The following is a 57,671-nucleotide window of genomic DNA, read 5'->3' as shown; positions in this document are numbered from 1 at the left end:
TTTTTTAGACAGGTTTGATAGTTTGTTATTTGCAGCACCGGTAGTATGGGTGTATGTACATTTTTTTGTTACGGGTTAAAAGAGTTACGGGTTTGAAGAGTTACGAGTTATATCGTTCGTTCGCCAACAATCAAATAACCCGCAATCCTTCAAACCCGTGATCCATTTTTTTATCATTCGCAAACAATCAATTAACCCGCAACTCTTTTAACCCGTAACTCTTTATCTTTGCAGCTCAATTCAACACAATGACCATTCACAGAGAGGGATATAAATCCATTGCAATCGGTACTTTAATTTTCGGAGCTATCAATTTTGCAGCACTGTATTTTTTCAGCGCTTCTTTACCGGTTTTATGCTGGATCATATTCTTTGCTACATTTTTTTTATTGCTGTTTTTAATTTCTTTCTTTCGTATACCGGCAAGAAAACTTACTGTTGGCGAAAACCTGGTAGTATCTCCTGCAGATGGAAAAGTAGTAGTGATTGAAGAAATTATTGATGTGGAATATTTTAACACCAAACGTCTGCAGGTATCGGTGTTTATGAGCCCTGCAAACGTACACGTTAACCGCAATCCCATCAGCGGCGAAGTGGTGTATAATCAATACCATAAAGGCAAATATTTAGTAGCCTGGAACCCCAAATCATCTACAGAAAATGAAAGGCATAGTGTGGTAATTAAAAAAGGGGGCACTGAAATACTGGTAAAGCAAATTGCAGGCGCTTTAGCCAAGCGTATTGTAAACTATCTGCAGGTGGGCCAAAAAGTAGAACAAACCGAAGAAATGGGCTTTATTAAATTTGGCAGCAGGGTAGACCTTCTGTTACCTGTGGGCACCAAAATAAATGTGGAACTGAACCAGGTGGTACAAGGTGGCGTAACGGTAATTGCCACATTATAATTTTTAACAGTTTCACCTTGGCTGTTTGCCCGATCTGCCCTACATTTACAATGATTAATCAAATACATAATTATGAAAAAAGTATTCTTATTAGCTACTGCTGCTTTATTAGTAACAGGTGTTGCTTTTGCAGATAACGGTAAAAAGAAATCAAAGAAATGTGCTAAAGGAAAAACCTGCTGCACAAAATCTACAGCTACTGCTGGTAAATCTTGCTGCAAAGACAAGAAAACAGCATCTATGTAATTGCTGCTAAAATTATTTATAAACCTCTCCAAACCGGGGAGGTTTTTTTATACTTTAAACTCATCCTGAGCGAAGCCGAAGGACTAAACTCCTGAACCTTTAAACTAAAATATCAACTCCAGCTCTTTCAAATGATATATAGTGTAAGTAGGTTGCACATGGGCTGTAGCATTGATATGGTTTACAAAAACAGAATCCATACCGGCATTAATAGCACCCTGTATATCGGCGTCTAAGTTATCACCGATCATAATGCTTTCTTGTAAACTGGCACCGGCTTTATTCATTGCGTAATCAAAAATTTCTTTCTTTGGCTTCAGGCTGTTGCTGGCTTCTGAAGTGATCATGTGTGTGAAATATTTTGCCAGCCCGCTGTTATTAATTTTACTCCATTGGGTTTTTTCAAAACCATTGGTAATTAAATGCAGCACATATTTTTTCTCCAGCAGATAGTCTAATAACTCTGTTGTGTGAGGGAACAGTATTTTTTTTGTAGGTAATAATTCTAAAAATTTTCCACTTAGTTCTTTGGATAATTCTTCATTGCCAATTTTAAAGTCTAATAAAGTACGGTACATCCTTTTCCACTTTAAATCTTCTGCCGTAATTAAACCATTGTGATATTTATCCCACAAAATTTCATTGTGGTATAAATACTTTACATAAAAATCATCAAATGGTACAGCTATCCTTTTATCCAATTCAAAAAAAGCATACAAATCGGTAAGCGTAGCTTTTGCATTAGCATTAAAATCCCAAAGGGTATGGTCCAGGTCAAAAAAAAGGTGTTTATACTTCATTGCTGATTGTAGCTTTACGATTGTAGATTTGCAAAGAAAAGCGAAATATTTAATACTTAAACATGAATGTAATAATCACCGGTGCATCAAAAGGAATAGGCAAAGCTATTGCCACTATTTTTGCCGCTAATGGCTATGATCTTTTTTTATGCAGCCGCAACGAAGTGGCTTTGTACAAAGCAATGGAAGAATTGCAAACCCGTTTTCCATCAATAACTATTAAAGCCAAAGCTTTTGATTTAAGCAAGCAGGCAAAAGAATTTGGACAATGGATATTGGCACAGGATATTGAAATAGATGTACTGGTTAATAATGCCGGTTTGTTTGAGCCGGGCAGTGTTTACAACGAACCGGAAGGAACACTGGAAAGCCAGGTGCAAACAAATGTATACAGTGCTTATCACCTTACCCGTACATTATTGCAAGCAATGATGAAAAGGAAAGCTGGTCATATTTTCAACATTTGTTCCATAGCCTCTTTTCAGGCCTATAAAAATGGCGGCGCTTACAGCATCAGCAAATTTGCTATGGACGGCTTTAATAAAAATTTAAGGGAAGAGATGAAAGAGTACGGAATTAAAGTTACTGCAGTGTACCCCGGTGCTGTTTTAACCGACAGCTGGGGTGATTATGATAATAGCAAACACCGCATTATGGAAGCAGCTGATGTAGCTAAAATTATCTTTGCTGCATCGCAGCTGAGTGCCGGCGCCTGCGTGGAAGAAATTGTGATGCGGCCGCAATTAGGAGATTTATAAATTCAACCAGGTTAATTACAAAGGCTAAAATCAATTGTGTTTAATCCGTGAAAATCTGTGCAATCCGTGGCAAAATATAGCAGCGAAGCTGCTATATTAACAGTTTTTTAAAACCATTCATCTTATTCTGTAAAGAACAACCATTTAATATCAGCTAAATTTGTATCCTTTATTTATGCGATCATTTTTACACAAAATAACTTTACTGCTTTTATTTTCTGCCGCCAGGGTTGCTGTGGCGCAGGTAAAATTTTCTGCCGGCGTTTCTGCACCGCAAATCAGTAAAAATGAATTGGTACAGATAAAATTTACTGTTGAAAACGCAAGAGAAGTGGAACATATCACACCACCTGCTTTTAAAAATTTTACGGTAGTGAGTGGTCCCAACCAGGAGAGTGGTATGACCATGGTTAATGGTGATGTAAAACAATTTATTGCGTTAAGCTATGTGCTGCAACCAAAATCCCCCGGCAATTTTACTATTGGCGCAGCAACTGCAAAAGCTGATGGCAAAGAACTGAGGAGCAATGCTGTTTCAATACAGGTAAGTAATACATTGGCGGCTAATAATTCGGGTGGCAGTAGTTTCAGCTCGCCATTTGGTGGCATGGATCCTTTTGCGGATGCAGCACCAGAAGCGCCATTCCGGGATAATATTTTAAAGAAAGGGGAGAACGCAGCAGATAAGGTAAATAAAAACATGTTTATTAAACTGGAGCTGGATAAAACCTCTTGTTATATCGGCGAACCGGTAATTGCTACTTATAAATTATACACCCGGTTAAAGAGTGAAAGTAACCTGGTGAAGAATCCATCCTTCAATGGCTTTTCTGTTATTGATTTGCAGCGGCCTGATAACATGACTTATAAAAGAGAAAAAGTAAACGGGCGGGAATATAACGTGTACGTGATCCGTAAAGCGCAATTGTACCCGTTGCAGTCGGGTAAGCTTGACCTGGAGCCTGCTGAAATTGAAAACAATGTGTCCTTTATAAAAGAAGAATATGCCAACCGGCAGAACAATTTAATGAGTGATGTGTTCAGGGAATTTGAAGAGGCTACCATACCTGCAGAAGGAATGGAAAACCATAAAGTAACATTGCAAAGCCAGCCTGCTTCTGTTATGGTAAAGCCATTGCCTGAGGCAAATGTACCGGCTGCATTTAAAGGGGCAGTAGGTAACTTTTCTATTGAAGCCGTGCTGGAGAAAAATAATTTTACTACTGATGATGCAGGAAAGTTAAGGATCATTATCAGCGGGCAGGGTAACCTGCAATTGGTGAACAATCCTGAAATACAGTGGCCAAAAGGTTTTGAGGCTTTTGAACCTTCTGCAACCGATGATTTTTTAAAAACCAGCGTACCAGTAAGTGGCAGAAAGATCATTGATTATTCTTTTACTGTTGAAGCACCGGGCAGCTATACTTTGCCTGCAGTTAAGTTCAGTTATTTTGATGCGAAGGAAGGAAAATACAAAACTGATTCTACCAAACCCATTTCGTTTACAGTTGCCAAAGGCACAGGAAAAAAAGCAACTGCTATAGTAACAGATACAAAACCCGGCAGCGATAATTTTCTAAATAAATTCATCAGCAACAGAAGATGGGTGATAAGTACAGTGGCAGTATTGATCATCTGCGGATTATTATTCTGGGTAAAACGGGATACTAAAAAAGAAGCTGTAATGGCGGAAGAAAAAGCTAAAGCGGATGCTGTGAAAGCAGAAGAACAAAAGATAGCCGCAAGCTTAATTGTAGAAGAAAAAAATTGGCTGGAAAAAGCGAATGAATTATTAACGGCAGACAGCACTGCTTTTTATATTGAATTAAATTTTGCATTAAAGAGTTATCTCTCTAAAAAACTACAATTGCCCGTAGAAACCATTAATAAAAAAAATATTAATGAGGAGCTGGATAAAAAAAATATTGCAGTTGCCACTACTGTACAATTGCAACAATTAATGAACGATATTGAACTGCAATTGTATACTCCCTTTCCTGAAAAAGAAAAGATGCAGGAACTGTATGATAGCACTGCGGCTATTATACAACTGCTGGACACCTATAAAAATTAATCTTCGGTAAATTTATAGCCAATCCCTCTTACCGAATGGAAATAGCGTGGGTTGCGGCTATCAGCTTCAAAATACTTGCGGAAGTTGAGGATGAAATTATCAATGGTTCTGGTAGTGGGGTAAACATTGTATCCCCAAACTGCCTGCAGAATTTTTTCTCTTGTTACTACTTCGTTTTTATTTTCGATAAGCAGTTTTAACAACATCGCTTCTTTTTTGGTAAGCGGAATTTTTTGTTGTGTTTTTGAAAAACCTTCCAGCGCTTTAAAGTCAATTTTATTTTCGCCAAACTGGTATACTTCCGGTAATGGTTCTTTTGAATTTAAGCGTTCGCTTTTTTTAATGAGTTTACTTACTCTTATTAAAAGTTCTTCCAGGTTAAAGGGTTTGGTTAAATAATCATCAGCACCTTTTTTAAGGCCCAGAATTCTATCGGCACTGCTGCTTTTAGCACTTAATATTAAAATGGGAATATCAGGGTTTTGTAAACGTACAGTTTCGCAAACAGTAAAGCCATCTATCTCAGGCAACATTACATCAAGAATGATGAGGTTAAAATATTCCTGTTGCACCACTTTCAACGCTTCTGCACCATCGTAAGCACCGGTTACTTCATAACCGTCTAATTCCAGGTTTAGCTTTAATGCTTCATGAAGGTTCTCTTCATCTTCCACCAACAGTATAGAAAATTTTTTATCCAAGGTTTAATTTTTTTGAACAGATGACTGTAAGTTAACTGTAAAAATACTTCCAGTCGGAAAATTATCTGTCACAGAAATGTTACCATTATGCTGATGTAAAATCCGCCGGGTAAGGTAAAGCCCCAACCCGGTACCCTTGGCGCCTTTAGTAGCTGCATTGCCTATACGGTAGAATTTATTAAATACTTTTTTCTTCTCCTCATCCGCAATGCCTTTACCTTCATCTTTTACCTGCAAAGTAATATTGTTTTTTTCTTCTGTTACACTCACTGCGATAGTAGTTTCTTTAGGGGCATATTTAATAGCATTTTCCACCAGGTTATTTACTGCCATTTGCAGTAGTAACTGATCTCCATCTGCAAATATTTCTTTTGCAATGGCAGTGGTTATATTGCGTTGGGGATAACGGGTAATAAAATCCTGTACGCAAGTAGCCACTAAGTCGCTAAAATTAATTTCTTCGTTGCTGATGCGGAAACCACTGGCTTCTATTTGCGAAGACAGCAGCATATTATTGCACAAGGAATTCATGCGGTTGGCTTCCTGCAACGTGGTTTGAATTAATCTTTGCTGTTGCGATTCTTCCAGTTTTCTTTTTTGTAATGTCTCCAGGTTAAGTTTGGTTACAGCAATAGGTGTTTTTAATTCATGCGTCAATGCCATCATAAAATTCTGTTGCTCCATACTGAATTGTAATTGCCTTTGCACTGCACGGAAGACAAAAGCGGCACCAGCTGCAATCAGTAAAAAAAATGTAACCCCTTCTCCAATGTATTGTGCAGTTTTTCTTTTTTGTATTTGTTGAATATTATTAACCTGTTGTGTGTATTGTGGTTGACTGGTATTTAACTGCTGTATTTCAAAGTTGGTCATCTGTTCGTTCTGGCGGTTTAAAGAAATAAACCACCATATTAATGCCGCAATAATATAAGCCAGTAAAAACCAGTAGATAAAAAAGATGTAGCGAATTTTTTTTGTTTTGTTGGGCATAGTAGATTGTAAAGTTAATGCCTAAAGAGACGAAGAGAAGTCTCTGAAAAAAATAAAATCAGCATCTCCACGAGTACTTCTTAAGCATTTATTTAAAACCTTGAAATTAGTAATTGTCTATCTAAAAGTAAAGTAGATTTTTTGTATATGGTTGATATTATTTATATTATGTAGTAATTGTTTTATTGTTATTTGCAACCATTTGAAGTGCATATAAGTCTTTGAGACGACACCAAATTTGGAAACATTTTCAATCAATTTCATTTAATATGAAGCCCTTACCAAAACAATTGCTTAAATCTACTATTGTAATCGCATTTTTTCTTTTTGCGTTTATTATGCTAACAATGCAAATCTCTTGTAAAAAAACAGACAGTATTTTACCTAAAGCTGAAGAACAAGTTACCTTAAACGGGCAACCTGTAAATGTAACGGAACATTTTTTTGCTTTGCCTGCCAATGCAAGTAGTGCAGTAAAAAGAGTAGCTGTACAAATGCGTAAACAAAACAGCAACAAAGAATTTATTACATCATTTGTAAAGAATAATGGCTTTGTTATTTGGGACAAAGCTATTATTAGTGTGGGCAAACCTAAAGTAAGCACCGGCCATTTGGGAGAAAACAATGTGGAGAATAATGCCGATACTATTGTTATCCTGCCCTTGGTACAAGCAGACTCTGTATATGTTGGCGGATTTTTAAAGGCTGTAATTGCAGATACAGTAAGTATTGACTTATATAAGAACAGGGATTACCAGGCGTTACCTTATGCCGGTAGTTCATCTGTTGCACAAAGCAATGTTACTACTGCAGAAAATTTTGCCTTGCGAATGATGCTGATGGACAATCTGGTATTTGGGTACACTAAATTTGAAATGAGAGATAAAAAGTTGTTCGCAGGTAATAGTAATGCAGATACAAATAATATCATAAGGGTTGTAGAATTTGGAAATAGTAGTAATAATTTTAATGGCGGGGGTACAACAAGTAGTAACTACATATATTCTGTATGTGTTACCGTTACCACTACAACTTATACTACATCACGGTATTGTGGAACTGAAACATATTGTGCAGCTACTGTCGGGTATGGATTATGTGACAATTGCGGAACCTATTGCTACCTTATAAATACACCACACACCAGTTCCACCACTGATTGTGAGTACTGGGAAGATGGAGGAAGCGGAGTGGGTTCCTGGCCTGATTTTCCATCAGGTGGCGGGGGCGGCACAGGTGGTGGCGGTACTACTCCTTGTGGCTTTGTTGAAGCTATTACTGAAAGTGTGGTGCCGGTTAATTGTCCGCTTATACCTAACCCTTGGCCGGTAAGTATAAGGGATGCTAATGGCTATTTATATGCAAAAATTGCAGAATTAAAAGCTCACTTGAGTCTTGAACCCTTTGCATTAGATCCTTGTGATAGCCTTAATATAATGCCACTTGATCCTGTAAATGGTTTCGGTAGTATGTGGCAAAGAGTGGCACAGTTTACTCCAAGTAGCACTGTTACTAATAGACTTGATTCTTTAAGAATTTTTTTGCCCAACGGTGTTATGGATAATTATAATTTAACTAACTTAAATAGTGCATATGGATCGGTGGTAAACTGCGATTTTTTTCCTATACGCATAACACAATTACCGCCAGGTTACACTCCTGAATTTTTAGTAGAATATTTTAGACAGAATATTAACTCTTTTATTGATAGCAGTCTTAAGGTGAAATTTTCTGCATATGAATATGATAATTCCGGGACAATGGCTCCGCCCTATTATTTTTATGATACAGCAAAGTTTTATGCATATGCTGAAAACTCATTAGGTGCGTTAATACATATTTCAATGTGGCCAAATGATGGTTCTGTAGTTGAATCCGATTATTTCCATAATATTACAAACGGAAAACAATCTCATGGCTTCAAATTTTCAACACTAAAAACCCCTATTGATTATAATCATCCAGTGGCGGGTAATCGGGAATTTGGAATCTATAAATCAACTGATGTGCTCCATCCAAATGATTATGTTTTTTATACAATGGGAGTTGATAGAATAAGTGATGAAATATTTGCATTAGGAGATTGGTTAAATCACAAGTTGGCGGGAAATCCTACAGGTTTTGAAATTGCAGATAAACTGTGGCGGAATATGCAAACGAAATTCATTCAATTTGTAATTAGTCAAGGTGGACAAGCTTCATTTTATTCTGTGCCAGAAATAAAAGCCAGGCCTAAATGGAATGAAGTTGATCAATTTTTAAAAGGATTTCAAACCTGGGAACAATTAAAAATAAAATTAGGATGTTAAGCATAAACAAAAAATATTCCTTTATTTTCAGTGTGTTTTTAATTGTTCTTATAGTTTTAATACATGGGCTTACTGCATATGTTTTCAGTTACCTTGAGTACTCCAATGCCACAATTGAAGAACTTCGAAATAGCTATGTACGAAAACCAGATTTTAAGGAGGATATTTATTTTTCTATAATAGTTGTTATCATTACCCTTTTCTTATATCTAATTTTTTTTTATAAAATTTCAAAAAATAAAAATATCAGAACTGTTTTTTTAGGCCTCTTTTGTCTATGCATCTACTTATTTGTTGTGATATTTTTTAGCAGTTTTGCTACAGGAATAATTGGTTTAATAAAAATCAAATTCATATTTCGCATACTGCTTTTAGGTTGGGATACTTTTTTTATTCCATATATAATTAGGTTTATAACTAATAACTCCGATTCAAGTCAATTAAAAGAAGATTAGGTTGCTAAAACCTAATCTTCTTTTAATAACAAAATGATAGCTTTGAGTTTTCAAAATCTATGAAATAGTTTATGCTTAGTCTAAAAAAATAAGTGCACACATGCTGACTTTGTTTATTGCTACTATTTCCTTCACCTTTCTATACTATATCGGAAACCAGATATTAGCTAACTCTTTAGATATTAAAGCAGAGGATAGATGGAAATGCAGCTTTACATTATTAGAGATTTTTAGCTCTTTTGCTATTGGATATTGCGTATTAGGATACGTTACATTTATAATTTTTCAAAGCCTATTAAAAAAAAATCAAGTAAGGTTATCAGATATTATAGCATTAGTTGTAGCTTTCTTTATTGTAGCAATTGCAATTACTTTTTTCGGATCCGGAATTAATATTGCAGACCCTTTTGATACCAGGTTTATTATTGTTATTATTATAGTTGGCTATATCACTGCTATTGTTCAAAAAAAAGTGTTTAAAAAATTTATAAATCACTACACATGAAAAAATATTTTTTAGCTTCATTAATATTTTTTTGCTTAGGCGGAAGTTTAAAATTATACTCTCAATGTTTTAAAGAGTCTATATTTAACACAGATAGTATGGGTGGCAAAAGCGACAAGCTTCCTTTTTTATTAACTTTTAAAATAGGCTCTGATAGCGTATATATTTATAGCACACGAAATCAGCAATACGATTTCCTAAGCTTTGCAATTATAGAAAAACAAGATTGTAAGTGGAATGAAGATTTTACAGAAGGGTATAGTAATTTTCGGCTAAGAGTTGAAAAACCAAACAGTATTGTTTCCAACCCTGTATTAAGAATCATTTATGAAAAACCAAACAACAGAAGAATAGAACTTCTATATCCTAACAGCGAGGAAAGAGTTTTTACAATTAGTAATAGATAAAATCAATTCCTCACATCCAAACCCCAGCTCAGTTTATTCCGTAGTGTTTGCAAAAAATTATTTTCATTCAGGCGGATAAGGTTGATACCGAATTCTTCTTTTCTTACAGCCAGTTGAATTTCTTTGGTTACAAATTCCCTGCGGCTGTCCAGCGTACATAAGAAGCCATCTGTACGGCCTTCCACTTCAAAAGAAATGATATTGTTATCCGGCACTACAATAGGCCTGATATTAAGGTTATGCGGCGCTACAGGTGTAATTACAAAACTGCCACTATCAGGAAAAACCACCGGGCCATTACAACTTAATGAATAACCGGTGGAGCCGGTTGGTGTAGCCACTATCAATCCATCTGCCCAATAGGTATTTAAAAATTCTCCGTTCAGGTAAGTATGAATTTTAATCATTGAGGAAGAATCTTTTTTCAATAAAGTAAATTCATTGAGTGCATAAGGCACATCGCCAAATAAAGGCACGTTGGCATCTAAATGCAACATGGTTCTTTTATCAATCACATAAGTATGGTTCACCAACGCATCTACTGCTACCTGCAATTCGCCTTTACCAAGGTTGGCTAAAAAACCCAGCCTGCCGTAATTGACACCTAAAACCGGTGTGCCTTTATCACGAACTAATGTTACCGTATCCAATAAAGTACCATCGCCACCAAGGCTGATAATTGAATCAATAGTGTCGTCTAAATCATCAGAAGAATTGAAAGTGGAATATTTAGTTTTAAGATTAACTGCCGAATAAAAGCTATTAAAAAAATCCTGGAAAAATACCGGCTCCACATTATGCTTTTCCAGCTCATGCAATAAAAGATTGATTTCTTTATGCTGGTTTTCCTCCAGGCCCCTGCTGTAGATTGCTATTTTCATAAAATGTTGTTGAGCTAAAAAATATTTTAGCTGTACTAAAATCCGCTTTGCGTATGTAAAAATAGCCCCTTTTGGTTTAATTGGTTAAAACTGTATTCAAAGCGCAGGTTTACATCGTAAAAAGTAAGGATATCAATGCCAAAACCACCGGTATAAAGCAAGGTATTATTCAAATTAGAGGCAAATTCTTTTTTATTGTATGCATAACCAAGGTCGGCATAGGTTTTTGTAAAAATGGTAAAGGGTATGCTTGAAAGAGATTTTAATTTAAAGGGTAGTTTTATTTTAAACTCGGCCACCTTCTTTTTCAGGGTGGATTTTATCAGTGCTGTTGCAGTGCCGTCAATTACAAGGTATTCTAATCCACGCAAATAACTATCGCCATAACCTAAGCCTCTCTGGTTAATGTATGGCTGGTATAAGGGTAATATCACCTTGCCGTTTAACTGAATACTACTGTACCATTTTTTACCTAAATCATAATATTTATTTAAACCAGCTTCCACTGTTAAAGCATTAATACCACCCGTAAATCCTACACCCCGTTTTGATATACCTGCAAATGCAGTTTTCCCTTTTGTGGCATACAACACATTGTTTACATGTACATGCTGAAACGTATAAGCAATCTCAAAAACATTGGCGGCTGCTTTGCCGGTATTAAAATAATGAGGATTGTTTTTTGCTAACAGCACGCTATCGCTTACAGTAAGGCGGGAGAAACCGGCATTAAAAATATGTTTGTTGAAAAAACCTCTTCGTATAGCATAGCCTGCTGATACATAAAAAGTACTGCCTACAAATTTACTTCGTAACGAATCGGAAGTGTAAAATAAAAGGCTGTCGGTGTAAGTTGTTTTATAAGGAATTTCTTTTTTTTGAGAATAGCCGGCGCTCACTACAAAACCTTCGGTTAGTTTGGAATTACTGTAAGGTGCATTATAACTGAAAGAAAAATCCCTGCTGAAGCCCGTGAGGAAATAGAGCCGTAACTGATCTCTTCTGCCGCTTAAATTATAATGCACAAATTTTAAACCGTAGTTCACTCTTTTTAAACTGGCATTGTAAGTCTTGATCCATTCATTAAAATTTCTGTCTACCGGTTTAAACTGCGGTACCGGGTAAATATACCAGCGTTCCCTTACGGTTACGGTTACATCAACATCGTAAGCAGAAAGTACTGCTAATTCAAATTTTACTTCTGTAAATAAGGTGGTATTGTATACCTGTTGCCTGGCCTGTTCCAGTTCCTTATTCAATGATGCTATAACAATGGAATCACCTTTTTGAAATTGTATCTCACGAAGTATGATGTATTCCTTAGTTCTTTTATTGCCCTTTACAATAATGTCTTTTATACAAAGTTTGGCAGAAGAATCCTGTATAGGTTTTGCAGCACTATTAAAAATTACTGTGTTTTGATTTTGGGATTTTGCTATAAGAGAAGAGAAAAGCAGTAACGCACAATACAATATTTTTTTACGGCTTAGCATTGCTTCGTTACTTCATAATAAAAATGTGGCAAGTAAAAATAAATGATATCGGAAAAATTGAACCTGGCTGCATCAACAACTAAATATCAAGATAGTTCATCAGGTGGCGGTAATTGGTATGAATTTCGTTTTCAAAATTTTCGTTGCCAAAATAATAGATCACATCATAATCATACCTTTCAAAAGTAGCTACAATGGAAGCAATTTCTTTTTTATTGGTATGAATTGAAACTGTTAACATACCGGTTTCAGGGTGAACGGTAGTATTTAAATGCAATATGGTAGCATCATTACTTTCCACAATACGGCTGATCTCTGAAATAGCAAACTGGCTGCGTTCCATTTCTAAAACAATAATGCCGCCAATTTCGTTAGTGCCTGCAAAATTGCCCAGCGCTTTTAAAAGATCGGTATTGGTAATAACACCGGCTAATTCTCTTTCTTCATTTATAACCGGTACTACCGATGAATCATGCTGGTTACAAAAATTAACGGCGGTCAAAAAATGTTCATTGTCTTTTACTGCGGCATCAATAAATGTTTCCTGCATTAGTTCGATAGGCATTTTTTCTTCTTCAGCATCCAGCAGGTCTTCTTCACTTATTAAACCCAGGTATTTATCATCAGCAACAACAGGCAAATGAGTAACACGAAAATCATTAATCAACTGTAAGGCTTTACTTACGGTATCCTGCAGTTTAAGGCGGGGTATATTGTTATTAATGAGTTCTACGGTTAGCATTGCTGTATTTGTGGTTTGTCGCAGGTTTACTAATAAAAGATAACGAACGGCGGTTATGAATAGTATACAGACACTAAAATTTGTTAAACTGTTGCAGCGGGAGTTTTTAATTTATTCAGAAAACCATCCAGTATGGTATTGAACTCTCCGGGTACTTCCATCATTGGGGCATGGCCGCATTTATCTACAAAGTGTAATTCGCTGTTTGGAATTAAGCGGTTAAATTCTTTGCCTACAAATGGCGGCGTGATGGTATCGTTATTGCCCCAGATAAGGCAGGTAGGTTGTTTTATTTCCCTTAATTCTTCGCCTAAATTATTACGGATAGCACTTTTGGCCAATGCAATAATTTTAATCACTTTTAAGCGGTTATTAGTGATCTCAAACACTTCATCCACCAGTTCTTCTGTTGCTAAGTCGGGATTATAAAAAGTAAGTTGTGTTTTTTTACGAATATATTCTTTATCGCCACGTTTGGGGTAGCTATCGCCCATTCCGTTTTCAAATAAGCCCGAACTGCCGGTTAGTATCAATGATTTTACTCTTTCGGGATGTTTTAAAACATATACTAAGCCCACATGGCCACCAAGCGAATTGCCCAATAAATGAATATTATTATAGTTGCGATGTTCTATAAAACGGGCTACAAATTTTTGTAAACCACCAACAGAAGTATGCAACAGATCAAGTTCCAGCAATGGTAATAATGGCACCACTACTTTATTGGTTTTTCTAAAATGTTCTATCAGGTCGGCAAAGTTACTTAGTGCACCAAATAAACCGTGTAACAGCATCAGCGGCTCGCCTTCCCCTTCCTCAATAAATTTAAACTTGCCGTCTTGTTTTATTTCGTAACTCATCGATTAGTTAAATGGTTTTCTGATTGTTAGGTTATATCAGGAACTGCAAAATACGTTAAATAAGATAAGCTTTAAAATTAATGCTGCATTTTGTTACTGATGGTGCCGAAAAATGTTTCCAGGTCAGCAAACATGTCTTTAAAAACAGGAATCACTTTTGCAAAATTATTGATTACTACCGGTCCCCAGGGTTGTACAAAACTATAGGTTTGCGAAGCCTGGATAGCTTCCGGCTTTATCAAATGAATATTTTCGGCATAAAATAAAAAAACACTGAAAATAATAATATATAAAACGGCATAAAAAATTATTCCACCCAGGCGGTTTACCCAACCCAGCAAAGCCATCTGAAAAGTTTTTTCAATGATCTTTCCGCCCCAGTTTACCAGTAATACCACCGCAAGAAATACAATGGCAAAAGATAAAAAGGGTAACCATTGAGCAGAAACTTTTGCATTTTCTCCCAGCCAACCTGCCACCACACTTGAAAATTTTAATGCTGCTGCAAGGCCGATAATAAAAGCCACGATTGAAAACAAGGCAATGATCAAGCCCTTTTGATAGCCTTTTATGCAGGCCAGTATCATCAGTATAGCAAAAACAACATCAACCATATAGAGATTTTGGATTGCAGATTTTAGATGTATGATTTTTCTCTGATTACACTGTCTTTAGTAAATCCAATATCATAAATCACAAATCATTACTTCGCCAGCAATTCTTTTACAATACTACTGATTGTTTTTCCATCGGCAAGGCCGGCCAATTGCTTGCTGGCAACCCCCATTACTTTGCCCATATCTGCAGGTGAAGCGGCACCTGTTTCTGCAATTATTTTTTCAATGGCCGTTTTTATTTCGGCTTCACTTAATTGTTTAGGTAAAAATTTCTCAATGATCGCCATTTCTTCTTTTTCCTTTACAGCTAAATCGGCACGGCCTTGTTTTTCAAAAATTTCCAGGCTATCCCTGCGCTGCTTCATCATCTTTTGTAAAAATTTTTGTTCCGTGGCTTCATCAATTTCACCACCTGCACCGGGTTCTGTTTTGGCTTTTATAATTTCAGCTTTTATAGCCCTTAAGCCACGTAATGTTGCTTCATCTTTTGCTTTCATGGCTTCTTTCATCTCAGCCATTATTTGTTGTTCTAATGCCATTGTTGGTATCTTTTAAAATTGTTAGTGAATGAATAAACTTCAAGTTGCAAGCTTCAAGGGATAAGCATACCGGTTAAATTCTCTTTTTTTCCCTTGTAGCTTTTCCCCTTGCGGCTTTTTATAAATTGCCAGTGAATGAATAAGGTTTAAGTTGCAAGCTTCAAGGGATAAGCATGCCGGTTAAATTCTCTTTTTCTCCCTTGTAGCTTTTCCCCCTGCGGCTTTTTATAAATTGCCAGTGAATGAATAAGCTTCAAGTTGCAAGCTTCAAGGGATAAGCATGCCGGTTAAATTCTCTTTTTCTCCCTTATAGCTTTTCCCCTTGCGGCCTTTTATAAATTGCCAGTGAATGAATAAGCTTCAAGTTGTAAGCTTCAAGGGATAAGCATGCCGGTTAAACTTTCTTTCTTGTCCCTTGCGGCTTTTCCCCTTGCAGCTATTTACTTATTCTCCTTTATCTGCGATGCCCTGAATTTTTCAAAGAATGATTTGGCAAATTTTTTCATGTCGTCACTCATTTCCTGTTGCTGTGTGGCTCTTTTAAAACTATCTGCCATACCCATCAGCATCTGGTAATAAAAGTCGGCCATTTCATCCACCATCATGTCTTTGGTCCACAGATCAATACGAAGGGCTGTTTTATCGGCGCCATCCCAAAAAGCTACCGACATTGCTTTTGCTTTTTGAGCCATATCTGCTGCACTATCACTGGCCACCCAACTGATTTGTTCCGGTACTTTATTCGGGTCCAGTAAGATGTCAATTTTTATACTTGATTGATTCATAAATTGTAATAACTGATTTGATGATTAACTGAGCTTTTGATCGGGTGCAAAGTTAACTGGTTTATGAAAAAGAACAGGAGAGAGTTTTGTAGAAATGGTAAATCAGTTATTCTGTGCATTTTAATACCGATTGCCATATTGTAGCAGCAGTGGCGGCCCAGTTATAAAGTTCAACCTGCTTACTGCTCTTTGCTATTAATTCGTTACGCTTATTTTCATCTTTAAAAAGCAGCATCATTTTATCGGCAACGTCATTAAAGTCTTTCGGGTTGATGTATACCGCAGCATCACCACAAATTTCTTTTATGGCAGCTGAGTTACCTGTAATTACAGGCACATCAGTCTGCATAGCTTCTGTTACCGCACCCGCAAAACTTTCATACACTGATGGATAAACCAATGCGTAAGCTGCTGCTGTGATCTTTGCTATTGTTGCTGCAGGCAACTGATCTATAACCTTCGCTTCATTACGGTATTTAAAGCTACCAAGGCTTTTAATTAACTCTTTGTCTGTAACTGCAGCCGTTGATGCAATGATCAACTGCATATTGCTTTTCTGCCTTTTCTTAAAAAAAGAAAAGGCTTTTAAAAGTGTGATCAGGTTTTGCTGCGGATGAATAGGGCCCGAGTATAAAAAATATTCCAGGCCTTCGGCATAGGTTGCTTTGATAACTTCTTTTTCCTGCCAGCTTACCGGTTTAAAATTTTCATTAACGCCATAGTATGCTACACCAACTTTGTCGCCAGCTATTGTATAAGTGTCGGTAATTTGTTGTTTTGAAAATTGTGATGTAGTGACGATAGCTTTTGCCTTAGTGAGAAATTGTAGCGTATTGTTTTTATAAAAACGACACCAGCTTTTTGTATATAATTCGGGGTGATGCAAAAAAGACAGCTCATTTACAATTATACATTGTGGTACTTTGGTGCGTAAAGAACAATAGCCACCGGCACTCACAAATACATCCGCTTTATGCCTGCGTAAAACAGCAGGTATTTTATAATTCAGCTGGTATTGAAGTAGTAATAGATTTTTTGCAGTAGCGCCAATAATAACTGTACTGATATTTTTTGATGTGAGATGCTTTTCATCAAAGCCCTTATCAGCAATATATATAAACCGGTGCTGTGGAAATTGCTGTGCTAATCTTGAAAAACATTCAAAAATGAAATTGCTATCCGAAAAATGCGATGTTGTAAAACTGGTATTAACTGCAATAACCATGGAGAATAGATAAGCTTCAACAAATAATGTAATTAACCAGGCGGTTGGCTAAAAATAAAAAGCATCAACTACGTTGTAGTTTTTTGCCACTAATGACACGAATTTTCACTAATGAAGCATTATTATTCGTGGAAATTCGTGTCATTAGTGGCAAGATTAATTCACAAAGTGAATTTTAATGAACTGACGAAAAACTATTTTAATATTTTCACTTTTACTGTTTCAATCCTGGTGTCACTTACATTTAAAATATCAAATTCGTAGTGGCCAAAAATGATGCGGTCTTTTTGTTTGGGTATCGATTCGTTGTTCTGAATAATATAACCCGATAATGTTTCCGCACCTTCTTCTTCAGGAAATTCAAGGTGGTATTTTTCGGTGATATAATCCAGTTCTAACCTGCCACTGAAAATAAATTCATTAGCCGATAATTGTTTTTCTACAAACTCTTCCGTGTCGTATTCATCTTTAATATCACCAAAAATCTCTTCTAAAATATCTTCCATTGTTACAATGCCTGCAGTGCCGCCAAATTCATCAATTACCCAGGCAATACTTTTTCTTTCTTTACTGAATTTGTTCATCAGGTCGGTGGCGCTCATACTTTCAGGCACAGTAGGTATGGGCAGTAATACTTCTTTTACTGTAGCCGGATTTTTAAAAAGGTCTAATTGATGAATGTAACCAATAATACTATCAATATTGTTTTCGTATACTACCAGTTTACTCAGCTGTGTATTAATGAATTTATCTTTTACGGCTTCAATAGAAGTAGTGCTTTCAACGCCTTCAATTTCCCTGCGTGGAATAAGGCATTCTCTTAATTTTACTTCACTGAGTGATAAGGCATTTTCAAAAAGTTCTTTATTGATCTCGTTATTATCTTCTTCTTCGTGGCCTTTACTTTGCTGTAAAAAATGTTCCAGGTCAATTTTACTGAACACTTCTTTTTTCTCATTCAGTTTTACATCAAACAAATGCTTCAAGGTCCATTCGGCAATGTTTACAAAAAAAGCTGCAGTGGAAGAAAGCAACCAGTAAAAAAAGCTGGCTATATAGCTGATGATTCCATTACTTAAGATCTCATTATTTCTTGCCCTGAAAAAAGCCTTGAACATAAACTCTACAAAAAGCAATATCAATGTAGAGAGTACTGTTTCTACAAATAGCTTAATATACTTTACATATTCAGATAAAGAAGGCGACAGTTTTGAGGCGATCCAGTCCCATACCGGTGCCAGCATGCCGCCAATTAATAAACCATAAATAACTAAAACTACATTAACGCCAACCAATGTGGTGCCAATAAAACGGGTGGGTTTATCGGAGTAGGCGCCCCAGATCTTGCCACTGGCAGTGCCCTGCTTCCTGTTTAATTCAATAGATAACTTATTAGCAGATACAAATGCTATTTCAATACCCGAGAAAAAGCCGATGAGTATTAAAGCGCCTATAATTGCTATGAGTGCCGTCCAGTCCATAGTATAAAAATAAGGAAGAAAAAACAAATGCCCGTCGGGGGCGTTTTAACGCTTATTGATAAAACCGAATATGATCATTTCAGCTTCAATGCAAGCTTTTTGCAGATCATCATTTACAACGATCTTATTAAAATGATCTTTAAAAGACAATTCGTAAGAAGCTTTGTTTACCCTTGCCGCCAGCGACTCGGCAGTTTCGGTGCCACGGCTTTCCAAACGTTTTTTTAATTCATCTACCGAAGGCGGTTCGATAAATAAACTTAAAGTAGTTTCAGGAAATTGCTGCTGTACATGAATAGCGCCTTTTACATCAATATCTAAAACAGGAATTTTATTATCATTCCATATTTTTTCCAGCTCCGATTTTAAAGTGCCGTAATATTTTCCTTCGTACACCATTTCCCATTCTACAAATTCGTTGTGTTGTATCTTTTGTTTAAAATCATCAGCGCTCATAAAATGATAATCCACGCCATTTTTTTCTGTTCCTCTTGCCTGCCTGGTAGCAGCGGAAACAGAAAAAGCAAGTTGCGGAAAACGTTGCATCAGGTGACGGGTAATAGAAGTTTTACCGGCGCCTGAAGGTGCAGTAATGATGATGATTTTATTTTGGTACAAGCCCATAAGCAAAGAAAAGGTTTATAGATCAATTAGGACTGAAATGTAAAACCAGCGGCACAGTAGTGGCAGTGCTGGTTAAGGTCATTTCAATATCCGAAATTGAGGTTATAGTATAAGTGTTAATGGTATTTTTTGTAAGCGAAGTAAGCGTTAATGTTTTTTCATCATCAGCAATGGCAAAAGTGCCCTGCACCGTTATTTTATTGCCCAGTGTAGAACAGAAATAAGTATTATCATTATTAAAAGTCCAGCTGAGAGTTTTAAGCGCTGCTTCCATTTGTATGGCAACAGCAGAATCTTCTTTGGTAATAAAATGCTTATCCAGTGGCGCCAGGTTTTCAACGTTCACACAATCCCATTTTTTTACCAGGTAACCTTTTGTTTTATTCTGGCAGGAAACAAGCAGCAAAATGCAACAAGAACTTATTAATAATAAATAATTTTTCATTGTACTTTTAAACTTGTTTTACCTTATATACTTTACTTACTTTTTATACTCTTTTAATATCTGCACCCAATCTTATCAAACGGTCATCAATATTCTGGTAGCCCCTGTCAATCTGCTCAATATTCTGAATAGTACTTTTGCCTTGTGCACTCAATGCAGCAATCAGCAAGGCCACACCGGCACGTATATCCGGACTGCTCATGGTAATACCACGTAATTTTTGTTCTCTTTCCAAACCAATTACCACGGCACGGTGAGGATCGCATAAAATGATCTGTGCCCCCATATCAATCAGCTTATCTACAAAGAACAAACGGCTCTCAAACATTTTCTGGTGAATGAGTACACTGCCCTTTGCCTGTATAGCAGTTACTAAAACAATACTTAACAGATCGGGAGTAAAGCCCGGCCACGGATGATCGTAGATTGTAAGCACACCACCATCCATATACTTTTGTATCTCGTACATTTCCTGCGAAGGAATATGAATATCATCACCCTTAAAATTCATTTGTATACCCAGCTGCTGAAATTTTTCGGGTATTACGCCTAAATGTTCAATGCCTGCATTTTTAATAGTGATATCGCTCTGCGTCATTGCAGCAAGGCCGATAAAGCTACCTACTTCAATCATATCGGGTAACATGCTGTGTGTGGTACCACCTAAAGCATCCACGCCATCAATCGTTAATAAATTACTGCCCACACCTTTTATTTTTGCCCCCATAGCATTCAGCATGCGGCAAAGTTGCTGCAGGTAAGGTTCGCAGGCTGCATTGTAAATGGTAGTAGTGCCTTTTGCTAACACAGCTGCCATTAAAATATTAGCAGTACCGGTTACGCTGGGTTCATCTAATTGTAATGAAGTGCCTTTTAATTCCTTCGCTTCCAAATGAAAAAATCCGTCTTCATGATAAGAGAATTGGGCACCCAGTTTTTCAAAACCAATGATATGCGTATCCAATCTTCTGCGGCCTATTTTATCGCCACCGGGTTTTGGTATATAGGCTTTTTTAAACCTTGATAACATAGGCCCGGCAAGCATTACAGATCCACGTAACTTGCCGCTTTTTTTATGAAAGGCTTCGCTGTGTAAATAATCCACATCCACATTATCAGCCTGGAAGATGCAGGTATCCCTGCTTACTCTGTCCACCTTTACATTCATTTCTCCCAACAGATCTATCAGCAGGTTTACATCTATAATGTCGGGGATATTTTTAATGGTAACTTTTTCAGCCGTAAGTAATACCGCCGAAATAATTTGCAGCGCTTCGTTTTTTGCACCCTGTGGTGTAATTTCTCCAAAGAGTTTTTTACCGCCTCTTACTTCAAATGATTGCATGTTGTTTTTTTTATTGCACTAATTAAAACGAATTGCCGAATTAGTTATAATTAAAGCAAACGTAAATAAAAAAACCTGACGTTTAAAAGCATCAGGTAAATATTTCTTAATTCGTGTAATTAGATTAATTCGAGCAATTATTTTTAATACCTCTTCTTAAAATTACGGTTGTTGTTATTTCTGTTATCTCCACCACCGCCTCGGTTATTATTCCTGTTATCACCACCACCTCTGTTGTTCCTGTTATCTCTGCCGCCGCCATTATTATTGCGGCTGCCAAAGTTTTTGCGGTATTGCTGACCGCCACGGTTGGTGCCATAATCATCTTCGCTGCGGTTATCAGTACGGTGTTTTACAAACGGACGTGTATTGAATTCCAATTCGCCATGTGTAATAGCCGTTAATTCGCTTTGAATATTATCATCATGCACCAGCTCTTTATGCCAGTTGCTGTAGGTTAATTTCATGTAATAAGCAATGGCATTCGCAAAGCCCTGTTTCTTTTCAGGATTTTCTTCTTTCAAAGCTTTATCAATGATCACTTCAATGTTCTTACCCAAATGATTGAACTTAGGGTATTTTTTCGGGTAAGCCAGTACGTCTGGTTTAGCCTTTAAGGTTTCTCTTGTTGGTATGGGGTAAGGGCTTTCCACATCCAGCGTAAAATCGCTGATCAAAAAAAGATGATCCCATAATTTATGGCGAAAATCTTCCACATTTTTTAAATGCGGATTTAAAAAACCCATCAGTTCAATTACTGCATAGGCATTACGTTGACGTTCTTCCTTATCCTGGATGGTAAGCAGGTATTCCACCATTTTTTGAATGTGGCGTCCATATTCTTTCATTATAAGATGGTTACGACCCGTGTTGTATTCCATTTCATCTACATTTAGCATAATACAAATATACTGAGTTAATACCGTTGAAACAAGCAGCAGCGCTTATATGCCGGTTTTAGGAGGTTTTAAAAAATAGCGTGAGCAAAAGATCATGGCCGCTAATCCGCCGATACTGTCTGCTAACCAATCGGTAAGGTCGTAACTTCTGCCGGGGATAAAGAATTTCTGAATTACCTCTGTAGTATATCCCCAAACCACAGTAGCTAATGCAATTTTAATAAAATAATGCCATTTTTCTTTTTTAGTAAAAGCAACAGATTTTCCAATCGGGTACATGAACAAAAAAGCCAGCACCGCAAATATGCCTACATGGATGAGCTTATCGTAATTGATTTCAATCATCCAGTTGTCGGCCACCGGCAAATCTTCGCCCGGGATGCAAACCAGTGTGAGCACAACAAAAAACCAGGCAATGCCTGGAATAAATTTTTTGATCCCGATTACTTTAAAAGGAGAATTATTTGATGTTGCCATTATAATTATTAAGAAACCAATGCAGTGTATGCCTCAGCATTTAACAATGCCTCCACGGCCGCTGGATTATCCACAGTCATTTTTATCATCCAGCCTTCGCCATAAGGATCGGTATTTACCAATTCCGGTTGTGCTTCCAGCGCAGGGTTTACTTCTGTTATGGTACCGCTTACGGGTAAGAAAAGATCACTTACAGTTTTTACCGCTTCTACTGTTCCAAAAACTTCTTCTGCAGCAAGCGCCTTGCCTTTGGAGCTGATATCTACATAAACAATATCTCCCAGTTCGCCCTGGGCAAATTCGGTAATACCAATAGTGGCAACATTACCTTCTAATGAAATCCATTCGTGGTCTTTGGTGTAGCGCAGGTTGGCAGGAAAAGTCATTTTTTATGGGTTGAAATTTTTATTAATTAATTCGGGTGCAAAATATAGAAAGTTACGGACTAAAAAAAGTTACGGGTTAAAAGGGTTACGGGTTAATTTTGTTGTATATGATTTTATCAATCGCAAACAAATTAACCCGTAACCCGTAACTTTTTTTAGTCCTTATTTTAAAAGTTCTATTCTCATCCTGATATCAGTAAAAGGCCTGTCGCCGGGTGCGGTAGGTACGCTGGCAATTTTATCAATCACTTCAATACCTTTCTCCACTTCTCCAAAAACGGTATAATTCATATCTAAAAATGGAGTACCACCAATAGTTTTATAAGCCAAACGTTTTTCCGCAGAAAACTTGCTTCCCATTTGCGTTTCCATCATATTCAGTTCGTCGTCGCTATATTTTCTCCCTTGCACCAGGTAAAACTGGCAGGCACTACTGGCTTTTTCAGGATTGCCATCTCTTGCAGCAGCCAACACGCCCTTTTTATGAAATAAAGTAGTTCTGAATTCTCCCGGAATCCTGGTCATATCGCCACCGCCGCTGCCGAGCATTTCGCCGGGTTGTGCATTTTTGCTTAAGGGATCACCACCTTGTATCATAAAATCCTTTATCACACGGTGAAATAACAAACTATCAAAAAAATGTTCGTTTACCAGTTTCACAAAATTATCCCTGTGTAATGGGGTAGAATCATATAACCTGATGATCATGTCACCGGAATCGGTCATAAGTTTAACCCTGATGCCTGGTATTTTTTTTAGTACGGGTGGTTTAAACGCAACAGTTTTTTTTACAACAACCGGTTTCTTTTTTATGGGTGCTTTTTTTACCTGGGCACCGGCAAAGGATACGATAAATGATGCCGCTAAAACAGCAAGTACAAGTTTTAATGTCTTCATAAAATGATCAGTCGATAAATTTTTGGTTTTGAAAATACAATAGTATGTGGTCTTTTAAAAAATTTTCCTGTTCTGTCATAATAAAGCCCGGCAATTCTTTCAGTTGTATAAAATGTGGCCAGTTGTCTTCATCGTGGCCCGATAAGGCGTAATAGCCACTGGCCGATAATACGGTACATACCGCAATATGCATCAGGTCTTGTTTTTGTTCTTTGGTAAATTCCTGTTTACCCGTACCCAGTTCCTGTATACCAATTAAAAACAATATACCATCCATATCGGGCTTTATACCAAACCGTTCTTTTAGTTTGATCCGCAGCTTCAGCCATCTTACCTGTAAATCATCTTTCACATGCTCCATGCCGCAAAGATAAATAATATTAGCCCGCAGAAATCGCAGGGGCAGGCAAAGAAGAAATGTATTTGTACACTTCTGCAAGCTGCAGCACTAAAATGTATTTCTGCGAATCTCTGCGATTTCTGCGGGCACATTATTTATCTTTGCCAAAAATTTATAAAGAAGATGTTACAGGTAAATTTTATTCGCCAGAATGTAGAGTTGGTAAAGGAAAGATTAAGCGTAAAAAATTTCGGCGACCTTACCCTTGTTGATAAGGTGGTGGAATTAGACGAACAGGTACGCAGGTTAAAAGTAGAAAGCGAAACCCTGCAGGCTTCCTTAAATGCTGCCAGCAAAGAAATTGGTATGCTGATGGGCAAAGGAGAAAAAGACAAGGCAGAAAGTAAAAGACAGGAAGTTACTTTACATAAATCTTCTTTACAAAATTTAGCACAGCAATTGGCCGATGCAGAAAAATTATTGCAGGAGGAAATTATTAAATTGCCCAACCTGCCACATACCTCTGTTCCTAAAGGCAAAACACCCGAGGAGAATGAAGTGGTAAGAGAAGCTGGTACTAAACCAACGCTTGCTGCCACCGCAACACCACACTGGGAGTTAATAAAACAATACGACCTGGTAGATTTTGAAACCGGTGCCAAGCTTACAGGTAGTGGCTTTCCATTATACAAAGGCAAAGGTGCAAAATTGCAAAGAGCATTAATCCAGTATTTTTTAGATTACAATACAGCGGCAGGCTACACCGAATATTTACCACCACTGATGGTAAATGAAGCTACCGCTTACGGTACCGGCCAGTTACCCGATAAAGAAGGACAGATGTATCACGTAACTGCAGATGGATTTTATATGATACCCACAGCCGAAGTACCGGTAACCAATATTTACAGAGATGAAATTGTAAAAGAAACTGAATTGCCAATAAAAATGACGGCATATACTCCTTGTTTTAGAAGGGAAGCCGGAAGTTTTGGAAGTGATGTAAGAGGATTAAACAGGGTACACCAGTTTGATAAGGTGGAAATAATACAACTGGTACAACCCGATACCAGTTATACAGTACATGAGGAAATGGTATTGCATATTGAAAAATTATTACAGTCCTTAGAATTGCCTTACCGTATTTTAAGATTATGCGGCGGAGATATGAGCTTTACCGGCTCTCTTACTTATGATTTTGAAGTATACAGTGCAGCGCAGCAAAAATGGCTGGAAGTGAGTTCTGTTACCAATTTTGAAACCTTCCAGGCCAACAGGATGAAGATCAGGTATAAAGATGAGAGTAATAAAACACAACTGGTACATACTTTAAACGGTTCATCTTTGGCCTTGCCACGCATAATGGCAGCACTTTTAGAAAATAATCAAACTGAAGCAGGAATTAATTTACCTGCAGTATTGCATAATTATTTTGGCGCAGCAACAATCCGTTAACAAAATAGCGGCGCTGTTTTGACATTCATTTATACGAAACTGCCTATATTTATAATTCCTTAAAACGTATAAAAACAGACAGATGAAAAGAACATTTACAGTTATTGCATTAACGGCTTTAGTTTGGGGTTGTGCTAAAAAATCAACACCAACTGCTTCAACAGGCGGTACTTCTTCAAATTCAGGAAGCGTAGTTAGCGCACCCTCTACTTCGGCAAAATCAGAAACAGGCGTGGCTGGTACAGCACCAGTAGCATCAGTGCCTGCCACACCTGCCGGCACAAGATCTCCCGCAGAAGGAGCGGCTAAATCACCGGAAATGCTTGGCCAGGCAACCTACAATGCTAAATGTGGCAAATGCCATGGTTTAAAAGTTACTACAGACTATACTGTTGAGCGCTGGATAAGTGTAATGCAGGTAATGGCTCCAAAAGCACGTTTAGATGATACTGAAAAAGAAAACGTACTGGCTTATGTAAAAGCTAATGCAAAAAAATAATCTACACTGTAGTATTTTTCAATTCTTTTATTTTCCGGTTCATAACATAAAACCATACAGGTGGTACCAGGGCAAGAATCATGCTGCCCGGGTACCCCGTAGGTAATTGCGGAGCATCATCATGATGTTGCAGTACCTGGTATTTTTTACTGGCTATGTAATGATGGTCGCTATGGCGGCTCAATTCAAACAACATTAATCTTCCCAATACATGATTGCTGTTCCAGCTATGCCAGGCCATGGTTCGCTCATATTTCCCTGCTGTAGTTTCTTTACGTTGCAGCCCGTAATGTTCAATATAATTTACAGTTTCTAAAAGTGCAATGCCAATAGCGGCGGCATTTAAAAAACAAAAGGTAGCCCACCCTCCAAATGCAAAAAATATCAGGGCTACAAAAGCCAGCTGAATAAAATGTACCTGTAGCATTTCGTTTTTAAGATTTAAAATGGACAGGCCTTTTTTTCTCATCTCTTTATTAGCAATTTTCCAGGCAGATAAATAAGAAAAGATTACTGTTCTTAAATAAAAAGTATAGATGGGTTCGTTTAAACGGGCACTCGCCGGGTCTTGCGGTGTGGCTACATTCTTATGATGGCCTTTATTATGTTCAATAAAAAAGTGCATGTACAATGATGTCATCAGTAAAATTTTTGCCAATGCCTGTTCAAATTTATTTACTCTGTGGCCCAGTTCGTGCCCCACATTAATTCCAAATGTGCCGCATAACAAGCCCATTGTCCAAATCCTTCCGCCAATTTCCAACCAACGCAAATCAGGTGCAGTAATAACAGATAAAAATTTATACAGCGAAATAAATTGCAGCACCACTACCAGGTAAAGCATATAATCGTAAACAGCATCTTTTTTTGCCAGCTCTTCTTCTGCAGCACTCATATTTTTTTCATCCGGCCTTATAAATAATTCGGTTATGGGTAATAATATCCAGGCATACAATAAGGGGCACCAGGTCAGCCATCCGTTTTGTGTAAAAGATAACCAGGCAAGTGCGTATACAATAGCAGGCGATAAATATTTAAAAGCTTTTAAATGCATAGAAGAGCTATCTGCAACCAAGTTAATAAAAACAGCCGGTATATTATCCGGTTGTTAAGACCGTTTGTAATTAATTAGTTAAAAATTAAACCTTCCATAATTACCTTAGTCTTACTGGCGTTATTCTTGCAGTAGTTTAAACTTACAATCATTTTATGGCAGTTAGTAATCGTTTAAAAAATCAGCATTTACTATGGCGGGCCGGCTTTGGCCCCATGGCCGAAAATGCTGCCAACCTCGATAAAGTATCTCAAAAAGAATTATGGGCATTGTTATTAAAAACTTCTAACAAAAAGCCCGAGAAGATTGAAGTAGCGCAAAACCTTGTTGATGGTTTGTTTAAGGGCATACAGGATGTTGCCCAGATGCAAAAGCCAGAACTGACCAAAGATCAGCAAAAGCAAATCAGGGAACAATCAAGAGAAGACCTTAAGAACTTAAACATCCGCTGGCTGGAAGAAATGATCAATAATGAAGCACAGCTGAGAGAAAAAATGAGTTTGTTCTGGCATGGCCATTTTGCCTGCCGGGTTATCAATAGTTATTTTCAACAGGAGTTGTTGCAAACGATCAGGGAAAATGCTCTGGGTAATTTTAAAGATCTGTTGAGAGAAGTGAGCAAAAGCCCTTCGATGCTGCAGTTTTTAAACAACCAGCAAAACCGCAAAAAAAAACCTAACGAAAATTTTGCCCGTGAAGTAATGGAATTATTTACCATGGGGCGTGGCAATTATACCGAGAATGATATTAAAGAAGGAGCAAGGGCCTTTACCGGCTGGGGCTTTAATTTAAAAGGCGAATTTGAATTCAGAAAAAACCAGCATGATGAAGATAGCAAAACAGTGCTGGGTAAAACAGGCAATTTTGATGGCGATGATGTACTGGATATTTTATTAGAACAAAAACAAACAGCAAAGTTCATCACCAAAAAAATATACCGCTACTTTGTAAACGACCAGGCAGATGATACCAAAGTAGAATGGCTGAGCAACAGGTTTTATCAAAACGGCTATGATATAAAAAAGTTGATGGAAGATATTTTTACCAGCGAATGGTTTTATGAAGAAAAGAATATTGGTACCAAAATAAAATCGCCGGTAGAATTAATTGCAGGCATAAGGCGTTTGCTGCCGATGGATATGGAGAATGACCAGGCACAATTATTATTTCAAAGAGCACTTGGGCAAATTTTATTTTATCCACCAAATGTTGCCGGATGGCCGGGAGGCAAAAACTGGATCGACAGCAGCAGCCTGATGCTGCGCCTACGCATTCCTCAGATATTAACCGCTAATGAAGTGATGGATATACAACCTAAGGTTGACGACGATGTACAAATGGGTATGATGCAGGCAGGTGCCAAAAAATTAAGAGATGCCGTAAAAGGCGGCACTGCAAAAACAGACTGGACATTGGTAAATAAAATTTTTGAAGTGGTACCCAGGGAAAAATTACTACCTAAAATTACAGAGACCGTTTTGCAAACGAAAGGTCATATTCCTGATACATTATTGGATAAATATCTAAACAGTGAAAGCAGGGAGAATTTTATTAAGAGTGCTATTGTAAACCTGATGTGTACACCGGAATACCAACTGTGTTGAAAAAAGCCGCAAGCTTTTAGCTACAAGCTTCAAGCAGCAGCTTTCGAAATAAAATTATTTTTTAATCGCTAATGACTCTCCCTTGAAGCTTGAGTCTTGTAGCTTGAAACTTTTCATTATGCTGATAAAAAGAAAAGAATTTCTCCAGGTTGGTTCTTTAGCCACCGCTTCTTTTATGCTGCCTAAATTTTTAAAGGCATTTGAAAAACCGATGATGGTACCTGCAGGAAATAAAGTGGTAGTGGTAATTCAATTCAGCGGTGGTAACGACGGATTGAATACAGTAATTCCTGTTCGCAATGATATTTATTATAAAGAAAGGCCAAAGCTGGGTATTGAAAAAGATAAATCATTAATTATAACAGATGAAGTAGGATTGAATCCTGCACTGGAATGTTTTAAAGGATTGTATGATGATGGTAGTTTAGGCATATTGAATAGTGTGGGTTACCCTAACCCGGACAGAAGCCATTTCAGAAGTATGGATATATGGCATAGTGCAAGCGCCAGTAATGAATATGTAAATACAGGATGGATTGGCCGCTATTTAGATGCTCAATGCAAAGGCTGCGATAAACCCACCCAGGCAATGGAACTGGATGATGTACTCAGCCTGGCATTAAAAGGAGAAAACAGCAAAGGCCTTGCCTTCCAGGATCCGCAAAAATTATACAATACCAGTAACGGAAAATATTTTAAAGATGTAAGTGCCAATCATCAAACAGGAGAAGAGACTATTGATTATTTATATAAAACGATGAGTGAAACCATCAGCAGTGCCGATTATATTTATCAGCAAAGCAAATCGCATCCAACAACAGAAGTGTATCCGGGTACTGAATTAGGAAAAGACCTGAAGACTATTGCCTCTCTTATTTTTTCTGACATCAACACCAAAGTATATTATGTAAGCCTGGGTAGTTTTGATACGCATGTAAACCAGGAGGGGCAACAAAAAAGATTATTTACTGAATTGAATGACGCCGTAAAAGCATTTACCAATGATCTTAAAAAGAACAATCGTTTTAACGATGTACTGATGATGACCTTTAGTGAGTTTGGCCGCAGGGTAGGGCAGAATGCCAGCGGAGGCACCGATCATGGTACCGCTAACAATATGTTTTTTATCAGTGGCGGCTTAAAACAAAAAGGTGTTTTAAATGCAATGCCCGACCTGGCAGATTTAAACGAAGGCGATTTAAAGCACAAGATTGATTTTAAAAATGTGTATGCAACAGTATTAAATAAATGGTTAGGTGCAGATGATAAAATGATACTCGGCAAAAAATTTGATTACCTCGATTTTATCTGATATATTAAATCCCTATTAAAAAAGGCTGTTCAAATTGAACAGCCTTTTTGTTTATACAGGAAATGTTTTTAAATATCTTCATTCTTCTTCAACGCTGTTTTGTACAACATCCATCCCATTATTGCAAAGAATAAAACACCCAGGAGGTAATAACCATTTGTACTTAACCATACTTTCAGGGATTCCTCCATAGTTACATTATTTAAAAATTTATTGCCCCATTCGCTACCCGAAACAAAGGCTACAATTACACCAGCAATAGCCCCACCTGCAACCAGGCCGGTTGCAAACAAACTTCCCTTACCCAATTCTTCTTCTTCCGGAGTGGTAACAACCTGGTCTTTTTTCTTTTTATGTTCTACCAAACCTTTAATGGCACCGCCAATGGCAATAGGCAATGTGGTGGATAAAGGTAGATAAACGCCAATAGCAAAACTCAATGATTTAATTTTGCAAAGTTCCATTACCACTGCTAAAAAAACACCTACAAAAACATATTGCCAATCTAATTTCTGTGATTCTATTCCTTTAATCAATGTGGCCATTAATGTTGCCTGAGGGGCAGGAAATTTATCGGTACCAATTAAGTGATTGGGGCCATCTAAATATTTAATAGTAATACCTATCACTATTGAAGAAACAATAGCACCAACAAATAAAGCAATCTGCTGATTACGTGGTGTTGCGCCAACGATATAGCCACTCTTTAAATCCTGCGATGTAGCACCGGCGTTTGCGGCTGCAATACAAATCATTCCGCCCACAACTAATACCAATGGTTCGTAAGCTTGGCCAGACCAACCGACTGCTAAAAATATCAAACTGGTACCCATCACTGTTGCAATGGTCATACCACTGATAGGGTTATTCGAAGAACCAATAAGCCCCACAATTCTTGAAGAAACTGTAACAAACAAAGCTCCAAAAACAATAACGAGTATACCAATCAACCCTTTTTGCAAAATATTATCTCCTGGTATTTGTGGCAAAACTGATATTAATAAAACAAGGGCCAGGCTACCAAAGCCAACTACTTTAAGGCTTAAATCTTTTTCTGTCCTCAATACTTCACCTCTTTGTACTCCTGCACTTTTAATAGAACCAAAACTACCTTTAACCGATTTAATAATGGTAGGTATGGTTTTTATTAAAGTAATTACACCACCGGCCGTAACAGCACCTGCGCCAATAAGCCTGATAAATGCATAATAAACAGCAGCAGAGTAATCATTAAAAGTATGTGTGGCTGCATTCCATCCGCCTTTACCACCATCAGTCGCAATGTCTTTGAGGTAACCTAGTTTTACCAGTTGTGCTGCAACAATATCAGCAGGTACTAAAAATGATAACAGTGGGATAAACACCAGCCAGCTTAATACACCGCCCGCTACTAACACACCTGCAATACGTGGACCTATAATATAACCCACACCCATATATTCAGGCGTAATTTCACCGCTTATTTTGGCGGAAGGGAAAAATTTATTTGCTTGTTTGGTAATATAAAAAGGTGTTTCAGCTACAATATGTAATATTTTTTGCAGTATAGCATAGCCAAAAGCTACCCCTAGTCCCCAAAAAGCTGTTTTGGCGAAATCGCCCCCTTTTTCACCCGCCTTTAAAACATCGCCACAAGCAGTGCCTTCGGGATAAGGTAGCGTGTCATGTTCATTAACTATTAATGCTTTTCTTAAAGGGATCATTAATAAAGTACCCAGCATGCCGCCAACAATAGCTAAAATTAATATAGTAAGATAATTAAAGTAGGAAGCACTGTCGGGTGAAGAAAGGAATAAAAAACCAGGTAAGGTAAATGCCACACCTGAAGCAATACTTTCTCCGGCGCTACCTGTTGTTTGTATAATATTGTTTTCTAAAATAGTAGTTTTGAAAAATTTACGCCCAAGTGTAATTGCAATTACAGCGATAGGGATAGATGCAGATACGGTAAGCCCTGCTTTTAAAGCCAGGTAAACATTAGCGGCGCCAAACACTACACCAAAAAAACACCCTAATAGAATTGACTTTGCCGTCAATTCCTTCATGATGGTTTGCGCAGATACAAAAGGTTGAAATAGTTTTTTCTCAGACATAATCAGTTATAGTTTGAAAAGTAAGTTAAATAAAAAAGGCGATACGGATAGTATCGCCTTGTATTGAAGAAAATATTTTATGCAGAACCTGTTTTATCTCTTACAATTTTATCCAATGATTTTACCCTGCTGAAAATTAAAAGGCCACCAAGAATAGCTGCTAAAGCAATAATGCCAAAGAAAATTCTTTTATCATGCATGCTATCCCAGGAGCTGGCCATGATACCTGCAACTTTACCACCCAACGAAGTGGAAATGAACCAACCTCCCATCATTAATGCAGTAAGTCGTGGTGGAGCCAGTTTAGATACAAATGATAATCCTATCGGGCTCAAACATATTTCACTCACAGTAAATACACCATAGGTAAGAAAGAGCCAGAAAGAACTTGTTTTATATTGATAGATACTTGGCACCGACATTACTGCAAATACCATCACCAGGGCGCTTACGCCGGATATGATCAACGCCCAGGCAAATTTGCTGGCTGTGCTTACCGGTTTTCCTCGTCGGGATCGCCATGCAAAAAATAGTATCAATAATGGAGTGAATGCAACAATAAAGAAAGGATTGATGGATTGGAATAATTCTGTATTACCCACTTTGGCAACGCCGCTTGATGGCCATTTATCTTTTGGCATATTTGCAAAATAAGGATCAGGTCCCATTACCTGAACTGCTTTTGATCCTGTATCTACCCTATTTCCATTTTTTGTAATACCGTATACAGCTGTATCAATGATAAGTTTATCCTTTTTCATTGAAGTCGTGAAGATGGTATCCTTTTTTACAATTGAATCTTTATCAGTTACTACTACCATATGTTCATCTAACTTGTCACCCATGCGGTTGGTATCTGACAAATTTTGTAAAGTGTACACTGCATCAGCCGGTTTTTCCATGAATTGCGGAATGGAGCGATCTGTATGCGACTCTGCCCAGATAGTTAAACCGGTTGAATTTTGATTATAGATAGTCCAGAAGATCACTGAAACAGCGAATACAAACAATAACGCACCGATTCCTTTTTTATCATCTCCTTTTTCCTTTCTCCATAGACTGATAAAGAATACAATTACCGGCATACAGGCAAAGATGAAAGCATCTGCAGAATCACTACCAAAAATATTACCTGGCATAAACCATCCAATCACCGCAAAAATGATCATTGGTAGAAACACAGTTCCCAATATTTTCGATGTAGGCATGTCACCTTCCTGCATTGGTCTTTTTACATCATAAGTTTTGATGTGCTTTAAACTAAAAGCCAAAACAATTAACCCTATGATCAGACCAACGCCTGCCGCGGAAAACGCAGCCTGCCAGCCAATTCTATTGCGAAGAATAGCGGCGATAAAATTGCAGAAAAATGCACCAATATTAATCCCCATGTAGAAAATGTTGTACGCATTGTCCTTTAATGGTTTTAGGTCTTCCCTGTTGTACATATTTCCCAATAAGGTAGAAATATTGGGTTTGAAGAAACCGTTACCGACAATAATAAATCCCATTGAAATGTACGCCGTATAATCTCCGGGTAATGCAATGGTGAGATAACCGATAGCCATTAAAGTACCGCCAATGAAAATAGATTTAATATAACCCAGGTAACGATCTGCCAACAGGCCCCCAATAAAAGGAGTTAAATATACCAATGCAATAAAAGTACCCACCACATCAGATCCCATTGCTTTAGGAAGTCCCTTTCCGGTACTGTTGGTTAAAAATAAAAACAAGATACCTACCATCAAGTAATACCCAAAACGCTCCCACATTTCGGTGAAAAATAAAATATAAAGCCCTTTAGGATGCTTACCTGTTTTTACCTGTTCATTCATAATTGAGATTTTAAATGCTTGTTTAGTTAGTTTAGTGGCTCAAAATAGTGATTTTCTTTTTAGAACAACCAATTTAATACCCCAATTTTAAAATGATGTGTTAAGATAAAATGCTATACGCAGCCCCGTTTATAAAATTAATCTTGAAATGAGCAGGCATATTTTTAAATTCGCAAACTGAAACTTTAACCCCATACTAATCGAATTCAATTCATGAACATTCTTTTAATCGGCTCCGGAGGCAGAGAGCATGCATTTGCCTGGAAATTGACACAAAGTAAGTTATGCGATAAATTATTTATTGCACCCGGCAATGCCGGCACGGCTTCGTGCGGCATAAACCTGCCGGTTGCAGTAACAGATTTTGAGTTGTTGTCGGCAGCCTGTATTTCAAACAAGGTGGACCTGATATTAGTGGGACCAGAAGAACCATTGGTAAAGGGGGTGTTTGATTACTTCAAAAACAATCCGGCCACACAACACATTACCGTAATCGGCCCTTCCAAAGAAGCGTCACAATTAGAAGGCAGTAAGGCTTTTGCCAAAGCTTTTATGCAAAGGCATAATATACCTACGGCAGCATACGGAGAGTTTACGATAGATAATTATACGGATGGAGTTGAATACATTAAAGCCCATTCGTTACCGATAGTACTAAAAGCAGATGGCCTTGCTGCCGGTAAAGGGGTTTTAATTTGCCAGCATACCTTAGAGGCATTGTCCGAGTTTGAACTGATGTTGCATCGGTCTAAATTTGGTGATGCCGGTAAAAAAGTTGTGGTGGAAGAATTTTTAAAAGGAATTGAGTTAAGTGTTTTTGTGTTGACTGATGGCGAAAACTACTTGTTGTTACCAGAAGCAAAGGATTACAAACGAGTAGGAGAAGGTGATACGGGCTTGAATACAGGGGGTATGGGGGCTGTAAGTCCGCTACCTTTTGCTGATGCACCCTTTTTGCAAAAGGTAAAAGAAAAGATTATTGAACCTACAATTGCAGGTTTGAAAAAAGACAAGCTGGAGTATAAAGGCTTTATATTTTTTGGATTGATGAATGATGATGGCGAACCTAAAGTAATTGAATACAATTGCCGCATGGGCGACCCGGAAACTGAAGTGGTGATACCACGTATTAAAAACGACCTGGTGGAATTGCTGCAGGCAACCGCACAGCAAAAATTGCACGAAATTACTATTGATACAGATCCACGGTTTGCAGCAGCTGTAGTTGCTGTAAGTGGCGGCTATCCCGGTGATTATAAAACAGACATAACCATACAGGGGCTGGAAGATGATGTATTGGAGAACAGCCTGGTGTTTCAGTCGGGTACTAAACAGCAGAGCGGAGAAGTGGTAACCAATGGCGGCAGGGTACTGGTGGTAACTTCCTTTGGGGATACCATTTCCGAAGCTGCGGAACAATCCAATTACATGATGGAGCAGTTATATTTTGAGGGCATGTATTACCGCAGTGATATCGGCTACGAATTTCCTTAAAAATCGGGGGTAACGTTATTGTGTAAACGAAAAGAGGGTGCCGGCAAAATATCCAAAAGCTAAATTGTTTAGCAAACGCTTTTCTGGCTTGAATTTTGCCTTAAAGAAACGAATGCAGGTTTTTGATAAATCTTTGAAAAATAAAATATTTGCCGTTGTTAATTCAAATAATTTACTTCAACTTTGCTGGCATTAATTACATACGTTTTCACTTAATCAAATATGGGCCTCTTTAATTTTTTTACACAGGAAATTGCGATTGACCTGGGTACTGCCAATACCCTCATAATCCACAATGACGAAGTTGTGGTAAATGAGCCTTCTATTGTAGCACTGGACCGAAACAATCCTAAAAACATTTTAGCCGTGGGTAAAAAGGCATTGATGATGCATGAAAAAACCCATGAAAGCATCCGTACCGTTCGTCCGCTTAAGGATGGTGTGATAGCAGATTTTAATGCGGCGGAGTTGATGATACGAGAGATGATCAAAATGATCTATCCTAAAAAACCTTTGTTTGCCCCCAGCTGGCGCATGATGATCTGTATACCCAGCAGTATTACAGAGGTGGAGAAAAGAGCTGTACGTGATAGTGCAGAGCAGGCCGGTGCAAAAGAAGTTTACCTGATACATGAACCTATGGCAGCTGCCTTGGGTATTGGTATAGATGTGGAAGAACCCGTAGGAAATATGATTATCGATATTGGTGGTGGTACTACCGGTATTACGGTAATTGCTTTGGCAGGTATTGTATGCGACCAAAGTATACGTATTGCCGGTGACGAATTTACTGCAGATATTATGGAAGCTTTACGCCGCTACCATAGTTTATTAATTGGTGAACGCACTGCAGAGCAAATCAAAATTCAGGTTGGCGCCGCTATGAAAGACCTGGACAATCCTCCGGATGATATTCCTGTAAATGGAAGAGATCTGGTTACCGGTATTCCTAAGCAGGTAATGGTAAGTTACCAGGAAGTGGCAGAAGCATTGGATAAAAGCATCTTCAAAATTGAAGAAGCCATTTTAAAAGCATTGGAAACAACACCTCCCGAACTGGCATCAGATATTTACCGCCGTGGTTTATACATTACAGGTGGTGGTGCTTTGTTAAGAGGATTAGATAAAAGACTACAGGCAAAAATTAAACTGCCGGTACATGTTGCTGATGATCCGCTGAAAAGTGTGGTACGTGGTACTGGTATAGCCTTAAAACATTACGACAGGTATCCTTTTGTGATGAGATAACTAAAAGCTTCAAGTTGCAAGCTTCAAAGGATAAACTTTAGTGTAAATACTTTTTACAAAGGTTACAAGCTAATATTCTCCTTTGAAGCTCTCCCCTTGCGGCTGACTTTTAAAATTTTGTAATTTCCCCCCGGTGCGTAATATTTTTCTTTTCGTTCGCCGTTATTTCAATTTGCTTTTTTTCCTGTTATTGCAGGGATTCTGTATCTATTTAATTGTACACTACAATACCTATCATAATGCTGTATTCTCGGGTACAGCCAACCAGCTTACGGGTAAAATAAACGAACAATATAATAAGGTGGAAGACTATTTTCATCTAAAAAAAACGAATGACTCTTTATGGAAAGCCAATGAACAACTATACAATAAACTAAAGGCCGATTTTCAATTACCAGACACCACAAGTAAAACAGTTTTAGATACTATTAAAATAGATTCGCTTACCCAATACAGGCGATACGCCTACCTGCGAGCCGCTGTAATAGAAAATGCAGTGAATACACAAAGCAATTTTATTGTTGTTGCAAGAGGAAAAGCCCAGCAGTTGAAGGAAGGCATGGGCCTGGTAGATATTAATAACGCTACTGTGGGGGTTATCACTGCAGTAACTGATGATTATGCAGTTGCCATGAGCCTGCTGCACAAGGATAGCCATATTGACGGTAAGCTTTTGAAAAGCGGGGAAACAGGCACCATATCATGGGACGGGGCGGTACCCAATATCGTTTCCATCAACCGTATTCCTAAAAGTGCAAAAGTGGCAAAAGGCGATACGATTATTACTAGTGGCAACAGTACATATTTTCCAAGAGGGATGATCATTGGTTATGTTACCGAAGTACTACCGGAAAAAAGCAGCAACAATTATGCAATAAAATTAAAAACAGCAGCAGATTTTTACAGCCTGCAATATGTATTTGCTATTGATAATAAACAGCAGGAAGCTATTGACGAACTTTTGGAAAAAGCAAAGCATCCGCAAACAATTAAATAAATGCTTTTAGAAAAGTAAATGAGCACATTTTTAAAAAATATTATCAGGTTTATACTCTTTATACTGGTGCAGCATTTTGTGTTGGATAAAGTGCATCCTTTGCACAGGATGGCAACGCCTTATCTTTATTACCTGTTTATTTTGTGGCTGCCTTTTAATATGAACCGCAGCTGGCAGTTGTTCATTGCATTTTTATTTGGCTTTACACTCGATAGTTTTCAACACAACCCTGGTTTTCACGCCGCAGCCTGTGTGTTAATCGCTTATATCAGGCCTTTTTTAGTCAACCTTTTAATTCCGCAGGAAGGTGCAGATGGCAACTACGAGGAACCGTCTATTAAAAGCATGGGGGGCATGCTGCCTTATTTTATTTATGTGGCGGTGCTTACAATAATTCATCACGGTTGGTTGTTTCTATTAGAAGCATGGCAGTTTGGTGATATCTGGTATTTTTTAGGAAAAACTTTATTATCATCCGCTATCAGTTTATTGCTGATCATTATTACAGAATTGCTATTTGTAAGAAAACAAAAATTCAGAACCAATACTGTGTAGTGAGTCGTGAAAAGTGAATCGTCAATAAAGGCAAATCAAAAATCAAAAATCTAAAATCACCCATCTAAATTGTCTGTCTTCAATCAGTCCCGCAAAAATGTAATCATACTCATGTGTGTTGGAGTATTTGCTATTATTATGCTGCAGTTGATGAACCTGCAATTATTCTCATCTAAATATAAATATGCAGCAGACGACCAGGGCATTTTCAGAAAAGTAGTGTACCCCGACAGGGGGATAGTGTACGACCGTAAGGGAAGATCTATTTTACAGAATACCACCATCTTCGATTTAATGGTTACCCCCAGTAAGCTAAAAGATACAGATACCGCAACCTTATGTAAGATATTAGGTATAGATACCACAGAGTTCAGAAAAAGAATTGAGAATATTGTTTTTAAATTTAAAAGCCAGCGGCCTTCTATATTTGAAGCTTTGCTTAGTAACGAAAAAATGGCCAAGCTTACCGAAAATATGTACAAGTTTTCAAAGGCTTATTATTTACAGGAAAGGTCGGTAAGGGATTATCCTTACGATGCTGCAGGTAATATACTGGGTTATTTAAGTGAAGTGGATTCCAACGTATTGAAGAATCCAAAGTACACCGGTTATGTAATGGGAGATTATATTGGCAAAACAGGGCTGGAACGTACTTATGAAAATGTATTGCTGGGACAGCGGGGCATAGAATTCTGGAAAAGAGATAAGGTAGGCAAGCTTACTGAAAGATTGGAAAACGGAAGTCTTGATACCGTAGCCATTGCGGGGCAGAACATGCATAGTTCACTGGATATAGAACTGCAGATGCTGGGAGAAAAATTAATGGCTAACAAACTGGGGTCTATTGTTGCTATTGATCCTAAAACCGGGGGTATTTTATGCATGGTGAGCAGCCCTACTTTTAAACCCAAATTATTAACCGGTGCCGAAAGAAAAAAACACATAGCAGAATTATTATTAGACCCTGCATTGCCTTTGCTGAACAGAACCGTAGGAGCTACTTATTCTCCGGGTTCTACTTTTAAAACCTTGCAGGCACTGGTAGGCTTACACGAAGGAGTGATTGACACTAAATTCAGGGTTTCCTGTTCAGGTGCTTTTTATGGTTGCGGTTCGGGAAAACCCATGAAATGTTTAGACAGGGGTACATTTGATCTGCGTAGCGCTATAACCATTTCGGATAATACCTATTTTGCCACAGTAATGCAAAAGGTAATTAATAATCCAAAGTATCCGGATATTGATAGCAGCTTAGGTGTATGGAACAGGTATATGCAGGCATTCGGACTTGGTCACAGGCTGGGTGTGGATGTGCCTTCAGAAAAAAGAGGGTTGATTCCCAGCCCTAAATTTTATAATGATGCTTACGGAAAAGGCAAATGGAATTACTGTACATTCCGTTCGGTAAGTATCGGGCAGGGTGAAGTAGATGTTACACCAATACAAGTAGCTAATGAAATGGCTTATATAGCCAATAAAGGGTGGTATAAAATTCCACACCTGGTAGATTCTATTGAAGGGGGTGATAAATTTGACATGCTTTCATCGTTTAAAAAACAACATAGTACGATCGATATTCCCGATAGTATATTTGAAGCAGTACATGACGGTATGCAGGGCGTGGTAGACAGGGGTACCGGTGCTGCAGCTAAAATAGCAGGTATTACTGTGTGTGGTAAAACAGGTACGGTGGAGAATTATTTCAGGGGAGTTAAACAACCTAACCATGCTTTCTTTGCAGGATTTGCACCAAGGGAAAATCCTAAGATTGCTATTATGTGTGTGGTGGAAAACAGCGGCCGCTTTGGCGGTACTTATGCTGCGCCCATTGTAGGTTTAATGATTGAAAAATATTTAAAAGACTCTATTACCGATAAGGCCAGGTTGGCAAGAATTGATCAACTGTCTGATTTAAATTTAATTCCATCCAGAATTTATGTGGAAATGAAAAGGCAGGATTCATTAAGGCATTCTAAAGATTCTGCATACCTGATTGCCAAAGGATATATCAAAGTAATTAAAGACACTATAGGTATGGATGAAAGCGATGAGGAAGATGCACTAGACAATATAAAGAAAGATAAAGAAGAATTAAAAAACGGCCAGCCTAAAAAAGACAGTAACGACAATAAATTAAGAATTAAGACAGAAGCAATTTTGCCCGATCAAAAAAAGAAACCGGAATTGAAGGATTCGACAAAACCGTGAGTTGTCAATCGTCAGTCGTGAGTGCACCATTCACGTCTCTCCATTCACGTCTCACGACTAATGAACATGTATAAAAAAAATCCCTCCATATCAAAAGGAATAGATTGGGTAACAGTAATGTTATACCTGCTGCTGGTGCTTATTGGCCTCACCTGTATTTTTTCTGTTGAATATAAAAGCGGCGATAACGTAGTGCAGACTTTCCTGGGGTTAAAAAAAGAATACAGTAAACAATTACTTTTTTTTGGTGTAAGTGTGGTAGTAGCCGTATTTATTTTACTTACCGACAGCAAATTTTTTACCGCTACCTCTAACCTGGCTTATGCCTTTGGAATATTATTGATACTGGCCACTTTTGCTGTAGGTAAAGAAGTGGGTGGTTCTAAAAGCTGGATAGCAATAGGCAGCTTTATGAATATACAGCCGGTGGAATTATGTAAAATATTTACCTCACTGGCACTGGCAAAATATTTGTCCATGCCCGAAACGAATTTTCATAAAATTGAAACCCAGTTAATTGCTGCAGCCATCGCTTTTTCTCCGGCTATTTTGTCGGTACTGCAAAAAGAACCCGGTGCAGCCATTGTTTATTTTTCTTTCGCCATTGCTTTTTACAGGGAAGGCTTGCCTACACTTTACCTTATCATACTTTTTTCTTTTGCCATTCTTGTTATTGCAAGTATAGTAATCTCTTCAAATACATTTTTTATTGCCATAACAATAGTTGCTTTGTTATTTGTTTTTATTTACTGGCGAAAAATAAAGCGTGATATTATCAAGTTGTTTTTAATTATAGCGGTATGGGGATTGTGTATTGGTGTTAAATTGTTTGTGGTGCCGGCTTTGTTCAACAGTGTATTAAAACCCCACCAGGTAGTACGCATTTTCGCCACCTTTGGTATCGATGATTATAAATTTAAAGACTCTGCAAGAGTAGCAGAAATTCAGAAAGAGTTTGCCAAATTAGGAACTACAAAAAAGAAACCCGGTGAAAAAGTAGAGAGTTACAATGTGAAGCAATCTAAAATTGCCATTGGTAGCGGTGGCTTTTGGGGCAAAGGCTTTTTACAGGGTACACAAACCCGTGGTGAATTTGTGCCGGCACAAAATACAGATTTCATTTTTTCATCCGTAGGGGAAAATTTTGGTTTCTGGGGTTGTATGGTGTTAATGATACTGTATTTTGGATTGATGATACGGCTGGTTTTTTTAGCTGAACGGCAGCGAAGCACTTTCAGCAGGGTGTATATGTACTGTGTGGTGGGCATACTCTTTTTTCATGTGGCTTTAAATGTTTGTATGACATTAGGTCTTGCACCATCACCGGGTATTACCTTACCATTATTAAGCTATGGAGGTTCCTCTTTAATCACTTTTACTATTTTATTATTCATCTCTGTAAAATTAGATGCCGACAGGCACATGATTTTGAGATAGCTTTTTAAGTACGCTGAAATTTTATTTCGGCCTAAAACATAAACCCGTTTTGGTATGCTGAAATTTTATTTCGGCCCAGGCCATTACTCCGGTTAGATTAAAAGGATTTTGATGTGCCTGATGACTCATGGCTTTGCTCCTTAATTTTAAAACCATTTCAATTACTTTTGTAGTCAACTCTTTTTTATCACAATACTCTGTAAATGATCAGAGTCTAAATTTATGAGGCCAGGGGCATGAAAATAATTCCATTAAGCGAAGGCGCTTTTACAATAGACAACACCAAACAATTTATTCCCTTTAACAAAGAGAGTGACGACCTGCAGCAAAGGCCGGTAGGCAGTTTATTGGTAGAGATTCAGCCTTTTGCTATCATTACTAAAAAAGACGTCCTGGTAATTGATACCGGCCTTGGTTTTACCAATAAAGACTGCAGCCTGCAAATACACCAGAACCTGATGGATAATGGCATTAACCCGATGGATGTTACCAAAGTATTGATGAGCCATTTGCATAAAGACCATAGTGGTGGTGTGAGTAAAGAAGATAAAATATTGCAACAGAAATTTATCAGTTTTCCTAATGCTTTATATTATGTAAATAGGGATGAGTTTGATTCGGCCATGGCAAAGGGTAAACCATCTTATACCCCTGCAGAATTTGAAATTTTAGGTGAAAGCGATAAAGTGATTTTTACAACAGGCGATGGGGTTATTGATGAATATATACGGTACGAAGTAACCGGTGCTCATTCACCTTTTCACCAGGTGTTCTGGATTGAAGAGGACGGACAAAAAATATTTTTTGGAGGTGATGTGGCACCACAACTGCAGCAAATGAAAAGCCGCTTTATTGCCAAGTACGATTATGATGGCAAAAAATGTATGGAACTGCGCCAGCAATGGTGGCAACAGGGGCAGGAAGAAAAATGGACCTTCTTATTTTATCATGATATTAAAACGCCGGTGGTGGTGTTTTAAGGTAACAGGATTTAAAGTAATGAAAAAAAATAGCCTAATAGTTATCGCAACTTTTCTGTGTTTTTCTTTAACTACAAAAGCGCAAACCTCTGCTAGCTTAACTTTTCAGGACAGGACTCTACATCAGCGATTTATCATGAATATTTTAGAAGAATATGAAATGGATGGACGATGGATATTTTTAAGGATAGATTCCGCTGGTAAATTGAACCATAACTACGAACTGATACATCCTATGAATATTTACGAAGCATATACAGATAACTTTACAAAAGTAGACCGGCAGTTTTTTTTATTTAACGCCTATCAAACTTTTAGACAACAGAAGCAGGAACAACTTGAAAGATTTCCCCAATCGCATCCAATAAAGGGAATGAAAGTGAATATGAAGCGGTATGATGTATTAAAGAAAATAACTACAGAAAAACTGCTCTCTACTTATTTTAATAAAGACAAAACACTTAAAGATAAATACGCTGGTTGGCTGCATGAGATCATTGCAGTATGTTATACCAATAATATAAAAGTAATCACTCCATCTTCCGGGTATGCTTATTATGAGTTATTTAAGTGATTTCATGTAACATAATTTAGTAGTACTGCACATTTTCTTAATTGCAATAAAAAACTGTTTTAGCAGTAACAGCTTTTGTAGTTGTAGTGCTATAGCGACCTGACCCTTAAAGGGGAGGGTGCAGGCCGCTGTTTTTAACGTAGCTAAAAACTGAACGTCCCGATCCTGCTTGTAATGTGGAAATTGATTACAGGCTGCATCTCAGTATAAAATTATATGCTTATGATGCGGCTGACGGCAACTATATTTTTATGCCTGTTATTTTCCTGTACTGATATTGTAAAGCAACCCCCAATAATAGCAACAGCAATTGTAAATGCAGATAGCAGTAAGGTATTATCAGATACTGGTAATACAGTAATAATGAAAGAGGAGTTCGTTATTAATGTGCCGGCGGTTGCAAAAAAAACTGTTGTTGCCGCATCGGTAAAGGCAATTCAACTACTACAGAATTATTCTTCTATACAAGAAGATTTTGCAACTATAGAAAAAGGGTTTCAAAAATTTACAATTAACATCAATAGTGATACTACTGTTTATTGTAACGAAGGCACTACACTTAATATAAAAACAAACGCATTTTTATTTGATTCAACCGGCTTGCCTGTAAAAGATAGTGTTTCACTTCAGGTAAAAGAGTTTTATAAATTATCAGATATCATCCTGGCTAATCTTTCTACACATTCCAGCAACAGTATTATTGAAACAGGAGGCATGGTATTTATCCAGGCTTTTTGTAACCAACAAAAATGTCATTTAAAAGAAAATATGCCAATACAAATTTTATTTCCCTATGCGCAACAAAAAGATAGTATGCTTTTGTTTACGGGTGTTTGGGAAAATAGAAAAGTTAATTGGATACCATTTGCCAGCCAGGACATTCTGGTGAACAAAGAATTTGACTATGGTTTTTTTCAGGCCCGGTTCGAAAATATTTTGAACAACACCTATTCATTTTTCGACAGCCTGAATGCAACAGGTACCAATGAAAGAGCATTGGTTGAAGTGGAAATAGCAACCAATGGCAAAGCAAGAATTACAGCTGTAAGAAATAACAATAGCAAAATAGTTAAAACTGTTCTTGATAAAGTATTTGCAAAAATGCCTTTATGGCAACCAGCTATAAGCAATAGTATGCCTGTTAAAAGTCGTTTTCAAATTCCCGTAACTTTCATTAATGGAGAGGGCGAGACAGATGATATACAATTTCAGAAAAGTTTTGAAATAACGCAGAACGATACATTGCTTAATGAGGTTAAAGTATCAGATATCAGGAGGTATATATTCAGCACTTCAAAACTGGGGTGGATAAACTGCGATAGGTTTTATAATAAAAAAGGCCCTAAAACGGATTTTAATATTGATTGCGGCGATTATAATGATATTGAAGTGAAGATGGTTTTTCATTCCTTTAAATCAATCCTGGAAGGATATCCCTTGGGTAAAACCTGCACATTTAATGGCATTCCTTTAAATGAAAAAATTACTATTGTGGCGGTTAAGAAAAACGGGGGCAATACATTTATCGCTTTATCAGATGCCAATACCAGCCAGTTAAATCTTGCTGACTTAAGTTTTGAAAAAGTAACCATGGAAAAGCTAAGGATAAAATTAGAGCAACTGAATACTATACAACAGTAACAGTTGTTAAAGGGTCGGGGCGCTGAAGCGACCTGAACCCTTAAAAAGCAGGGTCAGGCCGCTGTTTTTAGCTGCGTAAAAAACTGAACTCCTGGCATAAAAAAAGCCGCTACATCAGTAACGGCTTTCAGCTATTTTCTAAAAATGTATTAACGGATCTTATGAATAAATTCATTGTCCATAAATTGTTTCTGAATATCTTTTAAATCTCGTAAAATACTGGCATCAACCAATTGGCCACCAGTTTCTACAATAAAACCACCAATCAATTCATCTTTAACAGCAGTTTCAATTTCAAAAGTTTTAGAAGGCATTGCTGCTTTTACATTCGTCATGATCTCTTCTCTTAAAGTATCTGTAAGCGGAGAAGCCGTGGTGATCTTTACTTTTTGAATATTGTTCAACGTATTGTACTGGTCGATAAAAGCATTTACAATTTCGTGCAGGTTGCTTTCCCTGGTTTTTCTTACCAGTAAGTCGATAAAGGCACCGGTTAAAGTAGCTACCCTTCCATCAGTTACGGCTTTCAAAATAACCTGTTTTTTATCTGCTTTAATAATAGGACTGCTTAAAACAGCAACAAAGTCAGGATTGCTTTTGCAAACGCTGTCCAGCCATTTCATATCAGCATATACCGCTGCTATCTGATTTTGCTCAGTAGCTAAGTCCAATAAACTTTTTGCGTACCTGCCTGCTAAACGTGGATTATTCATATTTGTGAGTTACAAGCTCCAAGGGGAGAAGCTACAAGAAGTGAGTCATCCCTTGTGGCTTGTTGCTTGAAGCTGGTTTATTAATTCAATTTTACTTCTGAAGCTAAAGTTTTGATATACACTTCCTGCTCAGCTTTATTGCTTAATTCTTTACGTAACACCTTTTCGCTGGTTTCAATTACCAGGTTACCGATCTGATTTTTCAAATCAGTTAAAGCAGCCATTTTCTGTTGTTGTATAGAAGCATGTGCATCAGCAATAATTTTTGCAGCAGCAACTTTAGCTTCGTCCTTAGCGTCGTTTACAATTTTGTCTTTGGTTTCTTTAGCTTCTTTTAAAAGAGCAGCTCTTTCTTCACGGGCTTTAGCCAGTAAAGTTTCGTTGTCATTTTTAAGTTGGGCCATTTCCAGCTTTACTTTTTCAGCAGTAGCCAAAGCTTCGGTGATAGAAGTTTCCCTGTCGTGCAAACCTTTTACAATTGCAGGCCATGCATATTTTTTAAGAATGAAAAACACAATAAGGAAAGCTAAAAGCGTCCAAACAAGCAAACCGAGTCCCGGTGTTAAAAGTTCCATACTATTTCAGTTCTGTGATTAAGAATTTATAATTGGTTACGGGTTGAAAAAGTTTCGAGTTATTTATTTATTGTTAGCGACGTTTTGCTTCGCAAACAATAAAAACTAAATAAACCCGTAACCCGTAACATTTTTAAAAGCATTAAAATACTGCATCCTTTGCCCTGTGCATCAGATGCAGTAATGAGTTGGCAACGATTATAAAACCATTGCAAGGAAGCCCACGATGATAGCGAAAAGAGCAGCACCTTCTACAAGAGCCGCAGCTAAGATCATGTTTGCACGGATATCGTTGGTAGCTTCTGGCTGACGGGCAATACCCTCAACAGCACCTTTACCAATCTGGCCGATACCGATACCTGCACCCATTGCAGCAAGACCAGCACCTACGGCGCCACCTGCGTTTGCAATGCCTTCCAGTAAAATTGTTCCTAAGTTCATGTTACTTGGTTTATGTTAATTAATAATTCCAGGTTAAATGATTACTGCATCATCATACAGCTGATCATGTTTTTTATCGTGGCTGTCATGACTATCATGACTGTGATCGCCTTCGATAGCACCGCCAATTAAAACTGCAGTAAGTACAGTAAAGATGAACGCCTGTAAAAACGCCACCAATACTTCAATAAAATAAATAAAAATAGTGAATGCTATAGACAATGGAGAAGCTCCCCAGCCTGCACCGGCACCCATCTTTTCTCCAAAAATAAATATCAGGGAAATTAAACAGATAATGATAATGTGGCCTGCCACCATATTTGCAAACAGACGTATGATCAATGAGAAAGGTTTTAAGAACATACTCAAAAACTCCACCGGTACTAAAATAAATTTAACTCCCAATGGCACTCCCGGAGGGTTGAAAATATGTGCCCAGTAATGCTTATTGCTGCTGGCTAAGGTTACTATAAAAGATATAACACCTAAAACAACGGTAAAAGCAATATTACCGGTAACATTAGCGGTACCTGGTATAAGGCCGATAATATTATTGATCAATATAAAAAAGAAAATAGTTAACAGGTAAGGGAGGTATTTATTAGCCTTATAACCAAGATTGGGTACTGCTACCTCATCTCTTACAAAAGCAACAACCGGTTCAAGCAAAGCCTGCATACCTTTTGGAGCAGAAGTTACACCCTGGCCGCTTTTATATTTTTTAGCAATACTAACCATGATCCAAACCAGTAATGTAAGCGCCAATAACATTTGCACCACGTTACGGGTAAAAGAAAAATCGTACACTTTTACGCCATCTTCTACCGGAACAATTTTATTACCTACTAGTTTATAGCCGTCTACTTCTTCTTTGCCTTCTTCAAATTTAGAAGCCATAAAGAAAGAGAAACCTTTTTGAGGAGAGTACAACATTACCGGCAGGGGAATAGATATTGCAGTTTCCGTTCCATCGGTGTGATGAATAGAGAAAAAGTGAAATTCATGAGCATCCATGATATGACCGAAAATTACTTCTTTCATATTCAATTTGCCTTCTTCTTTTTGAGCATGTGGTTTTTGGCCATCACCCTGCGCAAAAGCATGGTTTGCAAAAACAGTCAAAAAAAGGCTGAAAGCCAGTACCAGTAATGATTTTAAACACTTTTCAAGCATACAAATCCCTAATTTTGCCGCAAAGATAACGCCGGAAGATGGAAATAGGAAATTAGATGGAAGAAAAAGTATTTTTACACCATTTTTACCTTCTGCTCAAACTGCATTTTATGGAGCTGGTAATAGAAACCCTGCCGGGCCAAAAGTTCCTCGTGAGTACCGATCTCCTTTATTTCTCCTTTATCCAGCACCATAATTTTGCTGGCTTTGCGTATAGTGCTTAGCCTGTGGGCAATTACAATAGAGGTACGGCCGGTAATTAAAGTGTCGATGGCGTGCTGTATCAGGTTCTCACTTTCGGTATCAACCGAAGAGGTGGCTTCATCTAATATTAATATAGAAGGATTATATAATAAGGCCCTTACAAAAGATAATAACTGGCGCTGGCCCAGTGAAAGTGTGGCACCTCTTTCCATTACATTATAATCGTAATTGCCCGGCAATTGCATAATAAAATCATGAATACCGATGAGTTTTGCCGCCTGGATCACGTCTTCCTTTTTTATAGATGGATTACGGAGGGTTACATTGTCAATAACTGAACCGCTGAATAAAAACACATCCTGCAACACCACACCAATGCGGCTTCTTAAAGTATCCAGGCTATAGTCTTCAATATTTTTATCATCGATGGTAATGCTGCCTTTTTGAATATGGTACAACCGGTTTAATAAGCTGATGATGGAAGTCTTGCCACTTCCCGTGTGGCCAACAATGGCTAAAGTTTCGCCGGGATCAATTTCAAAAGAAATATTTTTTAAAACATATTGTTCATCAATATAAGCAAACCACACTTTATCAAAAGCCACTTTGCCTTGTATTGTTTCAGGTGTATGGGTACCATCGTTAACCGCACTGTCATCATTATCCAGTACCTTAAAAACTCTTTCACTGGCAATCATGCCCATTTGCAGCACATTGAATTTATCGGCAATTACACGTAGCGGACGGAATAATAAATTGAGGCAAATAATAAACGAAGTGATGATACCGGCAATTTCTTCTCTTTTAAGATCGCTGATATTTTTTACATCAGCATCTTTGGCGGCCCACCATACCAGTAAACCAATGGATAAAGCCATCACCAATTCCACAATAGGAAAAAACACAGAGTAGGCAAAAATGGCTTTGATATTGGCATTGCGGTGTTCTTTATTAATGGCATTAAATTTATCATACTCTCTTTTTTCCGCAGCAAAGGCCTGCACCACACTCATGCCGGTAATATGCTCCTGCACAAATGCATTTAAATTAGCCACTGCATTTCTCACCCTGATAAAAGATTTATTTACACTTTCTTTAAAAAAGTAAGTGGCGATCATTAGTATAGGAAAAGGTGCCAGGCAAATTAAAGTTAATATCGGGCTTACATATAACATATAACTCAAAACAGAAATGATCGATAACAGATCTGCAATAATCGGAATTAAACCATCGCTGAAAACATCATTAATAGATTCGATATCATTAATGGTTCGGGTGGTTAATGTACCAATCGGCGTTTTATCAAAATGGCCAAGATTTAAATGAAGGATTTTCTGGTAGGTGGTTACCCTAAGGTCTTTAACCACACTTTGGCCCAATGATGCTGTACTGAAAGTAAAATAGAACCTGCAGACGGTTTCTATTATCAGCAGCACCAGTTGTATTATAGTGATCTCCAGGATAAAACCACCGGGGCCGTTGATAAAATGAGCAGTTTCTTTTCCTTTGATACCATCATTAATAGTAAGCTGAATAAGAAAGGGCCTCAGAGGTGCCATTACAGCCAATACTACTGACAGTATCAACGAACCATAAAATTTATTTTTGTATGGCCTGGCAAAATAAAATATCCTGCGAAGTAATGAAAAGTTGAATACCTTTTTTTTAGCACCCGTATCACTCATGGCGCAAAGTTAAACGGTTTTTGGTTTAGAGTTTTCCGTTAAAGGATAAAATTGGTACAGGCGGTAAGCCTTTGTTCCATGCTATACTTCGGAAATAAAACGATTAGGCATCTAATTACTGTAAACACAAAACAGAAAACAACTATTCTGTTTCCACCTTTTTATTATAGGCTTTTATAAAGATGGCCCCCAGGTTTTTATAGGGCGGTATATAATCGTCCCATGCTTCTTTTACGTCTTTAGGTTGTTTTGCAAAATACAAAGACAGATCGTCCCAGATATTTTTCCAGATAATAGGTTTCCCGGAAAGGAGTACCTGGTTTATTTTATTCGTAATGATCTGGTTGATATTTCCGGTGCCGATTTCCTTGGTGGAAATGATATGTGCATCAGGATTAATTTCTATCAGCTGGCTTAAATTTTTATAACCGCCACAACTGCCGAGTATAACAATTTTTGCATCGCCAGCCATACGGCTCATGGTACGGGGCAGCCAGTAACTATGGCCACGGTGTGTTATAATAGAAGGCGTAAGATCACTTTTACGGAGATAATTGTTCAAATGTATCTGCGCTGTATCATCTAAATTTTTATCATTGTTTAAAGGGCGGTTTACATACACCCAGTTCTTTGGTTCTTTAATTGATTTAAATTCCACCCATTCTTTATTGGTGTCATTTTTTTTCCATTCTTTAGCACTGAAAGAACTGATATAAGGCGGAAAAAAATTCCTGCCATCTTCATCGCCATAAAAAAATACCTGTTGCACAATACGGCCGCTATCATCCTTTAGCGCTTTATTGTCGATAGAGTAGATCGGTGGTATACCTATTGCAGTAGTCAGGTCAATTTTATTGGTACTATCTGCCGATAGAAAAATAGTTTTTAATAAATTATAAATTACTTTTCCCCTGTTGTTATTACTACCGGCGCAACGCTGCTCATTTTCATTTACATAACTCAGCATATTGTTCAGCAGGTTTTTATTGTTGATACTGCTGTAGCTGTCTGCCACATCCACGGCATCCTCCAGTGTAGCGGTTGCTTCCAGTCTGCCAACAAAACCTTTCATTAAAGCCTCAGAACTGGAGGCAGGCATCAGGTTTAAAAAAGTATCCAGCTTATTAAAATTAGCAGCCATCTTAATAAACTTTTTAAAATAATCGAAGTTTACAGTTAGCAACAAAGAATCAGTAGCCGGCTTTTTACCCATGCGTTGCAACATGCGGTTAAAACTATGTTTATAGCTGCTGGTATAAATACTGGTATCACCCATCACAATCATGTAATAAATATCCACCGGTGATAAAGGATCAATAGCTTTCATCCTTATATTTTCAGGTTTTTCATGCAACTCATTAATAGGATTAATAAAATGCTGGTTGGCTTTTCGCTTCAACATATCCCTTAAACCGTTGGGGCCTAAAAATGCAATGGCGGTATCGCCATGGTTCATTCTTTTGCTGTATTCAATTTCTGTTTGCACCAGTAATTTGTAATAGGCCACACTATCATATCCTGTTTCGCCGTCACCAATTATTTTTTTAAGGCTGTCAGTTTGTTTTTTACCGGATATAATATCATCTAAAAACGGAAAGTATAAAAGCGGCGAAGGCAACAGGCTTAAGCTGGCCAGCGTTTTAACCGCCGGGCTGTTGCTTTTATGAATTAATTTTCCTGCAAGAGAATTAACATCCTGTGCGTATTTGTACACCTGTGCAGGATCGTTTTTGCAAGTGGCAGTTACCAGGCTATCAGCAAAGCTTTCTTTTGTATAAGGCGCAATGGTTTGTAATATTTTATCAGGATTGAGGGCACAAAATTTCAGGTACACAATATTTTTACTTTGCAGGTAACCCGGGTTGGTTACAAAAATATCTGCAGTGATATTGCATACTTCCCAGGGTACAGCATCAATATAAGGTACCATGCTTACGCTATCAATAGTAGCACGCATTATCTTTTCAAAATTATCCACCAGCATGGGTGCAAAAACGGGCTTTATTTTATTTGATCGCCAGTTTACCCGGAAGGTCCTCAGCAAAGTTTCAATATAAGTGAGGTACCTTACTTTTTCGTTATTGGCTTTTATTTTATTGTTGACCTCCACACTATCCTGCAGGGCATTCACCTTTCTTAACATGGCATCTGTTACGGCAAGATTGATCTCTTCATTGGAAGATACTTTAAAAATACCATCCAGTTTTCCATCGGATTTATCCAATAGCTTTTGCTCTTCATTTATTTTATCGTGAAAGCGTTGCCTTTGAATGGGCGGCTTGATAGTGTCGAAAGTTGCAGACGCATTTGCTTTGCCGGCAAACAGCAACAGGATTAAAATAGTGTACTTCATCATAACTTATACTGCAAAGATGCTGAAAATTTATTTAGGGTTGTATATCAACGGATTTTGCCTTAACAATTTGATAATATTCCAAAGGCGTACTACTGATTTATTGATACTTGTTAAGGAGTACTTTTGCACAGCATTTTACGTATGAGCACTGTTAAAAAAATATTAATTGCCGATGATGAACCGGATATATTGGAAATCATCCAATACAACTTACAGGCCGAAGGCTTTGAAGTGATAACGGCAAAGAATGGCAACGAAGCTTTGGAAAAAGCTAAGAGAAACCTGCCCGACCTCATCATTTTAGACATTATGATGCCCGGAAAAACCGGTATGGAAGTATGTAATTTATTACGTCAGCAACCGGCTTTTAAAAATACCCTGATCATTTTTTTAACCGCATTAAGTGATGAAGGCACCGAAGTAAAGGGCCTGGAAAGCGGGGCCGACGATTACCTGACCAAGCCTATCAGTCCTAAAGTGTTGGTGAGTAAAGTGAATGCATTATTCAGAAGGTTTAGTAAAGATGAGCCCAAAGTGTTAAAAGTGGGAGATCTTGAAATTGACCGTGAAAAATACATGATCAACTTTAAAGGCAGCGATATTGTGTTAGCAAGGAAGGAATTTGAATTACTGGCCTTACTGGCCGGAAAACCCGGTAAAGTTTTTCTGCGTAACGAAATTTTAAATACCATCTGGGGCACCGAGGTAATTGTTGGCGACCGTACTATTGATGTACATATCCGTAAAATCCGCCAGAAACTAAACCTGGATTGTATCAGCACTGTAAAAGGTGTGGGGTATAAGTTTGAAATATAGAAGAAAGCCTCGAGGGGAGAAGGAAAGCTTCAAGGGGAATAGCCTCAAGGGGATAAACTTTACAGAAGTAGCAGTAAGCTCAAATTTTTTAGCACTCCCTTGCAGCTTGTGGCTTGCAGCTTATTATGCTTTATCCCGGAGCTTATTTTTAACTCTCCCTTGCAGCTTGTAACTTGCAGCTTATTATGCTTTCTCAAAAAAATTTTTCACCGCAGCAATTATCCGCATTAACTGCAGTAGCATTATCGGTGCCGATTGCTTTAGGCATTTTTGTTTTTAAGCCCGTATGGTGGATTGCATTGATTGCTTTAGTGGTAATTTTCCTGGGTAGTTTTGCTTTGATACATTACACGCTGAAAACATTTATCTACAGGAAAATAAAACTCATTTATAAACTCATCTACCAAACCAAGGCCAGCAAAAGAGAAGAGTTTTATTACAAAAATATTTTACCACAAAAAGGTATTGATGAAGTAAGAGAAGATGTGGAAAAATGGGCCATACAACGAAAAGAAGAAATAGAAGTACTGCAGCGAAACGAAACCTACCGCAAAGAATTTTTACAAAACCTGAGTCATGAATTAAAGACGCCGATTTTTGCTATACAAGGGTATGTAGATACCCTGTTAAATGGCGCTTTGGAAAATCCTGAAGTGAATAAGAAGTTTTTAACCAGTACTTCCCGCAATGTAGACAGGCTGGTAAACTTAGTAGATGACCTGGATGAAATTTCAAGATTGGAAAGCGGGGAACAATTATTGTACCAACAGAATTTCATCATACAGGACCTGTTGAAAGAAGTGTATGAAACATTGGCTATAAAAGCTGAGGAAAAAGAAATTAACTGCATTATTAAAAAAGGTTGCGAACAACCTTTAACGGTATATGCAGATAAAGAAAAGATACGACAGGTATTTATTAACCTGGTAGATAACGCCATTAAATACGGTAAGCAAAATGGTACTGTGGAAAGTAGTTTTTATAAGATTGATGGCATGACGGTTTTAATAGAGATCAGCGATGATGGCTCGGGTATAGCTGAAGATCATTTACACAGAATATTCGAACGCTTTTACAGAACAGACCTGGCAAGAAGCCGCAAAGTAGGCGGCAGTGGTTTGGGACTTTCTATTTGCAAACATATTATTGAAGCACACGGACAAACGATTCATGTACGCAGTAAAATTGATGTGGGTACAACATTTGGTTTTACATTGCAGAAGAGAAAAGATTAATTGATCTGCGTTATTTTCAAGTCAAACTAAATTATTAAAAAAGGTTGTTCCGGATTATCAGGAACAACCTTTTTTATTGTTGCCAACTTATTTAATATCCGGGGTTTTGATACATTTTAGCCGGATCTAATTTATATTCATTGTAAGGGATAGGGAAATAAAAATCTTTGGTGGTGCAATTGGTTAAAGGTGAATTATCAAAATTTGCCTGCGACTTTGCATTAAAATATGCCACCAGTTCTGTTGCATTAAAGAAACGGGTTAAATCGTGCCAGCGATGATGTTCAAAGGCAAGCTCAATTCTTCTCTCGTGCAAAATCGCCAGTTTTAAAGTGGGATATCTTGAAGTATAAGCAGCATTACCAAGCATGGTTGCATAGTTGGGCATACCAGCTCTTGCACGAACCATATCGAGGTATTTGATGGCGTTAGTGTTATCATTTAAATACATATACACTTCTGCAAGATTTAAAATAACATCTGCATAGCGGATCAATATCCAGTCGTTGCCACCATAGCCCAAAGTGCTTGCAGCAGCACTGGCATCTCTGAATTTTGTGATAAAATAAGAAGATGTAGCGGTTGCGTATTTAACCGAAAATGCGGTGCGAGGGTCACCAGTTTCAAATTCATTCAGCAGGTCTTTGGTAAAAAGGCCACCAGCTCCCTGCGAAACAAATAAAGAATTAATAGTTTCTCCTTTTGCCTGGTTGGTTCTTGCCAATGATGAGGAGTAAGTGGCATCACCCTGTTTATACACTATCTGAAATATTATCTCTGCATTAGTAGATTTTTTATTTACATCAAATACATCTGCAAAAGGGATATCAGAAAGATTGGTAAATGTTTTTTGATTGAAACAAGCCAGCAAATAAGTTTTAGCATTGTTTAAATTTTCAGCAGCTTTCGATGCATCTAAATTTGTTGCCATTGTTAAATATACCTGGCCCAACAATGCGTTTGCTGCCTGTAATGATACTCTCCCTTTACTGGCTGCCGGTTGTATTACAGGCAGGTTACTATTTGCAACATCTTTTAAGTCGCTAACAATTTGCGCATACACATCATCTTTTTTTACCCTGAAGGTGAGTGCGGCTGCCTGTTCTGTTGTTGTTAGCCTTTCGGTAACCAAAGGCACGTCACCAAATTCTCTTACTAAATTAAAATACATATAAGCTCTTATAAATTTCAATTCAGCTATGTATTGTGTCTTAGTGGTTTCATTGGCAAAAGTAATTTTAGGTATTATTGACAGGATCAGGTTTGCCCTGGAAATGGGCGTATATAAAGCAGTCCAGTGACTTTGCAGATAACTGTTACTGGGTACTATTGAAAATGCTGTAAATTGAAAAGGCTCTCCATTATTGGATTGATTGTCGGTTGTATTTACATCATCGGCACGATCATCGGTCCATAGTTGTGCGCCTTCACCAACACAATTGGAACTCCTTAGAGCTTGGTATACGCCATAAACTCCTGTGGTGATATCAGCTTCTGTCTGATAACCATTATCAACAGATACTGCATTGGGATTGAATTGTTCTAAATTAGATTTACTGCAACTGGTGAGACTTATTATCAGCACTACACTGAAAATAAGAGAAAATATTTTATACATAAATTTATTTTTGTGAGTTGATAATTTTTAAAATTGAACTTTTACTCCTGCGCTAAAAGAACGGGCCAAAGGATATTTACCATAATCCACACCAGGGGTAAGATTTGACCCGTTGTTAAAATCAACTTCAGGATTATAACCTAAATATTTGGTAACCGTAAAGGCATTGTCAATAGCAGTATACCATCTTAAACCACTGATGCCTAATTTTTTTGTAAATGCCATAGCAGAAAGATCAACACCAAAAGTAATATTAGTACACCTGAAGAAGGATCCATCCTGTAGATAGTAATCAGACAATCGTGTGCTGTTACTTTGAGAACCACCACGTGTAGCCCTGTATTCGTGACCGTTACCTGGTTGCGCTTCGCTGCGGTAACGATCATTTACAACAGCATATTGGTTGCCCGAACCTTCCATATTACGGATGTAATAATCCTGTCCGTCTATAACCTGGTTACCTTGTGAACCATTGAATGAAGCGCTAAGATCAAACATTTTATAGTTTACATTAACACCAAAACCATAAGTGAATTTTGGGTACGGTGTACCAATGATATCTTTATCCGCATCAGTAATAAGTCCATCTCCGTTTTTGTCAACAAAATATAAATCACCCGGGTTTAATGGAGTGGTTGAATACGTTGATATGGGGAAGCCTTGTAATTTATAACCGGCCGGAAATTTGTTTCCGTTTAATTTGTATACAGCCAGATCAGCATTTACATTAGTCATATCTTTTTCTCTCACCATGCCTGCAACCCTGAGACCGTAAAATGAACCAACAGGATCACCTTCTCTTGTAACGTGGGTGATATAACTTCTTTCTGCACCATTAATTTGTATTTCACTGGCGCCACCAAGACTAACCACTTTATTTTTATTGGCTGTAATATTACCGCTGAAGTTTACATTAAAATCTTTACTCTGTATAATCTTAGCGTCTAGTTGTAAATCAAAACCTTTGTTTTGAATGTTTGAATTATGCAGGTTTGTTAATATAGATGTTGCGCCGGATAAGGAAGAAATACTTTGATTGTATAACAGGTTATAAGATTTACTACTGTAATAGTTAAAAATTACCGATAAGCGGTTATTCAATACTGTGGCATCTATACCAAAATTATATTGTGCAGTTGATTCCCAACCCAGGTTAGCATCTGTAATACCACCTGCCCATGTAGCATTGTAAACAGTACCGCCAATTACCTGTCCTCCAGAACCGGTTAGGTCTTGCTCGTATCTGTAATTACCAATATTATTATTACCTGTTAAGCCCCAGCTCGCCCTTAGTTTAAGAGAAGAATTTTTACCTAACCAGTCTTTATAAAAAGATTCATTAGAAAGATTCCACCCTGCAGAAACTGACCCAAACTGACCCCAACGGTTTTGCGGGCCAAAACGAGAGGAAGCATCTGAACGGAACGACCCGGTTAAAAAATATCTTCTGTCGTAACTATAAACAACTCTTGCTAAATAAGACATTAAAGTGGTGGTTGATTTGCCTGAATTGGATAATCTTGAAAAATCTCCTGCTGTAGAACCGCCAGAAGTAATTTCAGGAACCAGGTCGTTAGTAAAATTTTTTACTGCTACTGCAACAACATCAGTATTGGTTTCCTGGGAAGTTGAACCAGCTAAAGCATCAATACTATGTTTGCCAAATTGTTTTTTATAATT

Annotated in this window: 54 protein-coding genes (2 of these 54 cut by a window edge); 23 read left to right on the top strand and 31 right to left on the bottom strand. The window is 37.7% G+C overall.

The annotated features are described in order from the left end of the window. From ACQ334_RS09610 to ACQ334_RS09600, 3 genes are all read left to right on the top strand, one after another. Positions 1-79 carry the 3' portion of a phosphatidate cytidylyltransferase gene (locus tag ACQ334_RS09610; RefSeq protein ID WP_430987984.1) on the top strand. The gene continues 809 nt to the left of window position 1, outside the view, so the window shows 79 of its 888 coding nt (coding positions 810-888); the start codon falls outside the window, past its left edge; the stop codon is at positions 77-79. Between the two features lie 169 nt (positions 80-248). Next, entirely contained in the window at positions 249-905 is a 657-nt protein-coding gene (locus ACQ334_RS09605; RefSeq protein WP_430987983.1) for a phosphatidylserine decarboxylase family protein, read from the top strand. 72 nt (positions 906-977) lie between these two features. Further along, positions 978-1,151: a hypothetical protein gene (locus ACQ334_RS09600; RefSeq protein WP_430987982.1), complete on the top strand. Its 174-nt coding sequence runs from the start codon at positions 978-980 to the stop codon at positions 1,149-1,151. A 104-nt stretch (positions 1,152-1,255) separates the two neighbouring features. On the opposite strand, the gene ACQ334_RS09595 is transcribed toward ACQ334_RS09600, so the two are convergent. Continuing rightward, positions 1,256-1,951 carry a YjjG family noncanonical pyrimidine nucleotidase gene (locus tag ACQ334_RS09595; RefSeq protein ID WP_430987981.1) on the bottom strand — a complete coding sequence of 232 codons (696 nt, stop codon included), beginning with the start codon at positions 1,949-1,951 and terminating at the stop codon, positions 1,256-1,258. Between the two features lie 62 nt (positions 1,952-2,013). Here ACQ334_RS09595 and ACQ334_RS09590 point away from each other — a divergent pair, with 62 nt between their 5' ends. Together ACQ334_RS09590 and ACQ334_RS09585 are read left to right on the top strand one after the other, a co-directional pair. Beyond that, positions 2,014-2,709, top strand: coding sequence for an SDR family NAD(P)-dependent oxidoreductase (locus ACQ334_RS09590; RefSeq protein ID WP_430987980.1), 696 nt, complete (start codon positions 2,014-2,016; stop codon positions 2,707-2,709). Between the two features lie 175 nt (positions 2,710-2,884). Beyond that, positions 2,885-4,783, top strand: coding sequence for a BatD family protein (locus ACQ334_RS09585; RefSeq protein ID WP_430987979.1), 1,899 nt, complete (start codon positions 2,885-2,887; stop codon positions 4,781-4,783). Here ACQ334_RS09585 and ACQ334_RS09580 read toward each other — a convergent pair. Both ACQ334_RS09580 and ACQ334_RS09575 read right to left on the bottom strand, forming a co-directional pair. Continuing rightward, positions 4,780-5,484: a response regulator transcription factor gene (locus tag ACQ334_RS09580; protein WP_430987978.1), complete on the bottom strand. Its 705-nt coding sequence runs from the start codon at positions 5,482-5,484 to the stop codon at positions 4,780-4,782. The two genes, ACQ334_RS09585 and ACQ334_RS09580, sit on opposite strands and share 4 nt — an antisense overlap. A gap of 3 nt (positions 5,485-5,487) precedes the next feature. After that, positions 5,488-6,474 carry a sensor histidine kinase gene (locus ACQ334_RS09575; RefSeq protein ID WP_430987977.1) on the bottom strand — a complete coding sequence of 329 codons (987 nt, stop codon included), beginning with the start codon at positions 6,472-6,474 and terminating at the stop codon, positions 5,488-5,490. A 347-nt stretch (positions 6,475-6,821) separates the two neighbouring features. Between ACQ334_RS09575 and ACQ334_RS09570 the strand changes: the two genes are divergently transcribed. From ACQ334_RS09570 to ACQ334_RS09560, 3 genes are all read left to right on the top strand, one after another. After that, positions 6,822-8,783, top strand: coding sequence for a hypothetical protein (locus tag ACQ334_RS09570; RefSeq protein ID WP_430987976.1), 1,962 nt, complete (start codon positions 6,822-6,824; stop codon positions 8,781-8,783). 555 nt (positions 8,784-9,338) lie between these two features. Beyond that, positions 9,339-9,743: a hypothetical protein gene (locus tag ACQ334_RS09565; protein WP_430987975.1), complete on the top strand. Its 405-nt coding sequence runs from the start codon at positions 9,339-9,341 to the stop codon at positions 9,741-9,743. Next, a complete protein-coding gene (locus tag ACQ334_RS09560) occupies positions 9,740-10,150 on the top strand; it encodes a hypothetical protein (protein WP_430987974.1) in 411 nt (136 codons plus the stop codon). The genes ACQ334_RS09565 and ACQ334_RS09560 overlap by 4 nt, the downstream gene beginning before the upstream one ends. Positions 10,151-10,152: 2 nt before the next feature. Here ACQ334_RS09560 and ACQ334_RS09555 read toward each other — a convergent pair whose 3' ends face one another. The 17 genes from ACQ334_RS09555 to ACQ334_RS09475 all read right to left on the bottom strand — a co-directional run bounded on the left by ACQ334_RS09555 (position 10,153) and on the right by ACQ334_RS09475 (position 24,207). Then, positions 10,153-11,031, bottom strand: coding sequence for an NAD kinase (locus ACQ334_RS09555; RefSeq protein ID WP_430987973.1), 879 nt, complete (start codon positions 11,029-11,031; stop codon positions 10,153-10,155). 35 nt (positions 11,032-11,066) lie between these two features. Further along, a complete protein-coding gene (locus ACQ334_RS09550) occupies positions 11,067-12,524 on the bottom strand; it encodes a POTRA domain-containing protein (protein WP_430987972.1) in 1,458 nt (485 codons plus the stop codon). Positions 12,525-12,603: 79 nt separating this feature from the next. Beyond that, positions 12,604-13,266, bottom strand: coding sequence for a CBS domain-containing protein (locus ACQ334_RS09545; RefSeq protein WP_430987971.1), 663 nt, complete (start codon positions 13,264-13,266; stop codon positions 12,604-12,606). An 83-nt stretch (positions 13,267-13,349) separates the two neighbouring features. Continuing rightward, positions 13,350-14,126 (bottom strand): alpha/beta fold hydrolase, encoded by a 777-nt coding sequence (locus ACQ334_RS09540; protein WP_430987970.1) that lies wholly within the window; start codon positions 14,124-14,126, stop codon positions 13,350-13,352. A gap of 77 nt (positions 14,127-14,203) precedes the next feature. Then, a complete protein-coding gene (locus tag ACQ334_RS09535; RefSeq protein ID WP_430987969.1) occupies positions 14,204-14,740 on the bottom strand; it encodes a CvpA family protein in 537 nt (178 codons plus the stop codon). 89 nt (positions 14,741-14,829) lie between these two features. Further along, positions 14,830-15,282: a GatB/YqeY domain-containing protein gene (locus tag ACQ334_RS09530; protein WP_430987968.1), complete on the bottom strand. Its 453-nt coding sequence runs from the start codon at positions 15,280-15,282 to the stop codon at positions 14,830-14,832. Between the two features lie 440 nt (positions 15,283-15,722). Beyond that, positions 15,723-16,067, bottom strand: a complete 345-nt coding sequence (gldC, locus tag ACQ334_RS09525; protein WP_430987967.1) for a gliding motility protein GldC — start codon at positions 16,065-16,067, stop codon at positions 15,723-15,725. 106 nt (positions 16,068-16,173) lie between these two features. Beyond that, positions 16,174-17,292, bottom strand: a complete 1,119-nt coding sequence (locus tag ACQ334_RS09520; protein ID WP_430987966.1) for a glycosyltransferase family 4 protein — start codon at positions 17,290-17,292, stop codon at positions 16,174-16,176. 194 nt (positions 17,293-17,486) lie between these two features. Continuing rightward, a complete protein-coding gene (locus ACQ334_RS09515) occupies positions 17,487-18,773 on the bottom strand; it encodes a hemolysin family protein (protein WP_430987965.1) in 1,287 nt (428 codons plus the stop codon). 45 nt (positions 18,774-18,818) lie between these two features. Further along, complete coding sequence (gmk, locus tag ACQ334_RS09510) at positions 18,819-19,397, bottom strand: guanylate kinase (RefSeq protein ID WP_430987964.1); 579 nt, start codon at positions 19,395-19,397, stop codon at positions 18,819-18,821. Between the two features lie 22 nt (positions 19,398-19,419). Then, a complete protein-coding gene (locus tag ACQ334_RS09505) occupies positions 19,420-19,842 on the bottom strand; it encodes a hypothetical protein (RefSeq protein ID WP_430987963.1) in 423 nt (140 codons plus the stop codon). A 43-nt stretch (positions 19,843-19,885) separates the two neighbouring features. Next, complete coding sequence (gene murA, locus ACQ334_RS09500) at positions 19,886-21,187, bottom strand: UDP-N-acetylglucosamine 1-carboxyvinyltransferase (protein ID WP_430987962.1); 1,302 nt, start codon at positions 21,185-21,187, stop codon at positions 19,886-19,888. A 143-nt stretch (positions 21,188-21,330) separates the two neighbouring features. Continuing rightward, positions 21,331-22,086: a DUF4290 domain-containing protein gene (locus ACQ334_RS09495; RefSeq protein ID WP_430987961.1), complete on the bottom strand. Its 756-nt coding sequence runs from the start codon at positions 22,084-22,086 to the stop codon at positions 21,331-21,333. 45 nt (positions 22,087-22,131) lie between these two features. Then, the gene (locus ACQ334_RS09490) at positions 22,132-22,563 is read right to left on the bottom strand and encodes a VanZ family protein (RefSeq protein ID WP_430987960.1); all 432 of its coding nucleotides are present in this window, start codon (positions 22,561-22,563) and stop codon (positions 22,132-22,134) included. A gap of 8 nt (positions 22,564-22,571) precedes the next feature. After that, complete coding sequence (gene gcvH / locus ACQ334_RS09485; RefSeq protein WP_430987959.1) at positions 22,572-22,949, bottom strand: glycine cleavage system protein GcvH; 378 nt, start codon at positions 22,947-22,949, stop codon at positions 22,572-22,574. Positions 22,950-23,111: 162 nt separating this feature from the next. Then, positions 23,112-23,846 carry a peptidylprolyl isomerase gene (locus ACQ334_RS09480; protein ID WP_430987958.1) on the bottom strand — a complete coding sequence of 245 codons (735 nt, stop codon included), beginning with the start codon at positions 23,844-23,846 and terminating at the stop codon, positions 23,112-23,114. Positions 23,847-23,853: 7 nt separating this feature from the next. Next, on the bottom strand, positions 23,854-24,207 hold the full coding sequence (locus tag ACQ334_RS09475; protein ID WP_430987957.1) for a hypothetical protein: 354 nt from the start codon (positions 24,205-24,207) through the stop codon (positions 23,854-23,856). A gap of 162 nt (positions 24,208-24,369) precedes the next feature. Here ACQ334_RS09475 and serS point away from each other — a divergent pair, with 162 nt between their 5' ends. Together serS and ACQ334_RS09465 are read left to right on the top strand one after the other, a co-directional pair. Next, the gene (serS, locus tag ACQ334_RS09470; RefSeq protein WP_430987956.1) at positions 24,370-25,641 is read left to right on the top strand and encodes a serine--tRNA ligase; all 1,272 of its coding nucleotides are present in this window, start codon (positions 24,370-24,372) and stop codon (positions 25,639-25,641) included. An 82-nt stretch (positions 25,642-25,723) separates the two neighbouring features. Beyond that, on the top strand, positions 25,724-26,140 hold the full coding sequence (locus ACQ334_RS09465) for a hypothetical protein (RefSeq protein WP_430987955.1): 417 nt from the start codon (positions 25,724-25,726) through the stop codon (positions 26,138-26,140). A gap of 1 nt (position 26,141) precedes the next feature. Here the strand turns inward: ACQ334_RS09465 and ACQ334_RS09460 are convergent, their stop codons facing one another. Continuing rightward, positions 26,142-27,194, bottom strand: coding sequence for an alkane 1-monooxygenase (locus ACQ334_RS09460; protein ID WP_430987954.1), 1,053 nt, complete (start codon positions 27,192-27,194; stop codon positions 26,142-26,144). A 155-nt stretch (positions 27,195-27,349) separates the two neighbouring features. Here ACQ334_RS09460 and ACQ334_RS09455 point away from each other — a divergent pair, with 155 nt between their 5' ends. Together ACQ334_RS09455 and ACQ334_RS09450 are read left to right on the top strand one after the other, a co-directional pair. After that, positions 27,350-28,798 carry a DUF1800 domain-containing protein gene (locus tag ACQ334_RS09455; protein ID WP_430987953.1) on the top strand — a complete coding sequence of 483 codons (1,449 nt, stop codon included), beginning with the start codon at positions 27,350-27,352 and terminating at the stop codon, positions 28,796-28,798. 118 nt (positions 28,799-28,916) lie between these two features. Continuing rightward, on the top strand, positions 28,917-30,110 hold the full coding sequence (locus ACQ334_RS09450) for a DUF1501 domain-containing protein (protein ID WP_430987952.1): 1,194 nt from the start codon (positions 28,917-28,919) through the stop codon (positions 30,108-30,110). Between the two features lie 68 nt (positions 30,111-30,178). Here the strand turns inward: ACQ334_RS09450 and ACQ334_RS09445 are convergent, their stop codons facing one another. Together ACQ334_RS09445 and ACQ334_RS09440 are read right to left on the bottom strand one after the other, a co-directional pair. Beyond that, positions 30,179-32,203: an OPT family oligopeptide transporter gene (locus ACQ334_RS09445; protein WP_430987951.1), complete on the bottom strand. Its 2,025-nt coding sequence runs from the start codon at positions 32,201-32,203 to the stop codon at positions 30,179-30,181. 77 nt (positions 32,204-32,280) lie between these two features. Beyond that, a complete protein-coding gene (locus tag ACQ334_RS09440) occupies positions 32,281-34,041 on the bottom strand; it encodes a peptide MFS transporter (protein ID WP_430987950.1) in 1,761 nt (586 codons plus the stop codon). 213 nt (positions 34,042-34,254) lie between these two features. Here ACQ334_RS09440 and purD point away from each other — a divergent pair, with 213 nt between their 5' ends. From purD to ACQ334_RS09395, 9 genes are all read left to right on the top strand, one after another. Next, positions 34,255-35,535 carry a phosphoribosylamine--glycine ligase gene (purD, locus tag ACQ334_RS09435; protein WP_430987949.1) on the top strand — a complete coding sequence of 427 codons (1,281 nt, stop codon included), beginning with the start codon at positions 34,255-34,257 and terminating at the stop codon, positions 35,533-35,535. Between the two features lie 222 nt (positions 35,536-35,757). Continuing rightward, complete coding sequence (locus ACQ334_RS09430; protein WP_430987948.1) at positions 35,758-36,783, top strand: rod shape-determining protein; 1,026 nt, start codon at positions 35,758-35,760, stop codon at positions 36,781-36,783. Positions 36,784-36,916: 133 nt separating this feature from the next. Further along, positions 36,917-37,780, top strand: coding sequence for a rod shape-determining protein MreC (mreC, locus tag ACQ334_RS09425; protein ID WP_430987947.1), 864 nt, complete (start codon positions 36,917-36,919; stop codon positions 37,778-37,780). 18 nt (positions 37,781-37,798) lie between these two features. After that, positions 37,799-38,335 carry a rod shape-determining protein MreD gene (locus ACQ334_RS09420; RefSeq protein WP_430987946.1) on the top strand — a complete coding sequence of 179 codons (537 nt, stop codon included), beginning with the start codon at positions 37,799-37,801 and terminating at the stop codon, positions 38,333-38,335. Positions 38,336-38,446: 111 nt separating this feature from the next. Further along, complete coding sequence (locus tag ACQ334_RS09415; protein ID WP_430987945.1) at positions 38,447-40,543, top strand: peptidoglycan D,D-transpeptidase FtsI family protein; 2,097 nt, start codon at positions 38,447-38,449, stop codon at positions 40,541-40,543. 66 nt (positions 40,544-40,609) lie between these two features. Continuing rightward, positions 40,610-41,980 carry a rod shape-determining protein RodA gene (rodA, locus tag ACQ334_RS09410; protein ID WP_430987944.1) on the top strand — a complete coding sequence of 457 codons (1,371 nt, stop codon included), beginning with the start codon at positions 40,610-40,612 and terminating at the stop codon, positions 41,978-41,980. Positions 41,981-42,216: 236 nt separating this feature from the next. Further along, entirely contained in the window at positions 42,217-42,960 is a 744-nt protein-coding gene (locus ACQ334_RS09405) for an MBL fold metallo-hydrolase (RefSeq protein WP_430987943.1), read from the top strand. A gap of 136 nt (positions 42,961-43,096) precedes the next feature. Continuing rightward, entirely contained in the window at positions 43,097-43,534 is a 438-nt protein-coding gene (locus ACQ334_RS09400) for a hypothetical protein (protein WP_430987942.1), read from the top strand. A gap of 222 nt (positions 43,535-43,756) precedes the next feature. Next, a complete protein-coding gene (locus tag ACQ334_RS09395) occupies positions 43,757-45,175 on the top strand; it encodes a hypothetical protein (protein WP_430987941.1) in 1,419 nt (472 codons plus the stop codon). Positions 45,176-45,324: 149 nt separating this feature from the next. Here the strand turns inward: ACQ334_RS09395 and atpH are convergent, their stop codons facing one another. The 6 genes from atpH to ACQ334_RS09365 form a co-directional block, all read right to left on the bottom strand. Then, positions 45,325-45,888, bottom strand: coding sequence for an ATP synthase F1 subunit delta (atpH, locus tag ACQ334_RS09390; RefSeq protein WP_430987940.1), 564 nt, complete (start codon positions 45,886-45,888; stop codon positions 45,325-45,327). 80 nt (positions 45,889-45,968) lie between these two features. Further along, positions 45,969-46,463 carry a F0F1 ATP synthase subunit B gene (gene atpF / locus ACQ334_RS09385; RefSeq protein WP_430987939.1) on the bottom strand — a complete coding sequence of 165 codons (495 nt, stop codon included), beginning with the start codon at positions 46,461-46,463 and terminating at the stop codon, positions 45,969-45,971. A gap of 198 nt (positions 46,464-46,661) precedes the next feature. Further along, positions 46,662-46,904 carry an ATP synthase F0 subunit C gene (atpE, locus tag ACQ334_RS09380; RefSeq protein WP_430987938.1) on the bottom strand — a complete coding sequence of 81 codons (243 nt, stop codon included), beginning with the start codon at positions 46,902-46,904 and terminating at the stop codon, positions 46,662-46,664. Positions 46,905-46,937: 33 nt separating this feature from the next. Then, positions 46,938-48,077: a F0F1 ATP synthase subunit A gene (gene atpB, locus ACQ334_RS09375; RefSeq protein WP_430987937.1), complete on the bottom strand. Its 1,140-nt coding sequence runs from the start codon at positions 48,075-48,077 to the stop codon at positions 46,938-46,940. A gap of 74 nt (positions 48,078-48,151) precedes the next feature. After that, complete coding sequence (locus ACQ334_RS09370) at positions 48,152-49,966, bottom strand: ABC transporter ATP-binding protein (protein ID WP_430987936.1); 1,815 nt, start codon at positions 49,964-49,966, stop codon at positions 48,152-48,154. Positions 49,967-50,108: 142 nt separating this feature from the next. Next, positions 50,109-52,322 carry a hypothetical protein gene (locus ACQ334_RS09365; protein ID WP_430987935.1) on the bottom strand — a complete coding sequence of 738 codons (2,214 nt, stop codon included), beginning with the start codon at positions 52,320-52,322 and terminating at the stop codon, positions 50,109-50,111. Between the two features lie 141 nt (positions 52,323-52,463). On the opposite strand from ACQ334_RS09365, the gene ACQ334_RS09360 reads away from it, so the two are divergent. After that, positions 52,464-53,138, top strand: coding sequence for a response regulator transcription factor (locus tag ACQ334_RS09360; protein ID WP_430987934.1), 675 nt, complete (start codon positions 52,464-52,466; stop codon positions 53,136-53,138). 185 nt (positions 53,139-53,323) lie between these two features. After that, positions 53,324-54,373, top strand: coding sequence for a sensor histidine kinase (locus ACQ334_RS09355; protein WP_430987933.1), 1,050 nt, complete (start codon positions 53,324-53,326; stop codon positions 54,371-54,373). 91 nt (positions 54,374-54,464) lie between these two features. On the opposite strand, the gene ACQ334_RS09350 is transcribed toward ACQ334_RS09355, so the two are convergent. Further along, positions 54,465-55,991, bottom strand: a complete 1,527-nt coding sequence (locus ACQ334_RS09350) for a RagB/SusD family nutrient uptake outer membrane protein (RefSeq protein WP_430987932.1) — start codon at positions 55,989-55,991, stop codon at positions 54,465-54,467. 27 nt (positions 55,992-56,018) lie between these two features. Then, on the bottom strand, positions 56,019-57,671 hold the 3' end of the coding sequence (locus ACQ334_RS09345) for a SusC/RagA family TonB-linked outer membrane protein (RefSeq protein ID WP_430987931.1). It continues 1,758 nt past the right edge of the window; only the last 1,653 of its 3,411 coding nucleotides appear in the window; its start codon lies beyond the right edge, outside the window; the stop codon is at positions 56,019-56,021.

The organism is Ferruginibacter sp. SUN106 (genome assembly GCF_050611765.1).
Taxonomy (GTDB): domain Bacteria; phylum Bacteroidota; class Bacteroidia; order Chitinophagales; family Chitinophagaceae; genus Ferruginibacter.
The sequence above is the reverse complement of the archived record's forward strand: the minus strand, read 5'-3'. Positions and strand labels throughout refer to the sequence as shown.

Coding starts and splice junctions, on each gene's coding strand:
- ACQ334_RS09430 (WP_430987948.1), top strand. CDS start 35,758: ATGGGCCTCTTTAATTTTTTTACACAGGAAATTGCGATTGACCTGGGT.
- rodA (WP_430987944.1), top strand. CDS start 40,610: ATGTATAAAAAAAATCCCTCCATATCAAAAGGAATAGATTGGGTAACA.
- murA (WP_430987962.1), bottom strand. CDS start 21,187: ATGCAATCATTTGAAGTAAGAGGCGGTAAAAAACTCTTTGGAGAAATT.
- ACQ334_RS09575 (WP_430987977.1), bottom strand. CDS start 6,474: ATGCCCAACAAAACAAAAAAAATTCGCTACATCTTTTTTATCTACTGG.
- ACQ334_RS09455 (WP_430987953.1), top strand. CDS start 27,350: ATGGCAGTTAGTAATCGTTTAAAAAATCAGCATTTACTATGGCGGGCC.
- ACQ334_RS09355 (WP_430987933.1), top strand. CDS start 53,324: ATGCTTTCTCAAAAAAATTTTTCACCGCAGCAATTATCCGCATTAACT.
- ACQ334_RS09395 (WP_430987941.1), top strand. CDS start 43,757: ATGATGCGGCTGACGGCAACTATATTTTTATGCCTGTTATTTTCCTGT.
- ACQ334_RS09590 (WP_430987980.1), top strand. CDS start 2,014: ATGAATGTAATAATCACCGGTGCATCAAAAGGAATAGGCAAAGCTATT.
- ACQ334_RS09595 (WP_430987981.1), bottom strand. CDS start 1,951: ATGAAGTATAAACACCTTTTTTTTGACCTGGACCATACCCTTTGGGAT.
- ACQ334_RS09530 (WP_430987968.1), bottom strand. CDS start 15,282: ATGGCATTAGAACAACAAATAATGGCTGAGATGAAAGAAGCCATGAAA.
- ACQ334_RS09445 (WP_430987951.1), bottom strand. CDS start 32,203: ATGTCTGAGAAAAAACTATTTCAACCTTTTGTATCTGCGCAAACCATC.
- serS (WP_430987956.1), top strand. CDS start 24,370: ATGTTACAGGTAAATTTTATTCGCCAGAATGTAGAGTTGGTAAAGGAA.
- ACQ334_RS09365 (WP_430987935.1), bottom strand. CDS start 52,322: ATGATGAAGTACACTATTTTAATCCTGTTGCTGTTTGCCGGCAAAGCA.
- ACQ334_RS09415 (WP_430987945.1), top strand. CDS start 38,447: ATGTGTGTTGGAGTATTTGCTATTATTATGCTGCAGTTGATGAACCTG.
- ACQ334_RS09370 (WP_430987936.1), bottom strand. CDS start 49,966: ATGAGTGATACGGGTGCTAAAAAAAAGGTATTCAACTTTTCATTACTT.
- ACQ334_RS09540 (WP_430987970.1), bottom strand. CDS start 14,126: ATGAGTTACGAAATAAAACAAGACGGCAAGTTTAAATTTATTGAGGAA.
- gmk (WP_430987964.1), bottom strand. CDS start 19,397: ATGGGCTTGTACCAAAATAAAATCATCATCATTACTGCACCTTCAGGC.
- ACQ334_RS09475 (WP_430987957.1), bottom strand. CDS start 24,207: ATGGAGCATGTGAAAGATGATTTACAGGTAAGATGGCTGAAGCTGCGG.
- ACQ334_RS09495 (WP_430987961.1), bottom strand. CDS start 22,086: ATGCTAAATGTAGATGAAATGGAATACAACACGGGTCGTAACCATCTT.
- ACQ334_RS09570 (WP_430987976.1), top strand. CDS start 6,822: ATGCAAATCTCTTGTAAAAAAACAGACAGTATTTTACCTAAAGCTGAA.
- ACQ334_RS09585 (WP_430987979.1), top strand. CDS start 2,885: ATGCGATCATTTTTACACAAAATAACTTTACTGCTTTTATTTTCTGCC.
- ACQ334_RS09460 (WP_430987954.1), bottom strand. CDS start 27,194: ATGCATTTAAAAGCTTTTAAATATTTATCGCCTGCTATTGTATACGCA.
- atpE (WP_430987938.1), bottom strand. CDS start 46,904: ATGAACTTAGGAACAATTTTACTGGAAGGCATTGCAAACGCAGGTGGC.
- purD (WP_430987949.1), top strand. CDS start 34,255: ATGAACATTCTTTTAATCGGCTCCGGAGGCAGAGAGCATGCATTTGCC.
- ACQ334_RS09405 (WP_430987943.1), top strand. CDS start 42,217: ATGAAAATAATTCCATTAAGCGAAGGCGCTTTTACAATAGACAACACC.
- ACQ334_RS09520 (WP_430987966.1), bottom strand. CDS start 17,292: ATGGTTATTGCAGTTAATACCAGTTTTACAACATCGCATTTTTCGGAT.
- gcvH (WP_430987959.1), bottom strand. CDS start 22,949: ATGACTTTTCCTGCCAACCTGCGCTACACCAAAGACCACGAATGGATT.
- atpB (WP_430987937.1), bottom strand. CDS start 48,077: ATGCTTGAAAAGTGTTTAAAATCATTACTGGTACTGGCTTTCAGCCTT.
- ACQ334_RS09360 (WP_430987934.1), top strand. CDS start 52,464: ATGAGCACTGTTAAAAAAATATTAATTGCCGATGATGAACCGGATATA.
- ACQ334_RS09515 (WP_430987965.1), bottom strand. CDS start 18,773: ATGGACTGGACGGCACTCATAGCAATTATAGGCGCTTTAATACTCATC.
- ACQ334_RS09465 (WP_430987955.1), top strand. CDS start 25,724: ATGAAAAGAACATTTACAGTTATTGCATTAACGGCTTTAGTTTGGGGT.
- ACQ334_RS09605 (WP_430987983.1), top strand. CDS start 249: ATGACCATTCACAGAGAGGGATATAAATCCATTGCAATCGGTACTTTA.
- ACQ334_RS09350 (WP_430987932.1), bottom strand. CDS start 55,991: ATGTATAAAATATTTTCTCTTATTTTCAGTGTAGTGCTGATAATAAGT.
- ACQ334_RS09490 (WP_430987960.1), bottom strand. CDS start 22,563: ATGGCAACATCAAATAATTCTCCTTTTAAAGTAATCGGGATCAAAAAA.
- gldC (WP_430987967.1), bottom strand. CDS start 16,067: ATGAATCAATCAAGTATAAAAATTGACATCTTACTGGACCCGAATAAA.
- ACQ334_RS09505 (WP_430987963.1), bottom strand. CDS start 19,842: ATGAAAAATTATTTATTATTAATAAGTTCTTGTTGCATTTTGCTGCTT.
- ACQ334_RS09545 (WP_430987971.1), bottom strand. CDS start 13,266: ATGCTAACCGTAGAACTCATTAATAACAATATACCCCGCCTTAAACTG.
- ACQ334_RS09440 (WP_430987950.1), bottom strand. CDS start 34,041: ATGAATGAACAGGTAAAAACAGGTAAGCATCCTAAAGGGCTTTATATT.
- ACQ334_RS09480 (WP_430987958.1), bottom strand. CDS start 23,846: ATGAAGACATTAAAACTTGTACTTGCTGTTTTAGCGGCATCATTTATC.
- ACQ334_RS09550 (WP_430987972.1), bottom strand. CDS start 12,524: ATGCTAAGCCGTAAAAAAATATTGTATTGTGCGTTACTGCTTTTCTCT.
- ACQ334_RS09555 (WP_430987973.1), bottom strand. CDS start 11,031: ATGAAAATAGCAATCTACAGCAGGGGCCTGGAGGAAAACCAGCATAAA.
- ACQ334_RS09535 (WP_430987969.1), bottom strand. CDS start 14,740: ATGGTTGATGTTGTTTTTGCTATACTGATGATACTGGCCTGCATAAAA.
- atpH (WP_430987940.1), bottom strand. CDS start 45,888: ATGAATAATCCACGTTTAGCAGGCAGGTACGCAAAAAGTTTATTGGAC.
- ACQ334_RS09565 (WP_430987975.1), top strand. CDS start 9,339: ATGCTGACTTTGTTTATTGCTACTATTTCCTTCACCTTTCTATACTAT.
- ACQ334_RS09450 (WP_430987952.1), top strand. CDS start 28,917: ATGCTGATAAAAAGAAAAGAATTTCTCCAGGTTGGTTCTTTAGCCACC.
- ACQ334_RS09600 (WP_430987982.1), top strand. CDS start 978: ATGAAAAAAGTATTCTTATTAGCTACTGCTGCTTTATTAGTAACAGGT.
- ACQ334_RS09420 (WP_430987946.1), top strand. CDS start 37,799: ATGAGCACATTTTTAAAAAATATTATCAGGTTTATACTCTTTATACTG.
- ACQ334_RS09400 (WP_430987942.1), top strand. CDS start 43,097: ATGAATATTTTAGAAGAATATGAAATGGATGGACGATGGATATTTTTA.
- ACQ334_RS09560 (WP_430987974.1), top strand. CDS start 9,740: ATGAAAAAATATTTTTTAGCTTCATTAATATTTTTTTGCTTAGGCGGA.
- atpF (WP_430987939.1), bottom strand. CDS start 46,463: ATGGAACTTTTAACACCGGGACTCGGTTTGCTTGTTTGGACGCTTTTA.